Origin of the sequence: Bacillus cereus group sp. BfR-BA-01379 (assembly GCF_022663605.1) — a bacterium.
In the GTDB taxonomy this organism is placed as follows: Bacteria; Bacillota; Bacilli; order Bacillales; family Bacillaceae_G; genus Bacillus_A; species Bacillus_A mobilis.
Map to the genome: position 1 here is coordinate 1 of NZ_JAKUFT010000035.1, position 52518 is coordinate 52518.

The following is a 52518-nucleotide window of genomic DNA, read 5'->3' on the forward strand; positions in this document are numbered from 1 at the left end:
CCTCCATTATTTCCTTCACCTGTTGGCGGTGTTGTTGGATTCTCTCCACCAGTTTCCTTATCATCATCGTTCTTCTTCGTTATATCAATTGCATATTTAGCAAATTCATTTTCAGATGGTCCAACATATGATATTTTCCCATCTTTCTTTATATACTTTTGTGCATTTGGTGAAGAATCAAATGTTGTATTTAATTTATCTGCAACAATCGGTTTAAACGTCCAATTTTTATCTGCTGCTGGATCAATAACTGGTGTTTCTTGCATATACTTCACAATGATTTGACGTGTTTCATCTTGTGATTGATATACAACTTCCCCTTTACTTACACCCGGGAACGTTTGGCTACTTCCACGATAGTTATTTGTAGCGACGATAAACTCTTGATTGTCAGCTACTGGCTTACCTTCATATGTCATGTTTATAATACGATTCGTATTTGCATTTACAACTTTTCCATCTTTATCGTATTTCGCTGGTTGTGTTACATCAATTTCATATTTTAAGCCATCTAAAATATCGAAGTTATATGTAGGATAGCCTATATTTACTAATGGTTGTTCCTCTGTTTTCTTTGGATCGATTTGGTTAAACTGACCTGCAGACATTTCAAGCCATTCTTTCACTTGTGCCCCATTTACTTTTACAGCATATAACGTATTTGGATATACATATAAATCTGCCACGTTTTTAATTGCTAACGTTCCAGCTGGAATATCCGTATAATATGTAGCACCGTTTCGGCCACCTGCTTTAAATGGTGCTCCTGCAGATAAAACTGGAATTTCTTTATATTTGCTGTACTGTCCATTTTCAGCAAATAACTTTTCTACATACCATTTTTGTGCATTTGTTACAAGTTGTACAGAAGGATCATCTTGTACTAATGAGAAATAACTATTAATTGGCGCTGTCGTTTTTCCTACAGCTGTATTCACATAATCAATTGTCGCTTGATGATCATCTTTAATCTCATTAACTAATTTTTCATCAGATTTTACTAATGGGTTCCCTTTACTATCAGCAATCGGACGAAGTTGCGGCTTTGATTGCTCTTTTTGTACTTCCCATTTTCCGTTTACCTTTTTCAATTGCATATCAATCATACCTAAGTTACTTCCAAAGACACCAGGCATTACAACTGGAACACCATTAAATACATCCTTCACTTCAGTATGTGAATGTCCCATTAATACTGCATCTACACCAGGAACTTCTGTTAAATAATACGAAGCGTTTTCCATGCCAACGTTGTATCCACTCTTATCAACACCAGAATGCGCTAGTGCAACGATAACATCTGCACCTTCTGCTTGCATTTTTGGCACCATTTTCTTCGCTGTTTCAACTATATCTTTTGCTTTCACTTTTCCTTCTAAATTCGCTTTATCCCAGTTCATAACTTGAGGTGGAACAAATCCCATTACGCCAATTTTCACTTTTTGTTTTTGACCTGATTCATCTTCTACTTCTTTTTCAAAAACATGATATGGTTTAAAGTAATTTTGATCGTTATCTTCGTTATTATCTTTATCATCTTTATAGACGTTCGAGTTAATAACCGGGAACTCTGTTTTACTAATTACTTTGTTTAAATAGTCTAAACCATAGTTAAATTCATGATTCCCAAGAGAGATGACGTCATACTTCATTAAATTCATTAAACGATATAACGGATGTGTATAACTAGGATCCACAGGCTTCTTCGGATCATTTATTTTATTCGCTACATAATCTCCAAGCGGTGTCCCTTGTAATGCATCCCCATCATCAAATAGGACAGAGTTCTTCGCTTCTTCACGTGCTTTATTAACTAGTGTTGCAGTTTGTACGAGACCTACTTTATTATCTGTTTTCGTTTGATAATAATCGTAATTCATTAAGTTAACGTGAATATCTGATGTTTCTAAAATTCGTAAGTTAACCGTACTCTCCCCATTGTTCTCATCCGCATGAGCTGTTGTTGGCAACACTTGTGGTGCTATTACACCAATAGCAAGAGTTGCTCCAGCTAGCATTTTTTTTGACTTTTTCACAAAAAATCCCCCTTATACAATTACCCAAAATAATGAAATGAATCTCTATTTGTCTCTAACCACATACCTTTTTTCTTTTAATTAGAGACAAGATTTCCATTTCATCCTGCGCTAATGAGGAGTCCCCTTAAACGCCCGATTGTTGAAACTTTAATTAGCAGGAAATAAAGCCCTACTCATTAAAATTTCACCTTATCTGACATTATCATATATAATGTACTTTCATATCGTCAATATTTTTTGACATACTTCTACAAATTTTCTGTAAAGTTATTGTAAACTTTTCATAAACATATAATATGCCCTTACATTGTTAATACTGCTGAATATGATACAATTACCAATTACAAGGAGGATGAATTTATGAAAAAAGTCATCTTAACAATTGTTTGTCTCCTCCTTCTAATCATTTCTTATTCTTATTTTGAAAAGAACGATGAGACAAAACAAAATGAACCCGAAGAAAAAACAGAAAAAACATCTACTCCAAGTTGGATCGATAAGCAAACAAACGATTCCTTTTATCATCTCGTACTAGGTGATTCACTCGCCAAAGGATATGGATCGACACAAGGGGGATTTGCTGAATTAGCTTCTAGACAAATAGAAGCACAAATTCATAAACCAATTACCGTAGAAAACCTTGGGATAAACGGTCTTACAACAGATCGTCTCGCTAAAAAAGTTCAATCAGAAGATGTAAAGCAAAAGATTAGAGCAGCAAATATCATTACGATTAATATTGGAGGAAATAATTTATTTCGCTTAAATCGTGATGTCGGTGTTATAGACGGTATTAAAATGTTAAATAAAGAAAAAGCTCATTTTGAAGCGGATATAAAAACTATTGTAAAGACAGTTCGCGATCAAAACACGGACGCTTTACTCATTCTCTCAGAGCTCTATAACCCGTTACAACTCGATGACTCCATCGCCAGTTATGCAGATATGTTTTTAGATGGGTGGAATGAATCCGTTTATTCCATTTCAAAAGCAAATCAACCATCTATCGTTTTACCAATTCGTAAATTAATATCAAATGATAAAAAAGATTTACTCTTTGACCAAGTACACCCAAATGATAATGGCTACGCGATTATTGCTAATACGTTTACAAAGCAAGTGTTATCCTACAAATATTAAAGCGATCATGAAACAATTCTATTTTTATAACATGTCTTTTTTGTTACAATGAGAGTGGAAGGGGGCCTTTATATGGAATCACGCGAGTGGGAACGTATTGTTGATCATCTTCTTTCGCTAGTGCCTCTTTTTTATCGCAAATTTATGCTCCCTGGAGAATTTTCTTCTCAAAGACATATGCCGCCATCACATACACAAGTATTGTTACTTCTGCATGAAAATGGCACATTAGCAGTTTCCGAAATCGGCAAGCGGCTAGCGATTTCAAGGCCTAACATGACACCTCTATTAAACAAACTGATTCAAGAAGAACTAATAGAGCGTCATTATAGCGAAAAAGATCGACGGGTCATTTTAATTTCCCTAACAGCTGAAGGGAAATTGTTAGTAAATCAGTATCAACAATTCATTTTAGACAAATTAAAAGAAAATTTCCAAACATTATCTGAGGAAGAACGTGAAAAACTCATTCACTCTCTTCAAACCATTCAAAATTTAATTTTGAAAACAAACGCATAAAGCTGCTTCTAAATAGAAGCAGCTTTATGATTCGTAATAATTACCGTAGTATACATTTGAATATGGCCATGTCTTTAAATATGGTTTTTGCTCTTGCGTAGATTGTTGTGGTGGTATTTGTGGTATTTGCTGAAATTGTTGCTGCTGATACACTCCAAATTGCTGCCTCATATCATTTACCGGATAATAATTTACATATGGATATACTTGCGGTACGTAATAATAATACATTCATTCTCTCCTCCTTTTTCTTAAACATATTCAAAGGAGAAAATGAATGTGACACTCTTTATATTTGCACAAGTGGTTCTCTCACTCGTTTCTTTCTGTTCTTCAAACGTAACTTACGGTTCTTTTCATATAAATAATGCACAACGAAATATGAAATTACCCCAAACACAACTCCTATTATCGTCATACCAATTAATACATACACTTCACTCTGTAATAAGCTCTTTAACATTGTGAAAATATGGCTTGAAAACAAGTCAGATATCGTAAATGGTTCATGATGTATTTTTTTTACATGAAATGGATAAATCATTTTTCCTAACGCATAAGCAACTGGAAATAAAAATACCGGTAAAAACGATATTTTCCCAATAATATTGCCAATAACCGCAGCAGGAAAAGATCCCTTTGCTAATCGAACGATCGGATAAAATATTACATATACGAGCGATGCCGTATATATGACCAGCATCTCTAAACCAAACCCAATTGCAAAACCTAACGATACTTTCTTTGCTCCTTCTGGTGATCGAATCAACTTATAATATTGAAACTTTAATATTCTCCACATCCGCTGAAAAAACGAATATGTTCTCTTAGTTGTTTTCATCCCTCATCATCTCTTTAACTATATTTTTATATGTAGTATGCCCTTACACACTCTGAAAAACAAATTTAGTTTCCTCTCTTATTATAAATGATATCAAAATGGTTAACTAAATATACATATGACATTTCAATGTAAAAAGTGCACCTCCAATTGTTATGTGTGTCTAACAATTGGGGTGCAGTTCAAATTGAGCAGCTTTTTTCTTATTTATTCTCCTAATGTTTGTCCCATTTCATTTATTTTTATATCAAGACGAAAAAAGCACTTGTTGCCTTTAACCGACAATCAAGTACTTTCAGTTCATATTGTTTTTAAATTGCTCTAGATTTTATCGTAACCTTAAAACTTGTATATCTTGACGATTAATATTCATTTTCTTTTCTGTTCACTTCAAATATATTTTGCTTTAGCCGTATTAGTATTTATGTTTTTATAGCTGTACAGTAACATACACTTAAAAAACATGATTGCATAAACTACTCCTTTAAAGCTAATATCTCTTCTCTATTATAGTCGATCATTGCTAAAAAGTACTCGTCAAAATTCTCAAATCTATCTATTTCTTCACCCGCAAACCAAATTATCTCTCCTGGTCTAGAAGAATTAGGTAAACATAAAACAAATAAATCCCTATCAAATTCCGAAACTGCTATTGGTAATAGCTCCTGTCTTAAAACACCGCTTTCTTCTAAAACAACATCATCTATAGCTTCTAATAGTACCTGAGCATAATCCATTATAGAGGATTCCTTTAATTGCTCCGTACCAAATAAATCCACCGTTTGATAAAAACCTGCCCATCCATTGGCATATTGAAGAAATTCTCGATACATTAAATCAAGTTTATATCCCAATTCTTGTTCAATAATGCGAATAGATTTTTCATTTGCTCCCACCTCCGGAAAATGGTGTGGCCATATTTTTTCTATATCTTGTTTCATTAGCTCCTGCTTCACTAAAATCATTGTAGCTATCTTATCTTTCCAATTATTCATCGTCTACTCCTCCTCTACAAACTTAAATTTTGTAGGTTTATAACCAATTGGATATTTATTAGCCTGTCCACCTATGCTCATATTAACTTTTGGGTCAAGGTCTAACCAACTATGAGGATCCGGTTTCCCCATCCAAGTTGTATCAGGAACATGACCAACATGTCCCTTGTATGCTTCTCCATTATCAGCAGCTCGCTTGCCTTCTAGTCTTGCCGCACGTGAAGCTTCTTGTCTTAATTTACCTTTAGTTGATCCCCTTCCTGTTGGTGATAAAGCACCAGCTTCACCCGTACCCTATGTTTTAATCTTAAAATAAAAAGCACTTGTTGTCTTTAATCGACAACCCAGTGCTTTAAGTTCATCTGTTTTTAAATAGTATAGATTTTCAAGTTTTGTAGTAACAGTTTGACAGCCTTTATATGTCATGACAACTACTACGTTAAAACTTACGATTTTGTACGAGTTCATTAGTTTTATATCCATTCCATTTGTTTATATTCATCATCCAGTAAAATGTCATCTCGCCTAAGCACGTACTTCGTTTTTCTATTCTATCATTGCACAAAGTACTCCATAATGGTACAACCATCATGGAGTATGTACTTTTTAATAGCTTATTCTTATTCTTATTCTTATTCTTATTCTTTCCACTCCAATAATAAATTCTTTTCTGTTAGCTTGGCCTTATATACTTATATGTCCTTTCAACTTTAAACATTAGATGCTCTTAATTACCTCATTAACAGATTCACTAAACATATCAGGGTCTTCATTTTTTATATCAATCAATAATTCTTTAATACTAACCGTAATTGATGGATCAAATCCCGAAAGTACTTTTCCATATGCTAATCTTACTTGAGGATGATTAAGAATTCTATAATGTAAAGTTTCTACCCATTCTTGGGCTGAGCTAATCATCTTTGGAAAAGCTTTAGCAATACATACAAGTCCTTCTTCTATGTTATTTTTATATAAGCTCTCTATTCCATGAATCACACCAAACATAATCTCAAATTGCTCAGTCTCATCATCCAGAACTAAACATAACTCTGTAATAACAGAGACGTCGTTATACGCTATTACTTCCATTAATGACTCATTAAAATCTCGTATCTCATTCTCCCTTTCTAATAAACGATTATCGTATAATTTTTTTAAATGACTCTTTATATCCAAAGATAATCGTCCTTTCCATGTTTTATTTATCAAATAAATGTGGATAAAGCTCTTTGTTTCTTTTTATAACTCCTCGTAAACCTTCTCTTATCTCAGCAGTATATAAACCATCTTTTATATATATTCTTCGAGCACCCAAACTATTATGAGCTAAAATTTAAATACTCCTTTGATTTTACCTTGATAGACCATATACATTTCATGATGTCTCCCACCAGTTTCTTCATTTTAAAATGTTTCTTTTATCTTAGTTCATTTATTTTCTTACATAACTTAATCCTCTCGTACTAAATGGCTTTTATTCTTACCTTCCCAGTATCTATACTCATAGAGTACCTGTTCATCAAATCGCCGGAAATAACCTTCCCATTTATTCGGAATATATTCTTCAAAAGATATTAATTCCGGATAATTAGAATAAAAAATTAAACGATCAAAATCTATCAAAAAACATGGGTTTTAATCATAATAGACTTCTTCTCTATTAGTTCTTAGTTCCCTTAAAAATTCTAACCTAATATCTTCTGTAAATCTTTCATATTTTTCTATTCTTTCTAAAAAATTAGCTATTATAGTCTCATTTAAAATACGAATGCCTTTTCTTGCTTCTGGATATTCACTAGGAGCGTACCCAGCTTGATCATAATCTAAATACCATAAATCCGGTTCAGTTACATACCAATTGAACTTATTTTTATATTCTACACCCACTATAATATTTTCTGCATATAAAGGCTTAATCATTTAATTCGTTATCCTCTCTTACTTAATAAGTTTAGAGTTTTTTAATAATATATCAACTATCGACTAATGGGGGGAGGTAATTCTTATGCAGCACCTTGAAAGACATATTTCCCAATGCATCGTTATATTTGGAATATTAATTTAAAATCATAAATTTTTATGTGACACTTTTTAGATTACTAAAAAACCTTGAAAGACATATAGCCAATCAAGGTTTCAATAGAATTTTACCCAATTCCATAGTATAGATTATCCATTCTTTTATTTTCTTAAAATATATACTTATATGCATAAAGTTTTATGCTAGTAGATATATTACTGTATTAATCACTAAAATACCTTCTTAAAAATCTACTTTTTCTCCCGAATCAGTATAAACAAAATACTTTTTATTATTTTCATTTAGTAAAGTAATATCTGTGCCAATTGGCATATTAAAAATATTCATTACCGCTGGTTCTATTTCAATAATAGTTCCCCAATCACAAACTGACATATTTGATGCATCAGCAAGATATTCATCTGTATCTATTTCTGACAAAAATCTCCATCCATTATCGATAGCATTAACTGGTTGTTCTTTAATACACCATTTCACATTCCCTTTATTTTGTAAAATATTCTTAGATACAACGCTACCACCTAATCCACTACTCTTTTTCAAACAATCATCTCCAAAACTTTTTTCATATCATCTGTTCCACGTTCTTCAATTAAATACCTTAATGAATATCCATATTTATTTTCATCATTAATATTCGGTCGTTTTCCTAAACATTTTACAATTAAATCATTTCCTTCCTTTGTTCTTTTTTTTAATAATTCTTGACATAAAGACCATATTGCAGAATTACCAAATTTTTTATCTTTTAAATTCAAATCTACCCCCATATCAACCAACCTACAAGCTACTTCAACCGCACCTGGACAATTAATATTTGCTGCTAAATAGTGCAACTCATTACATTCATCATTAGAAATTATATTAACCTTTGCACCATTATCCAATAGAAAGTTTGCTATATCAAACTTTCTACTAATTAATGATTTTTCAAGTAAACTAATACCATTTTTATCAATTGAATCTACAATCTCTTCAATACAGTTTTCCTCAACTTTTAGCTTCTCTAAAAATAATTTAAGATTCCCGAATTTTATAATAGTCCCATAATCAGCTTTATTAATATCCATTTATACTATCACCCTCTCATTCATACTTATGACTTCGGTTAGTACTTGGCAATTCCGGTCGATAGTTTTCAGGGTTTCTATACCACTTTAAGAACTCTTCTTTTGTAATAATCTCGTTCATATACAATTCATGCATATCAGAATATTTCTCTCCTGGTATATGCCCCATATCCCATTGACCACTTCTTGATTTAGATTTATCCCAAATTATTTCTACACCTGATGGATCATAAACTTTCCCATCGATAGAATCTTTCGCATTTTCCCACACTTCTTCAACCTGACCTTTTCCATAACTAGGCCTGCTTTTACTATATGGTTTTTTAGTAGCGATACTATCCTCTGTAGCTTTTACAGTATCCTTAACTCCATTGACTTTCTCCACAGGTACTTTTTTAGCTTTATTCACAGCCTCAGCAGCCTTAGCAGTCATTTTAACTCCTTTACCTACTTTAGCTATCTTTCCAAAGGGTGTAATCCCTGCTACTGCCATTCCTCCAGCAAATACTCTATCCAAAGTAGATAGTTTTTCGCCAGTAGATGGATCAATCCCATCCCAAGCACGACGAATATCATACTCACCACTTATTTCACCTACTATATCCCTAGCAAGTTTTTCACCATCAAAATCCTCTTTTTCTGATGATAGTGGTCCACACATCGCCCCTTGTTCCATTGTAACATCTTGATTATCTGTATTGCGGAATTTTTCAGCAATTCGTTTCAAATCTTCTTCTACTTTTACAAGTGAATGAATAGATGTAAAAGCTTTTGGTCTCGCATCATTGAACATTTGAATGAACTGTTGATTAGAGGCACCAATCCACTGAAAACACAATTGATCTATTTCATTACATAAATTATTATGTATAGATTCTAATGCGATTCGGGTATTGCTTGCACGATTCGCAACTTCTTCTAGCATTTCAGGTGTGACTTTAATTTGAACCATTTTTTTCCTCCCTCTCCCAATTAAAATTATGAGATAAAAAGAAAAAAATGTAAATGCAGAAATTTCAGAACACCCAAAAATCTTTATACAACATAAAGCCTGCTTAACAGCAAATGAAGCCTATGTGTATGTGAAGTAAAGGGCCTTCCTGGTAAACTAGGCACAAAAGGTTATACAAAAGATTTAATAGCTGTTTCTCTAATAGATTTCCCACCTCTATCCATATAATTAAGTACATTCAGTATATACTCAAAGTAATGTCTTTTTATTGTATTTACTTTCTCTTCTAAAAAGAATTTAACCATAAAAAACACCCCACTTGTTATTCGTATCTAACAAGTGGGGTGTACATTATTTAAGAAAGCTCTTCTACACTTTTAAATAAACTTACTAATAATGCTTTTTGCGCGTGCAATCGATTACCAGCCTGCTCAAAAACGATAGACTGTGGTCCGTCTATAATTTCTCCTGTCACTTCCTCTTCACGATGGGCAGGTAAACAGTGTAAGAAACGATATGTTTGTTTCGCATGCTTAACAAGTTCGTTATTGATTTGGTATGGTTGAAATAAAGTATATTTCTCTTCTTCACCCTCTTGCCCCATGCTCATCCAAACGTCAGCATAAATGAAATCTGCTTCACTCACCGCTAGTTCAGGGTTATGCAAAATTTCAATTTCCGCTCCTGTTGCTTCAGCAATCGCTAATGCTTTTTTTACAATTTCCTCATTCGGTTCATACCCTACAGGCGTTGCAACAGTCATATGCATGCCGACTTTCGCACTCGCTAACAACAATGAATGACATACATTATTTCCGTCACCTACGTAAGCCAATTTTATTCCTTCAAATGTATTTTTTTCTTCATATATCGTCATTAAGTCTGCTAATGCTTGACAAGGATGATGATCGTCCGTTAAACCGTTAATTACAGGTATGCTCGATTCTTTTGCAAGCTCTTCTACATCGGCATGTGAGAATGTACGTATCATGATCCCGTCAATATAATGAGATAATACTTTCGCAGTATCTGAAACGCTCTCCCCTCTTCCAATTTGCATCTCTTTCCCACTTAAAAACATGCCATGTCCTCCGAGCTGTACCATTCCTGCTTCAAAAGATACGCGAGTACGAGTTGAATGTTTATCAAAGATAAGCCCTAATATTTTGCCCTGTAATAAAGGCTCCTGCTTATTCTTTTTTAAATAGATAGCGAACTCAATTAATGAAATGATTTCTTCTTGCGTCAATTCTTCTAAAGTTAAAAGGTCTTTCGTATTTAATTTCGGTACTTGTACAGTTGACATGAAACTTCCCCCTTATATGATTGATACGTTTTTTGTACAAACCACTTTTTTTATCATATATACTGCCTGTTCTAACTCTTCATTCGTCACAATAAGTGGTGGTAATAGTCTTATAACAGTAGGTCCTGCTTGTAATACAAGAAGCCCTTCTTTCTCTAGTTGTTCTATAAAACTTGAAACCCCATGCGTACACTGAATTCCAATCATAAGCCCCTTACCACGTATATTTTGAATACATTCGACATGTCGTAATTCCTCTTGCAACTTCTGTAATACGTACTCGCCCTTTTCCTTTACTTCTTTTAAAAACGATGGTTTCTTAGTTATTTGCAATACTTCTTTCGCCGCAGCCATTGCAATATAATTCCCACCAAATGTTGAACCGTGTGATCCTGCAGTAAACGATGTTCCAAGTTCCTTCCGGCCAATCATCGCTCCAACGGGAATGCCATTTCCAAGCGCCTTAGCGGTAGTAACGATATGAGGAGATATTCCCATTTGTTCGTAAGCAAATAATGTCCCTGTTCTTCCAATCCCTGTTTGTACTTCGTCTATAATAAATAAGGAACCGAACTTATTACATAATGTTTCAATCTCTTTCAAAAAAGATAAATCAGCAGGAATGACTCCTCCCTCTCCTTGAACAACTTCTACCATTACCGCCGCTACTTCTTCATTCATTACTTCCTCTAACGCCTTTATATCGTTAAACGGGGTATGTAAAAAAGACGGAAGGAGCGGACCAAATCCTTCTTTCACTTTATTTTGCCCCGTCGCACTCATCGTTCCGAATGTTCTACCGTGAAAAGACTGCTGACATGTTATGATGAGAGATTTTCCAGTATGCTTACGAGCTAGCTTCAAAGCAGCTTCATTCGCCTCTGCCCCGCTATTACAGAAAAAAACAGAATCTAACGCTGTATTTTCTGTTAATAATGACGCTACTTCTTCTTGTAAGCTGTTTATAAACAGGTTAGATATATGCCATATATCATGAAGTTGCTCTTGGACAGCTTTCATAACCGTAGGATGACAATGTCCTAAATTACATACGCCAATTCCTGATGTGAAATCTAAATATTGCTTACCATTTTCATCAATAACTTCCGTTCCACTTCCCTTTACAAGCTCAATATTTCTTCTCCCATACGTTTGAAAAAGATGACTTATCATACGATACTTACTCCTTTCGTTACCGTCGTTCCGATACACTCGCCCGTAACTTTAGTAAAATCTTTTGTACCGTTCACAATACTTATCTTTTGCACTCCCATTTTTAATGACGTTAGTGCCGCCTGTACTTTCGGGATCATCCCGCCTGTAATAACTCCTGTTTCTATTAAAGTAATAATTTCCGATTCATCCGTTTTCTTTACTAATTTCCCTTCATGTAATATCCCATCTACATCTGTAATAAAAATGAGTTCTTTTGCGGATAATGCGGCCGCAATTCCAGCTGCAACTGTATCCGCATTTATGTTATAAATCTCATTATCATGTATCCCGACCGGAGCAATAACAGGAATATAATTCAACTTTATCAATCCTTTTAGTAAGGCTGTTTCGACATAACTTACTTCTCCCACATATCCTATCTCTTCGCTGACAGGTTGAACTTGAAGTAAATTGCCGTCACACCCTGAACAACCTACCGCAAGTAAATTATGCCTTTGCAACTTCATTACAAATTTTTTATTCGTACTTCCGCATAGCACCATTTGAACAATATCCATAACTTCTTTTGGTGTTACTCGTAACCCATCTCTTTTTTCTATTTTGATGTTACAATCTTTTAATTGCGCATCAATTTCTGGGCCGCCACCATGGACAATCACTACTTTATACTTCTGTTGCAATTTCTTTATACAATCAAAAAACACATCATTTAATTGATCCAACATACTACCGCCGCATTTCACTACAATATAATCGCTCATCTTCCCTCTCCTTATGTACGATAACAAGCGTTTATTTTCACATATTCATAGCTTAAGTCACAGCCCCAAGCTGATCCGTACTCTTCTCCTAAATGTAAATACACATCAATCATAATTTCATGTTCTTTTAATTTCTTTTTCATTTCCTCTTCAGAAAACATTTGAGGTTCACTATTTTTTAACACAGCGATAGATTGAAGAGTAATATCAATTGTATTTGGATGAATCGCTACTCCACTTTGTCCCATACTGCTAATAATTCGGCCCCAATTTGGGTCTTCACCATGTATTGCTGTTTTCACAAGACTCGAACCGACTATTTGCTTTGCAATTTTCTTTGCCTCTTCATTCGTTCGGGCTCCTAGCACATTTACTTCTATTAACTTCGTAGCGCCCTCGCCATCTTGTGCGATTTTTTTCGCTAAATCTTCACATACCTTCTGTAAAGCAAATACGAAAGTTTCCCAATCTGCATGTTCCGTATTGATTGGTTTCGTTTCTGATAATCCACTTGCCATAACGATGACCATATCATTCGTAGAAGTATCTCCATCCACCGTAATTTGATTAAATGTATGATTCGTTATTTGTGATAATGCTGTTTGCAATACGTCATGCTCTATATGAGCATCTGTCGTAATAAAACTTAGCATCGTTGCCATATTTGGATGAATCATCCCTGAACCTTTCGCAACACCAGCAATCGTCACTTTTTTCCCATCAATAATCATCTCATAGCACGTTTCTTTCGTTATAAGATCCGTCGTTAAAATCGCTTCAGAAAAAGAATGAGCTTCACTTACTTCCTTCGTCGGGATAAGAGTTACAACTCCCTTTCGAATGATATCCATCGGCAGCTGAACACCAATTACACCTGTTGAAGCTACTGCAACGTAATGTTCTTTTACTCCAAAATGTGCTGCCCCTAATGCACGCATCTCGTAAGCATCTTGTAAGCCTTTCATTCCTGTACAAGCATTTGCATTTCCGCTATTGACGATAATAGCTTGTAATTTCCCTTCAGCCGCTACACTTTCTTTCGTTACTTGCAACGGGGCTGCTTGTATTTGATTCGTTGTATAAACGGCGGCACATGATGCTGGTACTTCACAAATGATTACACCTAAATCCTTTTTTTCTTTTTTCAAACCATTTGCAGTACCGATTGCTGAAAATCCTTTTGGCGTTACAATGGAACCATGTTCTAATTTTGTAATAGACTCTACTTTAATCATCATGTCCCCCTTATAGATAAAGCGGCATATGCTGTAAGCCTGTTGTTTCTTCTAGTCCCGCTACTATATTTGCATTTTGAACCGCTTGCCCAGCCGCACCTTTCATCATATTGTCTATAACTGAAACGACTGTCACTCTTCCTGTTCTTTCATCGTAAGCTATACCAATATCACAATAATTTGAGCCCCTCACTTCTTTCGGACTTGGAAACTCTCCTTGTATGCGAATTCGAATGAAAGGCGATTGTTCATACGTTCCTTCATATAACTTTTGAAGCTGTTCTCTTTCCATTTCTCGTTTTACTTTCGCATAAAGTGTAATCATAATTCCTCGTGATATCGGTATTAAATGTGTACTAAATGTGATTGGCTTCGTTTCCCTATTCCACTCTGCAAGCATTTGTTCAATCTCAGGAACGTGTTGATGCTCATTTACTTTATAAATACGTAAATTATCGTATAACTCAGGAAAGTGAGTCATCGTTGTTGGCGTTTTACCTGCTCCAGATACTCCTGATTTCGCATCAATAATAATGGAATCTTCTTCAATTATGCCGCTACTTACTAACGGCAATATCGCTAATAATGCAGCTGTAGCAAAGCATCCTGGGTTTGCAATTAAATTTGCATTTTGAATCTCGGACCTTTTCCATTCACTTAACCCATATACAGCTTTACTAAGAACTGCTTCTTTTGCAGCTGTCCTTTTATACCACTGTTCATATATGAAAGGATCTTTCATACGAAAGTCTCCAGATAGGTCAATTACTTTTAAACCTACTGCTAATAATTTGGGAGTTAGCTCTGCTGATACTCCTGCTGGGGTTGCCAAAAATACAATTTCTGCTTCTTTCACTATTTCTTCCGCATCAATTTCTTGTAACGTATGAACAAGAACATTTTGAAAATGCGGATATACATTTGTTATACACTCGCCAACTTGCGAAAAAGAATGAAGAGATGCTATCGAAAAATATGGATGTTGCTCTAATAACCGAATTAACTCAATACCTCCATACCCAGTTGCTCCAATAATCGCGACTTTCATATGCTCCTCCTCATATCAATTCTTTAAATTAAGTATGATTATAATATTGTATATTTATAGAGTCAATTAAATATTTATAAATTTTAAAAACTTTAAAAACTTAATTTTACTAGAAAAACAATATACACAACCGAATTTTTATACATAAATATTGTATAGTAGTTTTTTCATTTCACTTCAAGTACAATAAAACAATACATACGTACATACAGGCGGGGAAAAACATGAATGAGAAATTCATTGAGAAGATGATTATAAAAAGTTTTCAACAATATCAATGTAATCCTATGTCAAATGAGGATCAGGAAATGCTAATTAAACATATTCAAACGATAATTCATTCAAATACTAAAGTTGATGTATACGAGGCAGTTGAGGATATCGTTTACGATTATGTGACTGGAAAATAAAAAAATAGGAGATTTCCATATGGAAATCTCCTATTTTTTACTTAATGATTTGCCTGCAACACGCTCAAATAAACCTGGGAATAGAGCATAAAGTTTTGGACCCATGCCCATCCACTTCGGTAAGTTTACTTCACGCTTTTTTGTTTGCATCGATTTTACGATTTGCTCTGCAACATATGTTGGTTTTAACATATATCGTCCCATATTTTTCACATATGTACCGGATTGATCAGCTATTTCAAAAAAGTTCGTATCTATCGGACCTGGATTAATCGCTGTTACGAAAAGATTTGTACTAGATAACTCCATGCGTAAACTATTCGTAAATCCTAATACTGCATGTTTCGTGGCAGCATACGCACTCGATTTCGGAGTTGCAATTTTCCCAGCAAGTGAAGCAATATTAATAATATGCCCTTTGTTTCTTTTCACCATATAAGGTAGTACCGCTTTCGTACAAGCTACTAATCCAAATACATTTACTTGGAACATATCTTTCACTTCATCCATTGACGCCTCTTCAAACGTTTTAAAAATACCAAATCCCGCATTGTTTACTAATATATCAATACGTCCTACTTCTTGTAATACCTTTGAAAAAACAGATTGTACTTCCGTCTCTTCACTTACATCTAATACATAGTAATAGCAAGGCGTATTATAAGTTTCTTTAATTTTCTCTGCTAACGCTTTTAATTTTTCTTCTGTTCTAGCCATTAATACTGGAGTCGCCCCCAGCTCTGCAACTTGCATTGCAACTTGCTCTCCAATTCCACTAGAAGCACCTGTAATGACGATTACTTTATTTTGTAAACGTCCCGTCATTGCTGTCACCTACTTTGCATAATAAATCAATTGTTGTGAAGATTCATCAATCATCACTTGTTGATTATATGCTAAAAAGTCTAATTGTCCAACAGTTTCTGAAATAGTAAGTGGCAATTGTTCCTTATATAGTACCGGAAATAGTTTTACACATACTTCAAATGCTGTCATTGGTTTTTCCTTTAATAACTCAAGCACTTTAAATGCACGTGTTTCTTGCTTTTGTAATCTCGTTTCAATAAGTTGTTTCACATTTAGAACATCTTCTCCATGTCCTGATAAAATGCGTGAAATATTCATTTCACTTAAACGCTTTAACGTTTGATTATATTGTAATAACGGGCGTGCCCTTTCTGTTTGTCCTTCATATGGTGGTTCTAATATGGGATTCGAAGAAATATGACTAATGAGAGCATCCCCGCCAATTAATATTCCATCAGATTCTCTATATAATGAAATATGAGTGGAAGCATGACCTGGTGTTTCAATAACTGTAAACCCAGGTAAAGAATCAATACGATCTCCCTCTCTCACAGTATGCGTTAACGATCTATTACAAGAATACTTCAGTGTCTTTGTCGTCAATAACGCCTCGTCTTTCAAAAATGCTGCTGGAACACCAAATTGCAAAGCTGTCTCTCTAAAAAACTCATGATAGCGCTTTAGAAATTCTGGATTTTGTGTGATCCAAGGCTCATTCCAAGGGTGTCCAATAATGTTCGTCTTCTCAGAAAATATATTTAAAAGCCCACAATGATCTGCATGATGGTGCGTAATGACTACTGTTTCAATATCTTCTATTGTATATCCTAATGCACCTAATTGACTTTCTAACGCACTTCTTGCCCCTTCTGTCTTCGTCCCTGTATCAATTAATGTTAATGTCTCCCCCTCAACTAAAAACACATTCACAGTTTCAACTGCAAATGGTACAGGAATCTCCATTCGGTGAATCGCCGTCATGCTTAGCCCCCCTGTCTCTTTCCGGTTCAAAAATGAATACTTCTTCAGTTTACAACTTCTATATATATTTGTCATTATTTTCAGATAAAAAGAGGTGTTTCCTATAAAAAAACGAATGTATGTACATTTATAAGAATTTCTAACCAAATTTAAAGGAGGAACATCATGTCTATTCAAAACATTTCCTTTCTCGGTGCAGGCTCTATTGCTGAAGCTATTATTGGTGGCTTGTTACATGCAAATGTTGTGAAAGGCGAACAAATTACTGTAAGTAATCGTTCTAACGAGACAAGGTTGCAGGAGCTACATAAAAAATATGGCGTCAAAGGTACGCATAATAAAAAAGAGCTACTTACTGATACAACTATTCTTTTTCTTGCAATGAAGCCGAAGGATGTTGCAGAAGCGCTTACTCCTTTTAAAGAAGATATACATAATAACCTGCTTATTATTTCGTTATTAGCAGGTGTTTCTACTCACTCAATTAGAAACCTACTTCAAAAAGATGTTCCGATTATTCGTGCGATGCCAAATACATCTGCAGCTATTTTAAAATCAGCTACTGCTATCTCACCTTCAAAACATGCAACAGCGGAACATATTCAGACTGCCATAGCTTTATTTGAAACGATTGGTCTTGTCTCTGTTGTAGAGGAAGAAGATATGCATGCTGTCACTGCATTATCTGGAAGTGGACCTGCTTATATTTATTACGTAGTGGAAGCGATGGAAGAAGCTGCAAAAACAATTGGTTTAAAAGAAGATGTTGCAAAGTCACTTATTCTTCAGACGATGATTGGTGCTGCTGAAATGCTAAAAGCAAGTGAAAAACACCCTTCTGTTTTGCGAAAGGAAATCACTTCTCCTGGCGGAACGACCGAAGCAGGCATTGAAGTATTACAAGAACATAAATTTCAACAAGCACTTATTTCTTGTATTACACAGGCTACACAACGATCACATAATCTTGGGAAAACATTAGAACAACTAACAAAAGAAAAATAAAAAATGGAGCTCAATCTTATTTGAGCTCCATTTTTTTTATAAACATATATTGTTTAGTTATTAGTCTTCCCAAAAATCTCTTCTTGCAGACGGCGACCAGTTGGTGTTGCTGCAAGTCCACCTTCAGCTGTTTCACGAAGTGCTACTGGCATCGTTTGTCCGATTCTAAACATTGCCTCAATTACTTCATCACATGGGATTGTACTCGTTACACCAGCTAATGCTAAATCAGCTGAAATCATCGCATTCGCAGCTCCTGCTGCATTACGTTTTACACAAGGTACTTCTACAAGCCCTGCAACAGGATCACATACTAAACCAAGCATATTCTTTAATGAAATTGCCATCGCTGTAGCTGCTTGGTCTTGTGTTCCACCAGCCATCTCAACTGCTGCTGCTGCTGCCATTCCACTTGCTGAACCTACTTCAGCTTGGCAACCTCCTGCCGCGCCGGAAATACAAGCATTATTCGCAACAACCATACCGAAAGCTCCTGCTGTAAATAAAAATTCAATCATCTCTTCGCGCGTCGGTTGTAATTTTTCTTGCAGTGCAAACAGTACACCTGGCACTGTTCCAGCAGACCCTGCTGTTGGTGTTGCACAAATAATTCCCATCGCTGCGTTTACTTCATTTGTTGCAACAGCTTTACTCACCGCGTCCAAAATCGTATCTCCAGATAAGCCTTTTCCGCTATTCATATACGTCTGAACTTTTACAGCATCTCCGCCAGTTAAACCAGTTGGTGATTTCACTCCGCGAATACCACGTTCTACTGCTTGCTCCATTACGACTAAGTTCTTTTCCATACCAGCAATTACTTCTTCACGTGAAATACTTCTTGTTTCCATTTCACATTGAATCATAATTTCTGCGATTTTTACATTTTGTTCTTTAGCTTGCGCCACTAGTTCCGCTGCGTTCCGAAACATGGTGTGTCCCCCCTGCAATTATTCCATAATAGTTACTTGACAAATATTTTGTTGTGCGTTTATTTCTTCAATCACTTCATTTGCTAATAATTCATCTGTTTCGATGACCATAAGCGCTCTTCTTCCTTTTTCTTTACGAGAAACACTCATTGTACTAATGTTAATTTCATGTTTCGCAAGGATTGAAGCTACTGCTGCAATAGCACCGAAGCGATCGTTATTTACAATAAGTAGTGCTGGACTCGTGCCTGTTAATTGAAGATCAAATCCGTTTAATTCTACAACTTCAATTTTACCGCCACCAATTGAGCAAGCAACAACTTCAATTTCTTCTTCACCTTTATACAAACGAATTCTCGCTGTATTTGGGTGAGGTGCATTTGCATCTTCTTCAATGAATTCTACTTCGATTTTGCGCTCTTTTGCTATGTCTAGCGCCTCTGGAATACGTAAGTCATCTGTTTCAAACCCTAATATTCCACCGATCAGTGCTACATCTGTACCATGCCCACGATACGTTTTTGCAAATGATCCATATAATGAAATGCTTACTCTTTCTGGTTCATGACGAAACAGCTGGCGAGCAACTTGTCCCATTCTTGCTGCGCCTGCTGTATGTGAACTTGATGGACCAATCATAACTGGACCAATAATATCAAATACTGAGCGATACTTCATCATAACTCCCCCTAAACCTCTATGAAAAAATTTTTTCCTATTCTATTAAGCTACCAAATCGGTTGCTTTTCCAGTTGTACTACGAATTTGTTCCGCTATACGAATTGGATCATTTTTGAATAACAGTGAAACAATATATCCTGAAATAATACTAGTTACCATAATAAATAAGAAACTTAGCATTGCCTTCATTTAAAAATAATATAAGCTAATCCACAATAAGGTCTGGTAGCAATCCAAAGTTTAACACAGAACCACTTACAAGGATAGCATAAACAAGTGAAACTCCCATTGCTTTCATACCTTTTAGTGCTTAAAAGCTAAAAGGTGAAAAAGACTTAGTACAAATAATAGTAATATCCTTCTTATTTATAATTCCCATGTTGCCCTCTCACGATTTAGTCAACTCCACTTGTTACGACAAATAGCTAAAACGCATGTGGCTTACAATAAATTATAATCTGCCTTCATTATAGCTTGTTTTTAATAAAACGCTTACTTTTAATGAATTTTAAAAGTTCTGAATAACAATCCATTTTCGCTATTTGTATCACTCGTATGTCGTCTGACTTATATAACAGTTTTTCTAAACAATCGGTACTATGCATTTTTATCCTATATCTTCACATCATAAAAATTTTCTGTTTCATCCAATATAAGTATAAAATGATAACAGATTTATTTTAAATTTTTTTAGAAATAAAAAAATGGCAACCTTTTCGTCACCATTTTTTCACACCATTATTACCTATCTACTGGAAATGATTTCAAATCCGTAGCTATTTCTGTATTAGAAAATAGCTCTCTTGCCTCTTTCCATAATTCCTTATATGTATCTCCTTGATAACGAGAACTAATATGAGTCAATATTAATCGTTTTGCATTTGCCTGAAGTGCAATACTCGCAGCTTGCTTAGATGTAGAATGAAAATAATCATACGCTTGTAGTTCATCTTCTGCCGCAAAAGTTGCCTCATGAACAAGTACGTCAGCGTCTTGTGCCAGCTCTCTACTCGCTTCACAATACCTTGTATCACCTAAAATGGTAATAATTCTTCCCTTTTGAGGTGGACCAATAAAGTCTTTTCCATTTAGTATCGTACCATCTTCTAATTCAACTACTTCTCCATCTTTTAAACGTTTAAAGAGCGGGCCAGGTTTCACACCCATCTCCAGCAATTTATCGACTAAAAGGGCGCCTTGTATATCTTTCTCTACGATACGATACCCAAAACATTCAATGCCATGTGACAATCTTTTCGTTTCCACGTGAAATTCATTATCTTCAAATACAGTACCTTCTTCTGTTATCTCAACAATTTCAAGTGGATATTTTACATGTGTCGTACTTACTGATAATGCCACTTCAATAAATTGTTTAATTCCTTTTGGTCCATACACTGTTAAAGGTGTAGTCCCTCCTTGAAATGAACGGCTTCCTAATAAACCAGGCAAGCCAAAAATATGATCACCATGTAAATGCGTAATAAATATTTTTTCAATGCGGCGTGGGCGTACTGATGTATGTAATATTTGATGTTGCGTCGCCTCGCCACAATCAAATAACCAAGTCTGTCCTCGTTCTTCTAACAATTGCAAGGCAATTGCCGAAACGTTCCTTCCTTTCGAAGGAACACCTGCACCAGTTCCTAAAAATACAAATTCCACTTTCTTTCCTCCAGCTCTTTATATAATCTACCTTTCATCTTACGGAATGTTATTTCAAATGGCAAATCGAATTTACATAACCAATCATCTAGACAACTATATAACACGAACATTATACTCAAAAAACTTAGTATTCGTTCGTGTTTTGTGTTAAAATGATTATACTACATTTTAAGGGAGCGTTTTATTATGAAAGAAGCATTTCGTTTACAAACTGATTTTTCATCTTCATTTGATCGCTGGGTAAGTTCTTTCGTGTCTGATCACCCAGCACAATTAGAATGGACGACTTTGAAAGAATTAATCCATGAATATACAACAACACATACAAATGATTCGTTACCGACATATATTTCTTCAGCTTTAACATATTATGCACAACGTATTTCAACAACAAACAGTTCAGAAATTGTTATTTTTGAAAATGCTACAATCTCATAATCTATAATAAAAAGCACTGTAATCAGTGCTTTTTATTTATATTCATTACAGTATTTATTTTCCAAACATCTTTCAAAAAAACTCCGCTTATTTCCTACTATATAGCCATCATAAACCTATTTGATTTTTCAAAAAAAGATATTGACACTATAAATTTACAGTGCTAACATTCAAATTGTAATTGAATATGGTCTCTGTTAGGTGAGGCTCCTGTATAGAGAAACGCTGCTGCCCAAAAATGTCGAGAGACGCCAATGGGTCAACAGGAAAGGTCGGAATGAAGGCCTTTCTTAACGTAGCTGGTTTCAGTACCTATGCTATACAGTGCTAAAACTCAACGAGGGAGAGGTGCATGTATTTTTGTCATACACAAAAACTGTTTTTATCTATGTTTACTAACAGTCTTTGTTGTGGACTCTTTTAACTGCGAATTTAGACCTTTACTCGTTTTGAGTAAAGGTCTTTTTATATATGCACCTTACTATGAAACAAACATAGCATATTCAGAAACTACTAAATTGTACGGAGGTGAGGAACAGTTGGCAATTGATGATTCGGCCCAGATACCCATATGTTTTACGTTAATATTTCATCATGTAGGTAGGAAAGAAGCTGTTCCTCCTAATTTTAAATAGTCGAGTAACAGATTGTTTCCTCCTTCATGAAAAAGGAGGAACTACCGATGTTAAATTTACAAAGACAAGAAACAAAACATTCTTACAATCAAGATCGTATGAAAACAAATAACGAATTATTGGTGGAAGTCGCAACACAAGATGCAAACAAGGCGTTACAACTTTTAGAAACAACACAAAATGGACTCTCTAAACAAGAAGCGGCTCGTAGACTTACTTTATATGGCCCGAATGAAATCGCTCATAATAAAACATCACCATGGTACATTCAATTTCTACTGGCATTTAAAAATCCATTTATTTTTGTTTTATTAGCTCTCGGCGCACTCTCTTTTTTCACAAATGACATACAAGGAACCCTTGTCGTATCTGTAATGGTAATGCTAAGTGCAACGATTCGTTTTTTACAAGAATTTCGTTCTCAAAAAGCTGCGGATCAGTTAAAAGCCATGGTTCGAACAACGGCGAGCGTCTTTAGAATAGATGGATTTGTACACGAAACAAAAAACGTAATGAATTTGAACCAAAATAATACAACGGAAATTCCAATTGAGGAACTTGTACCTGGCGATATTATTTCACTTTCAGCCGGTGATATCGTTCCAGCTGATGTGCGTATTTTGTCAGCAAAAGATTTATTTGTGAATCAGTCCTCTTTAACTGGGGAAGCACTTCCTGTGGAAAAGTATGAAAACTGCTACCATACAGAAAATAAACATATCTTACCGAAAAACATGAAAAAAAATTACAATCCACTCGATATGGAAAACCTTTGTTTTATGGGTACAAATATTGTAAGTGGTAGCGCAAAAGCTGTTGTCATCTCCACAAGTACCGATACGTATTTCGGCTCTTTAGCAAAAAAGGTAATCGGCAAACGAGTAGAAACAAGCTTTGATAAAGGGGTAAACAAAGTAAGCTGGCTCTTAATTACATTCATGCTTATTATGGCGCCTATCGTTCTTCTCATTAACGGATTCACAAAAGGGGATTGGCAAGAGGCTTTCTTCTTCGCTATCGCAATTGCCGTTGGTCTCACACCTGAAATGTTACCAATGATTGTAACTGCTAATTTAGCAAAAGGTGCCGTTAACATGTCTAAACAGAAAGTAATTGTAAAACAACTGAATTCTATTCAAAACTTAGGTGCTATGAACATTCTTTGTACCGATAAAACAGGTACTTTAACAGAAGATAAAGTTGTACTTGTCCGCCATTTAGATCCTAACGGTAATACATGTAATCGTGTATTACACTTCGCCTATTTAAATAGCTTCTATCAAACAGGATTGAAAAATTTAATAGATAAAGCCGTTATGAAACATACGGAAGAAAACCAGAAGTATAATCCATCCATTTTTCAAAAACTAGATGAAATTCCATTTGATTTTGCTCGCCGGCGTATGTCTGTCATCGTGAAAGATATTTCAGGTGAACATACAATGGTTTGTAAAGGGGCAGTAGAAGAAATTTTATCTATTTGTAACTACACTGAAGTAGATGGAAAAGTTGTTTCTCTTACCGCTGACATACGCTCACATGTAAAACAACTAGGTGAGACATTAAATAGTGAAGGTATGCGTGTTATTGCTGTAGCGTATAAAAAAGATAGACCAATAAATGATACAGAGTACGCGGTACAAGATGAAAATGATATGATTCTCGCTGGATATATCGGCTTTTTAGATCCACCGAAACCATCTGCAGCTACTGCCATTCAAGCATTACAGAAACATGGTGTACAAGTAAAAATTTTAACTGGCGATAACGAAATCGTGACAAGAAAAGTTTGCAAAGAAGTTGGATTAAATATCGGTGAGCCTGTCCTTGGTTACGAAATCGATTCTTTACCTGATAAAGCATTAGCAAAATTAGCTGAAGAAACAACTGTATTTGCTAAACTAAATCCGATGCAAAAATCTCGCATTATACGAGTTTTACAAGGAAACGGACACACTGTAGGTTATATGGGAGATGGCATTAACGATGCCGTAGCGTTACGTGAAGCTGATGTTGGCATATCTGTTGATACTGCTACCGATATTGCAAAAGAGTCTTCTGACATTATTTTACTTGAGAAAAGCTTAACAATATTAGAAGCAGGTATTTTAGAAGGACGCACTACATTTGGAAACATTTTAAAATATATTAAAATGACAGCTAGCTCTAACTTCGGAAATGTATTTAGTGTGTTAGTAGCAAGTGCTTTCATCCCCTTCTTGCCGATGCTTGCCATTCACCTTTTAATTCAAAACTTGCTTTATGATATTTCACAACTGTCTATTCCATGGGACAAAATGGATAAAGAGTTTTTAGAAAAACCAAGAAAATGGGATACTGCGAATTTACGGAACTTCATTATTTGTATCGGTCCAATTAGTTCCATATTTGATATCATCACATATGTAGTCATGTGGAACGTCTTCGGTGCAAATACAGCTAGCGAACAATCATTATTCCAATCTGGTTGGTTTGTCGTTGGATTACTAACACAAACTTTAATTGTTCACATGATAAGAACACAGAAAATTCCATTCATTCAAAGTACTGCATCAATACCGGTTCTTTTATTAACCGCTTGTATTATGGCAATCGGAATTTATATTCCATTCTCGCCACTTGGAGCAGCTGTTGGATTACAAGCATTACCACTTAGCTACTTCCCTTGGTTAATAGGAATACTATTAACCTATGCTTTCTTAACACAATTCCTAAAAAAAGTTTATATTAAAAAGTTTCATAGCTGGTTATAAAGTAAAACTTTCATCCGCCCGCAAATAGCGGGATGAAAATGAGAATGAGTAGGTGCTCCCCACTCATTCTCAAAAACATAACATGGACTTATATGTATGGAGGTGACCATGATGGTATGGTATGACATTGTATTAAGATTATGTATCGCAATTATTGTAGGTGCTTGCATCGGAATGGAACGGCAATGGAGACACAGGATGGCTGGATTACGGACAAATGCTCTCGTATCACTTGGTGCCTGTATATTTGTTTTATTATCCGTCATGCTTGATCACGATGCTAGCCCCTCACGTATTGCTGCTCAAGTCGTTAGTGGGATTGGTTTTTTAGGAGGCGGCGTTATTATCCGCGATGGTTTTAGTATTAGAGGGCTTAATACTGCGGCTACTCTATGGTGCGCAGCTGCTGTTGGTACTCTTACAGGCGCTGGTTTCCTCGTTGCAGCTATATTAGGTGCAACCGGCGTTTTACTAGCAAATATACTACTACGTCCAATCGCTCTCTTTATGAATCAAAAATCAAAAGAAGAATCACCTGAACAAACGAACTACTTCCTTTCTCTTACTTGTTCAGAAGAACATGAAGCCCATATTCGGTTTTTACTTATGCATATGGTCAGTTCTGAAGGCATTGGTTTAAAAGAATTGTATAGTGAAGACGTAGATTCTAAGCAAAAAGTGTGTATACAAGCTACATTACATTGCAATACAAATGCAGCAGTCTTAATTGAAAAAATAGTGAGCAGAATGCTATTAGAAGCTGGCGTGACTGCAGCTGGTTGGAAAACTTCATTAGATTTAGAAGCAAGTTAAAAATGAAAGGTGTCATGATATGTACAGCTTCATGACACCTTCTACATAAACTTATTTTTTAATTTTTGCTGAAAAGACTTTTCTTGCTTACGTAATAATTGACTACCTCGTTGTAAAAGGGGCATTCCATATTTATCATTAATTTGATCGATGACAGCAAGTAGCGGCTCTTCTTTCGCATCTTCTTCAAATGAAAACAAATCTAATTGTTTCACCGATTCTGTCTTCCACTCTATTTCAGTAGCTGTAACACCTAGTAAACGGACGGAATCACCGTCCCAATGTTGCTTCCATAAACGAGATGCTGCCTGAAAAATATCTCGTTCTTCCCAAATCGCATTTTTCAATTGCTTACTCCGCGTTACTGTCCGCCTATCATGATATTTAATCATAATTTGAATATTATAGCTGACAAGAGTTCGCTTTTGTAATCTTTTACTCACTGATTTTGATAGCCGTTCTAACATATCAAGTAATTCTTTCTCTTCATCCATATCCTTTGAAAAGGTCATCGAATTACCAACACTTTTATGTTGTCCCATTTGACTCGGATCAACTTCCCTATCATCCATACCTTTTGCCCGCCGCTTTAAATCGACACCATGCTTTCCAATTTTAGCGCGAATGATATGTTCGTTTCCTTTTGCTAACTGCTCAATTGTTTGTATATGAATATCATTTAATTTTTCAGCTGTTTTTTCTCCAATTCCATGCATTGCTCCAACTGGAAGTGGCCAAATCATTTCTGGAATATCTCGTTTTCGAAGTACGGTAATACCGAGAGGCTTTTTCATATCAGAAGCTGTTTTTGCTAGAAAAAGGTTTGGAGCAATTCCGATGCTACACGGAAGCTGTAATTCTGTTAATAATGCTTGTTGAATCATCTTTGCTATTTCAAGAGGCGAACCAAGTGCGTAGCAATCTGTAATATCTAAATATCCCTCATCTATAGAGACTGGTTGTATTTTTTCCGTAAAACGAGAAAGGATTTGAAACATTTGAAATGATGCTTCACGATATAATGGAAAATTAGGACGCCTTACAACTAATTGCGGACATAACCTTTTTGCTTCCCAAAGAGGCATCGTTGTACGTATTCCGTAGTCTCTCGCCTCATAACTACATGTTATGATAATTCCTTTTCTTTCTTTTTCATTTCCAGCAACTGCTAACGGCTTCCCTTGTAATGATGGGTCATGAGCAATTTCAACAGATGCGAAAAAACAATTCATATCTACATGTAAAATAACACGACCATTTTTCGGATACATTTCTCGCACAATACTCACCCTTTCAAAGAACGTTTGTTCCTTCATTATATCAAATTCATGTACAATATAATAATTACTTATTCTTTTTATCCTTATTTTTGCTATACTTAATATGAGATATGGATATTATTGGAAAAGGAGTGATTTGTTATGAAATCACACAGTAATCTCAACTATACATTTCTCGTTATTATATTAATCATCTTAATTAATTATTTATTACTCCCTATTTTTGATATAAACGTAGCAGGAATCCTTCCAAGTCTACTGGGTATTATAACAGCTGCTCTATACTGCCATGGATTTTCTTGTATTGGCTGATCCGCCTTGTAAAAGCAATCGAATCAAAATAAAAAGCGTGTAAATCGATTGTGATTTACACGCTTTTTTCTAGTACGTTACTTCGCTACTTCTTCAATAATTGCAACAACTAATTCTGCTGTTTTCGCTAATTCTTCAACAGGAATCTTTTCGTTTGTTGTATGAATTTCTTCATAACCAACCGCTAAGTTAACTGTTGGAATACCGTGTCCTGCGATTACGTTTGCATCACTTCCGCCACCACTTTGGTGAAGAGAAGGTGTACGACCAATATTTTCAGCTGCACGTTTTGCAACTTCTACAACGTGATCGCCATCAGCAAATTTAAATCCTGGGTACATAACGTTTACTTCAACGTCTGCATGACCACCCATTTCTTTTGCAGTTGTTTCAAATGCTTCTTTCATTTTCGCAACTTGTACTTCCATTTTTTCATTGATTAAAGAACGCGCTTCTGCAAAGATTTGTACATGATCGCAAACGATATTTGTTTGTGTTCCACCTTCAAAACGTCCAATATTTGCAGTTGTTTCAGAATCAATACGACCAAGTGGCATCTTCGCAATTGCCTTCGCTGCGATAGTAATTGCAGATACACCTTTTTCTGGCGCTACACCAGCGTGAGCTGTTTTCCCTCGAATAATTGCATTCACTTTCGCTTGTGTTGGAGCTGCAACAACGATTTCACCAACTTTTCCATCGCTATCTAATGCGTAACCGTATTTCGCTGTAATGCGCTCACGATCTAATGCTTTTGCACCAACAAGACCTGATTCTTCTCCAACTGTAATAATAAATTCAATTTTACCATGAGGGATGTTTTTCTCTTTTAAAACACGAATTGCTTCGAACATTGATGCTAATCCTGCTTTATCATCCGCACCTAAAATCGTAGTACCATCTGATACGATATATCCATCTTTAATAGAAGGCTTAATTCCATTACCAGGAACTACTGTATCCATATGAGAAGTAAAGTAAATTGTATCAACACCATCTTTTGTTGCTGGTAAAGTACAAATTAAGTTACCTGCACCATGACCAGTAACAGTCATTGTGTCATCTTCAAATACTTCTACACCTAAATCTGTAAATTTCTTTGTTAATACTTTGCAAATTTCTGCCTCAAATTTCGTTTCAGAATCCACTTGTACTAATTCCATAAATTCATTTACTAAACGTTCTTGATTAATCATAAGACTGCGCCTCCTGCACTACCATTATGTATGTAACACTATTAATTATAACAGAATTTCGCAAAAGTTTCGAAATACAAGACAAAAAACAGACGGTTTATATGTCTAGATAACCATCTGCTTTCTATTACTCATTTAACAATACCCAGCGCATATGATCTTCCCATACTCCATTTACCATTAACATCTTCCTAGACACGCCCTCATATTGAAAGCCTATCTTCGTCACTACTTGTATAGATGCTAAATTTCGTGGCATAATCGGTGCTTCTATACGATGTAACTGAAATTCTTCGAAAGTAACTTGAATAGCTTTCCTAAGCGCTTCTGTCGTGTAACCTTTATTCAATTCTGCCTTATCTAATTTATAGCCAAGCACACAAGATTGATAAATACCGCGAACAATTAAATTAAATGAGATACACCCAATAATTTTTGTATCATCACCCTTTTTAAAAATCCAAAGTCTGATGATTTTACCTTCTGCAAACTCTTTTCTATCCTTTTGTAACTTTTTCTTCTGATAATCTAACGTAAAAAAATCATCCGGTCTATACTCTTCCCAAGCTTTTAAAAATTCACGATTTCTGTCGTAATATTGAAGAACTTTTTCAGCATACGACTCATCAATTTCCCTTAAATGTAAACGATTTGTTTCGTATATTTTCATCATCGTATCTCCATTCTTCAGCTTGCATCACAAAAAACTTATACTCTATCATTATTATATATTCTCTACATACATACAAATTTCCTGTTATACTTTACACACACTTCTCGAATTTTGTCACTTCTCTCCCCTTGTCCACAATATCATTTCTCGTTACAATGATATTGTACTGATTTGCAAGGAGGTATAACGATGCATAAAAAAGCTCAAAAAGTTATGGTCTATGTAATGCTAATTTCTATGCTTGTAACAACATTACTTGCTGGCGCAAGTATGTTTTGGTAAAAAGGGCGATGTGTTCGTCCTTTTTTTACTTTTTATACATAACAAAATAAACCATCTCGATATCGAGATGGTTTATTTTATATAAAGCACAATCGCTACAATACAAAAGGAAAATGACATTATAAGTGCTGTTATAAAACTTGTATATTGTTTCTGCTGAAATGCTCCAATAACAAAAGTAAGATTGAGTAATGCCATGCATACAATTGCTACAAGATAAGAACATATATTAAAAGTTGCCAATATGAATGTAATAACAAATAGAAATCCCATAAAAAATTGCATATACGAAATTTTTGGATTCAAGTACATATGAGCAACCCCTTTATCTAATTTCCCCCCCGATTGGTGCGGGCTGATAATCAGCGGACAAAAACCTTCCACTGATTAAAGTTTCACTTTATCTTTCTATACTCTCATTAACTCATGGTTATGTACACATGTCAAGACAACTTATTACAATAGAAAAAGCCAACCTTTTCGTTGGCTCTTTCATATGCAATGGCTCCTTTTTGTTTTGCCAATTGCTGAAATGATTTTTTCGACTTCACAATCCATACTTTCGTTCCAATTGGAATGCGATCAAATAAATACTCCACATCGTTTTTCTTCATTCTTATACACCCTTGTGAAATATACTTTCCAATTGAACTAGGTTGGTTTGTTCCATGTATTCCATATTTACTTCCATCAGTTCCTCTTGCATTAAATCCAATCCACCTTGACCCAAGCGGATTTTTCGGTGATCCCCCTGGAATATCCTTCGCAATATAATACGGATCCTTCGCTTTCATTACAACATCAAAAGTTCCTTCTGGAGTTAATTCATTTGTTTTCCCTGTCGCTACTGGAAAAACCTTTTGAATCTTTCCATCATCAATATAAGCTAGTTTATTTGTCGCTTTATTTACAATAATAAAAGGATCTCCGGCACGTGGATTATCTCCAAGAGGCCAAATAGGCGATAAAGAAAGACATAATATGAAAGAGAGAAGATACGGCATAAATAATTCCTACCTTCTATATAAGTTCTTTTATATTATCCTTTCCCTTAAAACGACTTTTAATGAGTAAATATTGTTCCATTTCATACACAAGTTGAACAAGCTTTGCACGTATCTCAAATTCTTCACGAGTAACTGGCAATGGCATGTCTCTAAATAATTCTCTCATTTCTTGCAGCTGTCTTAAGGAAATAACCCCAGTACTCTCAGGGCTAATAGCATTCCCGATGTTTTCAACCACATCCGCAATCATGTCAGCTTGTTCATATGTCCATGATAAAGAAGCTGCTAATGGTATCATCCGCTCTAAAATTTCGAATTGCTGCATACGCATATTAAAATAACGATAGTAATAGCCATCTTCTCGCATAAATGCATTCTCAAGTTTCTTAAACGATAAATCCCTTGCTTCATTTAGCATATTTTCAGTTTCAATAAGTTCAGCCCCGCTCCAACTACTTTCTCTGTTTCGTAAATAAACGACCATTTCAAACAAAATTGTTTTAAAATTACTTTCTATTGTATCCTGATACTCTTTTAACTTATTTTCACTACTTGGCATATACATATTCACTAATAAAGCCACGCTAATTCCTATCGTTAATATCGCAATTTCATTTCCAACAATAAGCCATGTAATTTGTTTCAATGAATATAGATGCATCACAATAACTGAACTCGTGACAATACCTTCTTGAATTTTAAGCATAACTGCAGTCGGAATAAATGTAAGTAATAATACGCTAATTGCTAGCGGTGTATATCCAATTGTTTCAAAAATACAAAACGCGAATACCATTGATAGTACACAAGCTAAAAAACGATGTAACGATACTTGAAGTGATTTACGTTTCGTATTTTGTACACATAATATAACTAAAATACCCGCTGAACTATAAAATTCTAATCCTAATAACTGAGCAATAAACACTGCTGCGCCTGTCCCTATTGCTGTTTTTACTGTACGGTATCCAATTTTGAACATAGCATTGCTCCTATATGTATAAACGTATTTACAGTTAGTATAAAAAAAGGATGACACAATGTCATCCTTTTCTACTTATTATTCACGTAACCGTTACATATTACAATATTTTTTGTAAAAATTGTTGCGCACGTTCACTTTTCGGTGCTGCAAAAAATTCTTCTGGTGCACTATCTTCTACAAGCTTTCCACCATCTAAAAAGAGAACACGATCAGCTACTTCTTTCGCGAATCCCATTTCATGTGTAACAATCGCCATTGTCATTCCTGTCGTAACTAATGATTTCATAACTTCTAATACTTCTTTCACCATCTCTGGATCTAGTGCTGATGTTGGTTCATCAAATAACATAACTTCTGGTTCCATCGCTAACGCTCTCGCAATTGCTACACGTTGCTTTTGTCCTCCCGAAAGACGGTTTGGATACGTATCTTTTTTATCTAATAAACCGACCTTTTCTAAAAGTTTCTCGGCTTTCTTTTCGGCTTCCTGTTTCGTTACTCCTTTTACATTAATAGGAGCATACGTAATATTTTCTAATACAGTCATATGAGGAAATAGGTGAAAATGCTGAAATACCATTCCGACATTTTCACGAACGTGCATAATATTCGTTTTCGGATTCGTTACTTCTTCCGTTCCAATCCAAATGTGACCATTTGTCGGTGCTTCTAGCACATTCATACAACGTAAAAATGTTGATTTCCCTGACCCAGACGGTCCAATAATTGCTACTACTTCCCCTTTTTCAATCGTTGTTGTAATTCCTTTTAATACTTCGTTTTTTCCAAATGATTTATGAAGGTTTTCAATTTTAATCACTTTTCTTCATTCTCCCTTCAATTGCCTTCCCGACTAATGTAAGAATAATGACTAGCATATAATAAATTAGCCCAACAAAAAGTAATGGTTCAAGATATTTAAACGTCTCACCGCCTACAATGTAAGCACGGCGCATTAAATCTGTCGCTCCTATTACTGTTACTACAGCCGATTCTTTCGTAAGTGTCGCAAACTCGTTCACAAGCGCTGGTAATATATTTTTTAATGCTTGAGGAAAAATAATATTTCGCATCATTTTTCCGTAAGGAATCCCTAAAGCCATCGCTGCTTCTGTTTGTCCATTATCAACCGCTTGAATGCCGGCACGAATTACCTCTGACATATATGCACCTGAATTTAAGCTAAATGCTAATACAGCCGCTACGAATGCTGGTATTTCATAACCAATTATTTGCGGGACACCGAAATAAATAATCATTAATTGCAATACAAGTGGTGTACCACGGAAAATTGATGTATAAAAATCTGCTGCTATATTTAATGCTCGTATTCTAGCAATTTTGCAAAGCGCTAATAACGTTCCTAAAATAAACCCAACTAACGCTGATACTGCTACAATTTTCAAAGTAACTTCTAGACCTTTTAGTATATATGGTATCGAAGGCGTAATCGCCGAAAAATCTAAGTTCATTCTTGTCATTCCCTTCAAAGAAAAGTGAAAGGCAGCTTATTTTTCGCTGCCAAACCATTTCTTCACTAATTTATCCATTTCTCCATTTTCTTGCATTTTTTTAATTACTTTATTAAATTCAGCTGTTTTATCACTGTTTTTCGGAAGGGCAATTGCTGCTCCTACTTCTTCTGGTGCTTCTTGAATTTCAATTCCTTGTAATTCTTTCATTTTTTCTAAATAATTTTTAGCAACTGTATCTTCGATAATTGCAGCGTCAAAACGACCAGCTTTAATTTCTTGTACGATTTCTGGTATACGGTCACGTCCCTCAACTTTGAAATCTATTTGTTTTTTAAATTCTGCCGCTTTCTCTTCTTGAATAGATCCTGTTTGTACCCCTACTTTTTTCCCTTTTAAATCCTCTACAGATTGAATATTAGAATCCTTTTTAGAAACGACCATGTTTTTCGCAACAAAATAAATATCTGTGAAATCAACATTATTTTTACGGTCTGCAGTCGGCGTCATACCTGCCATTACGAAATCAACTTTTCCTGAGCTAAGAGATGCTAGTAAACCACCAAAATCCATATCTTTCACTTTCACTTCATAACCAAGTTCTTTTCCGATATATTTAGCAACATCAACATCGAAGCCGATAATTTCATCACTTTTTGAAGCTTCCACGTATTCATATGGTTTATAATCTGCTGAAGTCCCCATAACCAGTACTTTTTTATTTTTTCCACTAGCCTTTTCTTCCCCATTACTACAAGCACTGAACATACTTATAATTAAAATCAGTGCAAACGATATTGATAATAACTTCTTCATCTTTCTTCCCCCTAATAATGTATATTTAAAAGTTTAATAGAATATTTATTCGATGTTTGTATTGTATCAGCACTTTCATTTTTATGCAATATATAAAATAAAAATAAATAAAATAACAATATTAATACCATTTGCAATGCATAAAATAATGCATAAAACAACATAACTATGCATGTCCCATAAAGTGAAACTTTAATCAATGGGGGTTTTCTTCATCCCCCACTGATTATTAGTTGAACCAATCGGACTTTTATGGGCAGCCCGCCCCCCGCCTAACTTCTTTGCTTTCGCTGAATTTTGAGGTGGGGGTCTTACTGCCCATTAAAGCGGGATAAATTTTAATAATAAATAAAAAAGGCGGTACATCCACTTGATTGTGGGCGTACCGCCTTTTTGCTTATTTTTATAGTTCTTCACAATTCTCTTCGAAATAAGATTGTAGTTTTGCAATAACTTGCATTGGTTCATGACCTTCAATTTCATGACGTTCTACCATCGTTACAATTTTTCCATCTTTTAATAAAGCGAATGATGGAGAAGAAGGTGGATATCCTTCGAAATATTCACGAGCTGTTGCTGTTGCTTCCTTATCTTGACCTGCAAACACCGTTACAAGATGGTTAGGACGTTTATCATAATGTACGGAATGCGCAGCAGCAGGACGAGCAATGCCACCTGCACAACCACATACAGAGTTTACCATTACAAGTGTTGTTCCATTTCTTTTAAACGCTTCTTCTACTGCTTCCGGCGTCGTCAATTCTGTATATCCAGCAGAGACAATCTCTTCACGCGCTTGGCGGACAACATCATTCATAAAAAAGTTAAAATTAATCAATCTTTTCCCTCCTCTAAAACTACCTATTTGTATCTTACCAGTTAATGTTTATGAAATACAAGTAAGTTTACTTGTATTTGGGTATAGAAAAGGTGTTAGAGCTCTTGCTCTAACACCTTTTCTTAATGTCCACGATGCTTTTGCTTTGCTTTTTGTACTTTAATTAAACGTCTTCTTTGTTTTTCAGCTTCTCGCTTCTCTTTAGAGCGCACTTGCTTTTCTTGTTTATGCAGTTCATAAGATAAGCCAATTGCCTCTTGTACCTTAGTAAAACGTTTTACATTTACTTCTTTTGCCGCTTGTCGTATGATACGTTTTATATTTTTTGGACGTTGTTTTTCTTTCACTTCCACACCGCATTTTGCAACATGCTGGAAATATGCTAGCATTGGACCATTCACAAATATAAGTACTTCTTCATCTGAAGGTTCCATTCCAAAAATATACCGTGCTCCATACAATTTCCCTTTTTCTTTATGCGTAATAATTCCTACGAAAAATTGACCATCGTGATATACTGTCAAATCCATTGACAGCCCCTCCTTTAAAAAAATTAGAAATACTGGACATCCCGGAGGGGAAGGTTACTGACATGTAATCATGCGTCTGGACTACCGACCAGAACTGTGTTTTTGTATCTCTTTCATTGCATTATATCTTATTTCTCATAATTTTTATATATTCCACAATCATTTTTTTATGCGATCCTACAATATAATCAGGTAGTTCTGTTAGTGGGAAGAATGTAAGCTGAACCGCTTCTTCTTTATTCATAACAAACTCACCTTCATATTCTTCTGTATAATAGGCTGTCGTTACGGATTGAAATTCATCACCATTTGCTAATTTTGTAAAATAGTTCGCTCCAGAAAATACATTAATTAATCGCAGGTTCTTCACTTCTATTCCTGTCTCTTCATATACTTCACGGCAAGCTGTTTCTTCTGGTGATTCGCCAAGCTCCATTAACCCGCCAGGCAATCCCCATTTTCCGTAAGGCTCTGTTCTTTGCTGTAATAATACATATCCATGTTCATTTATAACAAGTACAACAGCACCAACTAAAATTAAAGGGCGATGACCAACTACTTTTCGTAACTCCTCTACATATCCCATCGTATCCCTCCTTTTTCGTTGTCCACACTATTGTATCATATGTATGAAACGACAAAATGCGTATATTTTTCATTTTTTTAACAAAATATTTATTTTATGAGCTTCATCTACTGTAGCTAATATAATGGATTCGACTTCTGCACTCTTCTCTAGAAATTCTCTCGCCCACTCTTCTGTTTTTCCTACTAAAGCTAGAACATCTTGCTGAATGCTCCCATCCTTTACTAATACAAAAGAAACTGGAGATTTTTTTCCCGCCACTTTCAGATCAAGCCGCGAAACTGCTTCATATTCTGGATACTGAAATATAGAAACAACACCGTTCGCTTCCCATAATGCTAATTTAATCTTTTGAATGTCGCTCACATTTCGCATACGAAGTTCTGAAAATAAATATTCCACCGTAATTCTCGCTTTTTTCAAATTGCTAAAATCAATGGAACCATTGTGTATAAGAATAATAGGTGCTGGCTCTAAAAAGCGTCTCCATCTATCCCATTTCAACATTAAGACTGAGCTTATAATGTGAAGTACAACGAGTATGAACGTCGTAATCATCGAGCCGAGTAATCCTACTTTTTCATCAGATAATGCATTAGAAATATTCCCTCCGAGCAATAACACTAATACAACATCTAAAAAACGAAGTTGTGCGATGGACCTTTGTCCCATCGCTTTCGCAACTAATATTAAAAATATGTATGCTATAATAGCCCGAATAACCCATTCACTATTTGAAAGATGCCGTGCCCCTTCAAAAATATGCATATGCATCACTTTGCACTCCTTACCCGTCTCAAACTGCTACTTTGTTTTAGTTTGCAACGTTTAAGAGCATATATGTAAAAAAGCTGGTTCGTATTTACACGAACCAGCTTTTTTACTTAACAGAAAACATATACTTTTTATACGTTTTCCGTACCGATAATATGAGACCCATCATAATCATATTCGAGAACAAGGAACTTCCCCCATATGATAAGAAAGGTAATGCAATCCCTTTTACAGGCATTAATCCAACGATCATACCGATGTTTTGGAATATTTGAACCGTTAATATCCCAATTGCCCCAGCACATAATAATGTACCGAATAAATTATCCGCAGAATAACCAATAATAATTGTTCTATATAGTAGTAATAGGAATAAGAATACGACTAAAGCTGCTACGATAAATCCACCTTCTTCGGCAATTGTAGCAAAAATAAAGTCAGTATGCTTCTCAGGGATATAGACGTTCCCTTCGCCAAAGCCTTTCCCTTCCATACCGCCACTACCTACAGCTAAAATCGATTGCTGTGTTTGATAACCTTGATCTGCATTTTCAAATGGATTTAACCAACCTACAATACGTGATTGTTGGTGAGGTTTTAGTAACGTAACTAAATTATTAAAGAAGAAATCCTCATACCTTACGTAAATAAATATTAACGTAGATAATACGGTCACCGGAATAACTGTACATAACGCTATCAATTTCTTCTGAATACCTGACATAAATAAAATACATGCAATAGCAGCAGCATATAAGAACACCATCCCTGTATCCGGTTGGCTATATACAACTACCGTAGGAGGAATAGCTACCAACATTACCTTCCCTATTAGTATTAGGTCTGTTTTAAATGTTCGAACCATGTACTGTGCATTATGTTTTACTGCTAAATTTGCTACTAGCATAATCAGTGCAATTTTGAAAAACTCCGATGGCTGAATAGCTCCAATTGCTGGAAACCTAAACCATCTTTTCGCCCCCAGTATTTCAGGTGTAAAGTTTGAAACTGGTAATATCTTCAATAAAATAATCGAAGCAAATGTAGCAATATACAATGGCCAAGATAGTTTTTGTAGTTGATCCGAATCAACACTTGCAACAAGAAGCAACATTACAATCCCAATTATGTAGTTAAGTCCTTGTTTCAAAGCAAAATTCTCAGCCCCATATTGGCCAGTCTGCTGACTGCTATATATAGCAGCTATACTCGTAACACATAATGCAAACAAAATTAATATTAATTTTACATCTAAACTTTTTAGAAACTCGGTACTTCTTTTCATGACATCCTCCTGAAACATTGTTACAGCAAAATAAAAAACCAGGAGTCAACATTCTTCATGTTTTGACGACTGATTACACATTATCTATAAAACACTTATATAGAATAACTCTCTTTTTCATACAATACAATATATTATACTACAGTTTCGTCAGTAAGATTTGCCAAAAAAAATTATTCTTTTCTTATTTTATATCTATATACCATATATCAGCAATGTATTTTCGTAAATTTCTAATACATACTTGTTCATTGTAAGATTGCTGGGAAAAGTGATGTACATATGTAGGATGCAAATGAAGAAATAAGATAATAAAAAGCTCGCATAAGCGAGCTTTTTATTAATATACAGATGTATTATTTTCTGACGTATTTTCTAGAATTTCTTTTACACGTCCTAAGAACTTACCACAAATTAGACCATCTAGTACACGGTGATCAAGTGATAAACATAAGTTAACCATGTCGCGAGCACCGAACATACCGTTATCCATAATTACTGGGCGTTTTACAATTGATTCAACTTGTAAAATAGCCGCTTGTGGGTAATTAATAATACCCATAGATTGAACAGAACCGAATGATCCTGTGTTATTAATTGTAAATGTTCCACCTTGCATTTCGTCCGCTTTTAATGATTTCGTACGTACTTTTCCTGCAAGCTCTGTAATTTCACGAGCGATACCTTTAATTGTCTTCTCGTCCGCGTGTTTAATTACTGGTACAAATAGTTCATCCTCTGTTGCAACAGCGATAGAAAGATTAATATCTTTCTTCTGAACAATCTTATCGCCAGCCCACATTGAATTGATTTGAGGATACTCTTTTAACGCTTGTGCTACTGCTTTTACGAAGAAAGCAAAGAACGTTAAGTTAAAGCCTTCGCGTTTTTTGAAATCACCTTTAATTGAATTACGGTATGACACAAGGTTTGTCACATCTACTTCAATCATCATCCAAGCGTGTGGTGCTTCGTGTTTACTACGTAACATGTTCGCTGCAATTGCTTTACGCACACCTGTTACTGGTATTTCGATATCGCCAGGCATTGTTGGTACAGAAACTGGTTTTGCAGCTTCTACTTTTTGCGCTACTGGTGCTGCTGGTGCTGCTGAGCGTGCTTCTACTACTGCTGCTACCGCTTCCTCTTTCTTTGCACCTGCTTGCGGAATATTTCCAGATTCCACTAGCTTTAAAATATCTTTACGAGTGATACGGCCATTTGCTCCCGTACCTTCTACTAAATCTAAATCAACGTTATGCTCACCCGCAAGTTTTAAAACAGCTGGTGAAAAACGTGGTTTTCCATCAGTTGGTTGTTTTGCTTTCGGTGCTTTTGCAGGCGTAGCTACTTCTGCCTTTGGTTCTTCTTTTGTTTTTTCCTCAACAGCTGTCGCTGCCACTTCATCTGCGCCTTCTACTTGAATAACACAAACTACTTCACCTACAGCTAACGTCTCACCTTCACCAGCAATTAACTCTTTCACAATACCAGTGAAAGAAGATGGTACTTCAGCATTTACTTTATCAGTCATTACTTCTGCAAGCGGATCATACTTATTTACGTGATCGCCAACATTAACGAGCCATTTACTAATTGTACCCTCTGTAACGCTCTCCCCGAGCTGAGGCATTGTAATATTTTCTACAGCCATGTATAGTCCCCCCGATTAAAATTCCGCAAGTTCACGCATTGCTTTTTCAACTTTATCTGGATTTACCATAAAGAATTTTTCCATTGTTGGTGCATATGGCATTGCTGGAACGTCTGGACCTGCAAGACGTGCGATTGGCGCATCTAAATCAAACAGACAGTTTTCAGCAATAATTGCTGCCACTTCACTAATAATACTTCCTTCTTTATTGTCTTCTGTTACAAGAAGAACTTTACCTGTTTTAGAAGCCGCTTCAATGATTGCTTCTTTATCTAATGGATATACAGTACGTAAATCAAGAACGTGTGCAGAGATGCCATCTTGTGCTAACTTTTCAGCTGCTTGAAGAGCAAAATGAACACATAATCCGTATGTGATAACAGTAATATCATCACCTTCACGTTTTACATCTGCTTTTCCAATTGGTAATACGTAATCATCTTCTGGCACTTCACCTTTGATTAAGCGATATGCACGTTTATGTTCAAAGAATAATACTGGATCTTCATCACGAATTGCTGCTTTTAATAAGCCTTTTGCATCATATGGTGTAGAAGGGATAACAATTTTTAAACCTGGTTGGTTCGCAAACATCGCTTCCACAGATTGTGAATGATACAATGCACCGTGAACACCCCCGCCAAATGGCGCACGAATTGTAACTGGACAAGTCCAATCGTTATTAGAACGATAACGAATTTTTGCTGCCTCAGAAACAATTTGGTTTACTGCTGGCATAATGAAATCAGCAAACTGCATTTCAGCGATTGGACGCATACCATACATTGCTGCACCAATTGCTACCCCAGCAATTGCAGATTCTGCAAGCGGTGCATCAAGCGCACGATCTTCACCAAATTGATCATACAAACCTTGTGTCGCTTTAAATACGCCACCTTTTTTACCAACATCTTCACCTAAAACGAATACTTTCTCATCGCGTTCCATTTCTTCGCGCATTGCTAATGTAATAGCATCAATATAAGACATTACAGCCATGAAACGTTCCCCCCTATTCTGCGTATACGTGCTTCAATGCATCTTCAGGTGCTGCATACGGAGCATTTTCTGCATATTCTGTTGCTTCATTTACGATATGCATAATTTCGTCTAACATTTGTTTTTCAGATTCCTCAGTTAACACGCCAGCTTCTTTTAAATAAGCAGCAAATGTTATAATTGAATCTTTTTTCTTTGCTTCTTCTACTTCTTCTTTATCACGATAAACACGATCATCGTCGTCACTAGAATGTGCTGTTAAACGATATGATACTGTTTCAATTAAAGTTGGGCCTTCACCACGACGGCCGCGGTCTGCAGCTTCTTTTACAGCTTTATATACTGCAAGTGGATCGTTTCCGTCTATTGTATATCCAGGCATACCGTAACCAATTGCACGATCTGATACATTTTTACATGCTAATTGTTTTTCAACTGGAATAGAGATTGCGTATTTATTATTTTCACACATGAAAATAACAGGTAGTTTGTGTACGCCAGCAAAGTTTGCGCCTTCATGGAAGTCACCTTGGTTTGAAGAACCTTCTCCAAATGTAACAAACGTTACTAAATCTTTCTTTTCCATTTTTCCAGCTAATGCAATACCAACTGCATGTGGTACTTGTGTTGTTACCGGAGATGATCCTGTCACAATACGATTTTTCTTTTGACCGAAGTGACCAGGCATTTGACGACCACCAGAGTTTGGATCTCCAGCTTTCGCAAAAGCAGACAACATAAGTTCTTTAGCTGTCATGCCAAACGCTAGTACAACACCCATATCACGGTAATATGGTAATGCATAATCTTTCTTTCTATCAAGAGCGAATGCTGCTCCAACTTGCGCTGCTTCTTGTCCTTGACAAGAAATTACGAATGGAATTTTACCAGCGCGGTTTAATAACCACATACGTTCGTCGATTTTACGTGCAAGTAACATCGTACGGAACATTTCTAATACTTGCTCATCACTTAAGCCAAGCTCTTCATGGCGCTTTTCTTTTACTTCTGCCATTTTTCATAACCTCCTAAATCCACATTTTTATGCGTGTAACGCTTTTCCATCTACAGCTAATGCTGCTTCACCAATCGCCTCAGATAATGATGGATGCGGATGAATTGTATGTGCTACTTCCCACGGTGTTGCATCAAGTACTCTTGCAAGACCAGCTTCAGAAATCATATCTGTTACATGTGGTCCAATCATGTGAACACCAAGAATGTCATTTGTTTCTTCATCAACTACAAGTTTTACGAAACCATCTGATTCGCCGTATACAAGTGCTTTTCCAATCGCACGGAATGAGAACTTACCTACTTTTAACTTATAGCCTTTTTCTTTCGCTTCTTGTTCTGTTAAACCGACAGAAGCAACTTCCGGACTGCTATATACGCATTTTGATACCATAGAATAATCAATTGGTGTAACTTCTTTACCCGCAATATGTTCTACTGCAACAATTCCTTCATGAGAAGCAACGTGAGCAAGTTGTAAGCCACCGATTACATCTCCAATTGCGTAAATATGAGATTCTTTCGTTTGATAAAACTCATTTGTTTGAATGTATCCTTTTTCCACAACGATATCCGTATTCTCTAAACCAATATTTTGTGTATTGGCTTGTCTTCCTACAGATACAAGCATTTTTTCTGCTTTAAATTCTTTATTCTCACCGTTATGTTCAGCTTGAATTGTTACTCCATTATCTTTTACCAATGTTTCTGGTAATACTTTTGCACCAGTTACCACTTTAATACCTTTTTTCTTGAATAGACGTTGCATTTCTTTTGAAACGTCCTGATCTTCTAGTGGTAGTATCGTTTTCGCATACTCTAATACTGTAACTTCTACACCGAAGTCAGCAAGCATAGATGCCCACTCAATACCGATTACACCGCCACCAACAATAATAATCGAGTTAGGAAGCGTTTCCATTTTTAGAGCATGATCGGAAGACATTACATACTCTCCGTCTAATTCTAAACCTGGTAATGAATTCGGACGAGAACCTGTTGCAACAAGTACATTTTTTGGAATTAACATTTCATTCTCTTCTCCACTTGCAAGTTCAACTGAAATTGTCCCTGGCATTGGAGAGAAAATAGATGGGCCAAGAATACGGCCAATACCTTCAAACACATCAATTTTACCTTGTTTCATTAAGTGTTGAACACCTTTATGAAGTTGCGTTACAATCTTCTCTTTACGCTCTTGTACTTTCGCAAAGTTTAGTTCTACATTACTTGCAATAACCCCGAACTCTTCGCTTTTTTTAGCAGTTGCGTATACTTCCGCACTACGCAAAAGAGCTTTACTAGGAATACATCCTTTGTGCAAACAAGTACCACCAAGATTTTCTTTTTCAACAAGTGCAGTTTTTAAACCTAGTTGCGATGCTCGAATAGCAGCAACATATCCACCAGTACCGCCGCCAACGATGACTAAATCATATTCTCTTGCCATTATCTCAACCCCTAGCTACTGTTTGTTTTTCTCGTACAACATACTCTTTCGGCGCTTCTTCTTCACGTAATACACGAAGTGCTCCTTCTGCTAATGCTTGTAATTCATCTTCCCCTGGATGTACGATAACATCAGCAATCCAGTCCACACGTTCTTTTATTTCATCGACAAGAATTTTACTGTACGCAAGTCCACCAGTTAGAACGATTGCATCAATTTTCCCGTGAAGTACAGCGCTAGCTCCGCCAATTTCTTTTGCAACTTGATATGCCATTGCTTTATAAATAAGAGTTGCTTCAGGATCACCTTTTTCAACCATTTGTTCTACTTTGATCGCATCATTTGTACCGATTAGACTTACAAGTCCACCTTGTCCAACAAGCTTTTTAACCATTTCGTCACGGTAATACTCACCAGAGAAACACATCTCAACTAATTGCCCTACCGGTACTGTACCAGCACGCTCTGGACTAAATGGTCCTTCACCGTTTAAGCCGTTATTCACATCAATAACTTTTCCTTTTTTATGAGCACCAACTGTAATACCGCCGCCCATATGTGTAACTAATAAATTTAAATCCTCATATTTGTGATTTAATTCTTCAGCTACTTTACGAGCAACTGCTTTTTGGTTTAATGCATGGAAAATGCTTTTACGTTCCATACCAGCAATACCGCTTATACGAGCAATTGGCTCCATTTCATCTACAACGACAGGATCTACTATAAATGCCGGAATATTTAATCCAGAAGCGATTTCATATGCTAAAATGCCTCCAAGATTTGAAGCATGATGACCGCTAAAGCCATTTTTTAAATCTTCTAACATCGAATCGTTTACTGTGTATGTTCCGCCTTCGATTGGACGAAGTAATCCCCCGCGCCCACAAACTGCGTTTAACTTTGAAATGTTAATACCGTGAGAATGTAGAACTTCTAAGATCGTTTCTTTACGAAATTCATATTGGTCGATAATTCTCTTATATTTTCCAATTTGTTCTTCGTCATGACGAATAGTCTCTTCTAAAACGGGTCTTTCATTATCAAAAACACCAATTTTTGTGGATGTACTACCCGGATTAATAACAAGAATTCGATTTAAGGACACTGTTGCTACCTCCACTAATAAATTCAAAAGGAAATGGAAACCTCATAAGAGGTAACCACACCTTTTGTAAAAGTAATATATGAATGATTAGCGACGGCTAATAATGTCGTGACCGTTGCGTAAGTATGTGCTACGAGAGTTTTTCAAGCTTGCAATGCGCTCTTCAGCTAGACGATCTGCTGCTACATAAGTTGCAATGCCATCGCGTTTTGAAATTTCGATTACTTTTGCAATTGTGTCATAAATTGACTCAACACGTTTTAGTGCACGTTCTCTATTGTATCCATATAACTCGTCTGCTACGTTAATTACGCCACCTGCATTGATAACATAGTCTGGTGCGTATACAATACCCATTTCATGAATCACGTCGCCGTGACGATCTTCTTTTAATTGGTTATTTGCAGAACCTGCGATTACTTTTGCTTTAAGTTGTGGAATAGTTTCGTCATTAACTGTTGCACCTAATGCACATGGTGCGTAAATATCACATTCAACACCGTAAATTTCATTTGGTTCAACTGCTGATGCACCGAATTCTTCTACCGCGCGTTGTACAGCTTCTTTATTAATATCTGTAACGATTAGTTTTGCTCCTTCAGCGTGTAAATGTTTGCATAGGTGATATGCTACGTTACCAACGCCTTGAACAGCAATTACTTTTCCTTCTAAATTATCAGTACCGAAAGCCTCTTTCGCAGCTGCTTTCATACCACGGTAAACACCGTATGCAGTTACTGGAGATGGGTTACCAGAAGAACCGAATGATGGTGAAATACCTGTTACAAAGTCAGTTTCTTCGTGGATAATATCCATATCATCTACTGTTGTACCAACATCTTCAGCTGTAATGTAACGTCCGTTTAGTCCTTGAATGTAACGTCCTAATGCGCGGAACATCGCTTCGCTCTTATCTTTACGTGGATCACCGATAATTACTGTTTTCGCACCACCTAAGTTTAAGCCAGCTGCTGCGTTTTTGTATGTCATCCCTTTTGCAAGACGCAATGCATCTTCAATCGCCGCTTCTTCAGAATCATATGTCCACATTCTTGTTCCACCAAGAGCTGGTCCAAGTGTTGTATCATGTATTGCAATAATTGCTTTTAAACCAGATTCTTTATCTTGACAAAATACTACTTGCTCATAATCATATTTTTCTAAGTATTCGAAGATTTCTAATGTCATTGTCGTTTCCCCCTAGTGTTTTACCCTTTTTGGTTTATTTTGAAGCAGTCGCAACTGCCAATGCTAATGAATATACTTTTGTTTCTGCTGAATCAGCACGAGATGTTAAAACAATCGGTGCTTTTGCGCCAGCAATCATAGCTCCTACTTTTGCATCCGCAAAGTATACGAGTGATTTGTATAGCACATTTCCAGCTTCAATCGTTGGGACGAGTAAAATGTCTGCCTTACCTGCTACATCACTTACTATGCCTTTATGTTCTGCTGCAATTTGTGATACTGCATTATCTAAAGCAAGTGGTCCATCAACGACACAATTTTTAATTTGTCCGCGGCGATTCATTTGAGTTAACATCGCTGCATCAATTGTCGCTTGCATCGCAGGATTCACAACCTCTACCGCTGCAATTGGTGCTACCTTTGGCAGATCTATCCCTATTGCCCGGGCAACTTCTACAGTATTCTGTATAATAGCAGCTTTCTGTGTTACATCAGGTGCAATGTTCATCGCTGCATCTGTAACAAAAATTAGACGATCGTAATTTGGAACTTCAAATGCTGCAACGTGTGAAAGTACGCTACCTTTACGAAGTCCCCACTCTTTATTTAATACAGATTTCAAAATATTTGCTGTTGGGATGTTTCCCTTCATAAGCACATCTGCTTCGCCATTTCTTACAGCTTTAACAGAAAGTTCCGCAGCCTCAGCACTTGATGCTGCTGCAATCACTTCAATATGTTCTGAAGTTTGTAAACCATGTTCTTGTAACATCCCCATTATTTTTTCTTGATTCCCATATAGACGAAATTGAGCTAGCTGTAATGTAATTGCTTTCGCTACAGCTTCAATTACTTCATGATCTTCAGCTACTGCTACAGCCACAGTTTTTTTAGGCTGTCCCGCTGCTTGATCAATTAAGTGTTCTAACTTCATATTTTGTAATCAACCCTTTCCGTCGTCCCTCGTCTATTTATAAAGCAAATACCGTGCCAACTTTTAAAAGTGGTCCTACCAATAATGAAAACGCATTCAAAATGCAGTAAAATCAATACTTTGGAAAATAACAAAATATTCTGTCTTGATTTGTCGTATTTTGTATACCATGCAATAAATTGCACGGTACGCAATTTATTGCATGCTATTTTTTGCACACTCATACTTTTCTAGCTTGTAATATAAATTTCGAACCGAAATTCCTAACGCTCTTGCCGTTTGTGTTTTATTTCCGCCAAACCTCTCTAAATATTCATGAATGATATTCCCTTCAAACTCTGTCACTAAATGTTCAAGTGGCTTTTCCTCCAACTCGGGTAATAAATGAGTTTGCTTTGACTCCACCTGCTCTTCATTATGTAATGGCGGTAAATGGTGTACATCAATATAGGTCTCGTTATAATTCATAAAGATAATAGCTCTCCCCAAAATATTTTCAAGTTCCCTCACATTTCCTGGCCATTCATATGATTGTAAATATAAAATAGCTGGATCAGTGAGCCCCTCTATATTTCGGCCATAATCTTGATTAATTTTTTGAATTAATCTTTCTGCGATTGCCGGTATGTCTCCTTTCCGCTGACGAAGAGATGGAATTTGAATTGGAATTTTATTTAATCGATAATATAAGTCCTCCCTAAACTCTCCTTCTAGAATGCCTTTTTCTAAATTCACATGTGTCGCTGCAATTACCCGGACATTTATAGGTATCGCTTTCGTTCCACCAACCTTTACAATTTCTTTTTCTTGCAACACGCGAAGGAGTTTCGCCTGCGTATTTGCAGATAGTTCCCCTATTTCATCTAAAAAGATACTACCGTTATTCGCCTCCTCAAAGAATCCACGTTTTCCGCCTCTTTTCGCGCCAGAAAATGCACCTTCCTCATAACCGAATAATTCACTTTCTAGCAACGTCTCCGAAATAGCTGCACAGTTTACACGAACAAACTTATTGTATTTTCGATTACTTCCATTATGGATGGCATGTGCAAACAATTCTTTACCCGTTCCAGATTCTCCGCGTAGTAATACTGTTGCTGGTGTATTCGCCCCAAGTTTTGCCTGCTCGATAGCCGCCGTTGTTTCATCAGATTTTCCGACAATGTCATCAAATGAATATTTTGCTTCTAACGTTCGAATAATTTGCCTTGCCCTATTCAATTCATTTGTTAACTTTTGAATTTCTGATACGTCACGAATTACACCAACGCTCCCTTTCAATATCCCATCCACAATGACTGGTGCTACGTTTACAATTACATCTCTCTTTTTTTGCCCGATCTTCATATGTATCCCTCGTACCGCCCTACGCGTTCGAAGTACTTTCATATGCATACTTTCACCTTCTACAATATCAGTTGTAGCTGGCTTTCCAATAATGTCCTCTTCTGTTAAACCTGTTAATTTCGTATACGCAGGGTTAATTACTAACCCTCTTCCTTTTTCATCCACGACTGAAATTGCTTCTTCAGATGAGTTAATAATTGCCTCAAGTAACGTTTGAATTTCTTTTAAATCTGTAACTTCTTCCGCAAGATCTACAACTTCTGTTATATCTTTAAAAATCGCAAATGCCCCTTGCACCTCTCCCCCCTCTTTTAATATAGGAATACGGGTTGTAATAATTTTCTTTTCATTCTCTAATGTCAGTTCATAATTTACTTCTATTTGTTTCGTACGTATAATACGAAGCAGCTTACTAGTCGGAATAACTTCTAAAATATACTTCCCTACCGCCTCTTCTTTTTTATACCCAATAATACGCTCTGCACTTTTATTAAATAGGCGAACTTGTCCCTCTCGATCAATCACAATCATACCGTCATGCGTAGAATTTAAAATTAAATCCCCTTGCTGCGTTTGTTCTTCTAACTTTCCAATTAAATCTTCCTTCTCATGTGCTAATCTCGTAACAATTTTCGCAATATCGCCTGGTATAAGAAGAGTATCTTTATGCTTTTTCTTTAATAAATCTTTATGTAAATTATCGTCACCTGTCATATCAAACATTACATCAATGTGCATAGCAAGAAACGGCGTTACACTCTCTCCAATCGTAACCCCATATTCCGTAGCCATTTGTAATCCTTTCGCTAACGGATTTATATCAATAATCCCTATAATTTGAAATATATTTGAACTTTGTAACAGATTCAGCAGTGTACTACCACCTTCACCGGCACCAACAATTAACACTTTTTGTTTCATATATTACACTTCCTCTCGAAGTATCTCTGCAAAATTTTTCACACCCTTATCTTACTCGTTCAGCCCCCTCTTGACAAACCCCCTTTCCATATAACATCATTGAAATAAACAAAATAATCTGAAAAGGAGCGTTTATATGCAGCGTTACCTTGCTCTATTATTAGCACTCATCCCCATTTCATTAGCTGTGTTTGGCATTAAGTTAATGAGAGATACTGTATTTGGGATTCTATTTCCTCCACTCTCTATACTGTGGTTACAATTTTTAATTGGCGCTCTTTGCTTCGCGCTCGGGTTTTATATTTTTGGCGGCTTCGTCTTACACCGAGACCGTAAACGAAATAAAGTACAAGCTCGCTTTAGAAGATAAGAAAGCCCCACTATTTATAAAGTGAAACTTTAATCAGCCCTCACCAATCGGGCTTTTACGGGCAGCCCGACCCCCAACTAACTTCTTTGCTTTCGCTGAATTTTGAGGCGGGGTCTTACTGCCCGCAAATAGCGGGATAAATAAAAAAATGAGACCGTTACACGCGGTCTCATTTTTTTATTGGCAATAACATTCTTGCCGTTTCAGGGTAATCAGTAATAATCGCCGAAATATTCATATCAAAATATTTTCGCATAAGCGTTTCTTCATTAATTGTATAAGGGCGAACCTCTACACCACTCTCCATCGTTAATTCAGCAACGGCATCTTGCAGATAACGATAATTCGGGTGTACTGCTGTAGCACCCATTTTTTTTGCATACGCCCATGGACTATGCAAACCTTCGCGATATAAAATCGCTGTTTGAATATCAGGAGCCATCATATGACACTTTTTCATACTGTAGTGATTAAACGAAGAAAATATAACACGATCTTCTAAATTACATTTCCGTACAAGCGTTATAACTTCTTCTTCTAAACCTCTGTATGGGATTTTATTATTTTTAAGTTCAATATTAAGTAGCAACTCTGTTTTTTCAATCCATTCTAATACCTCTTCTAAAAGAGGTATTTTACAAAATCCTACTTTATCACTGAATGTATAGCTCGCATCTAATTTACATAAATCCTCATATACATAATTTCGAACCGCACCTTTTCCATTTGTTGTCCTGTTCACTGTTTCATCATGAATGACGACAACTTTTCCGTCTTTCGTTAATTGAACATCCAATTCAATTCCATCGGCTCTAAAAGATTCAGCTGCTTCAAATGAAATCATTGTATTTTCTGGGTACGTTCCCGCTGCACCACGATGTGCAAATATAAGAGTCATCCTCACTCCCCCAATCTTATGCTATACTATACGAAAAAGGAGGTACTTCTATGAGACCATTACAAATTTCTCCAGACACTGCAGTCCGCCTATCAAAAGCATTAGGTGTTCCGCTCGAACAACTTATGCATATGCCGCAGCACATTTTAATTCAAAAGTTAGTTGAATTAGAAAAACAAAATAAAGACGAAGAATAATACAGTCCTGTTTTGCAGGGCTTTTTATTATTTTCTATTATATCACGGATGACTCCCCTGCTAAAATCCCTTAACAGATGTACTACGATGCGATTTAACCTTCACTTCATCATTTAATAATGAATGATATATCTTCTTTTTTGTTACAATTCATAAAGAAAGCAAGATAATAATATAACTAAAAACCCTTTCCTATTATTTTTTATTGAACGTGTGGCGCATCTCCTGAATTATATAGTTCTTTCGCTTTTTCCTCCCCGAATGTAGTTAAAATATAATGTTGCTCATCTACCGCATCCATCGCTCTAGTCGCTGTACAAGTGTTACCTTCTTGAGCATCCGAGAAATAATTATGATCTTCCACAATTTCACTAAAATCTTTTTTCGCCCATCTATCAGCAATCGCTAAAAGCTCATTTTTTTTCGTAAAGCCACTCTTATTTATGATTTTTTTTAATTTTTCAACATTTTTTTGAATCATTGGGATGGATCCTGATTTTCGTCCTGCCACTACTTTTTGATGAGTCATGTGATGCATTACTGTAATGACTTCGCTTTCAGTAGAATTTTCAGTGACATACACATCAACGAAGATTCCATCTACCTCTCTTCCTACTATCGTTTGGACTTCTTTTTTATCTATTTGAGCACTCACTTCTTGATCTACTGGATTATCGGCAAGTTCTAACATTCCAAGTGTAACTGCAACAGCAAGAACCCCCGTAACCGCTACTATTCCTAGCCAAGTTAATACTTTATTTTTCATTCCCCTTCTCCCTATCTATACCTATTTAATTCACTTATATGTAATATCACCAAAAACAGGATTTATTTTCCATGATATCAAATAATCTGTTGTTCTCAATAAAATAAAAAGACCAATGAATTCTAATATTCATTGGTCATTGAATAAAAAGTTCATTGGCTTTACATTTAATATCGAGTATAAATTTAAAGAATGATTAAGCTTTACTAAAACTTACATCCCATACTATCTTTACTCTCAGCTAGCCTTATGTTCAAGTCTTAGCTTATCTGCAACCATTGCGATGAACTCGGAATTTGTTGGTTTTGCTTTTGACATGGATACTGTATAACCGAATAAGGACGAAATAGAATCAATATTTCCTCGACTCCATGCTACTTCAATTGCGTGACGGATTGCACGCTCAACACGGCTTGCTGTTGTATTATATTTTTTTGCGATATCCGGATATAATACTTTCGTAATAGATCCCAGTAATTCGATATCATTGTACACCATAGAGATTGCTTCCCTTAAATACATATACCCTTTAATATGAGCAGGCACACCAATTTCATGAATAATACTCGTAATACTTGCATCTAAGTTTTTCGGTTTTCCATCTATTGTTGTTGCTGATCGGAAAGATGGTAATGGACGTTTAATAGTAGCATTTGCCTTGCCACTCACTTGACGAATATGACTCGTTAAATTCTCCATATCAAATGGTTTTAATATGAAATATGAAGCACCTAAGTCAACTGCTTTTTTCGTCACATCTTCTTGTCCAAATGCTGTTAACATAATTACGCTAGGCTGTCTTAACCTTTCAATATGTCGCATTTTCTCTAGTACAGCTAAACCATCTAAATGTGGCATAATAATGTCTAAAACAAGTACATCCGGCTGCTTATCATTTAATAAATTTAAACACTCTTGACCATTATAAGCAGTACCGATTACTTCCATATCATCTTGAGCAGCTACATAACTCTCTAGCATTGATACTAATTCTTTATTATCATCCACAAGACATACTTTAATTTTCTCCACAGCTTTTCCTCCCTTACCGAATCGATTCTCCGACATGTGTATCCTTCTAGGCTACATGAATTGTTCGACAATTGTGTGAAAATTCCCTTTTAAAGTTTGTTACTTTCCGATAAAATCACAAAAAAATATGTTTATCGTTCATTTATTCCCTTTCGCAACACATTCCATCATAGAAATACAACGAAACGTTCAACCCTTTTCTTTTATTTTACAACAAAAAACACCTCTTGCGGAGCTTTTACAAAATTTCAACGAATTTTTCAACAGAAAAGCGAGCTAATTAATCATTAGCTCGCTTTTCTTTCTTGTTCATAAATGTTAATTCCAGCCTCATGTAACATCCATTCAATATGAA

Annotated in this window: 54 protein-coding genes, 2 pseudogenes and 1 riboswitch; of the genes and pseudogenes, 11 read left to right on the forward strand and 45 right to left on the reverse strand. The window is 35.9% G+C overall.

From position 1 onward, the window contains the following. A partial coding sequence (gene cpdB, locus MR113_RS14860; protein WP_242255168.1) for a bifunctional 2',3'-cyclic-nucleotide 2'-phosphodiesterase/3'-nucleotidase occupies positions 1–2036 on the reverse strand: 2036 nt, incomplete at its 3' end. 363 nt (positions 2037–2399) lie between these two features. On the opposite strand from cpdB, the gene MR113_RS14865 reads away from it, so the two are divergent. Together MR113_RS14865 and MR113_RS14870 are read left to right on the forward strand one after the other, a co-directional pair. After that, positions 2400–3179: a GDSL-type esterase/lipase family protein gene (locus tag MR113_RS14865; protein ID WP_242255170.1), complete on the forward strand. Its 780-nt coding sequence runs from the start codon at positions 2400–2402 to the stop codon at positions 3177–3179. A gap of 72 nt (positions 3180–3251) precedes the next feature. Continuing rightward, complete coding sequence (locus MR113_RS14870; protein ID WP_000445817.1) at positions 3252–3698, forward strand: MarR family winged helix-turn-helix transcriptional regulator; 447 nt, start codon at positions 3252–3254, stop codon at positions 3696–3698. A gap of 24 nt (positions 3699–3722) precedes the next feature. Here the strand turns inward: MR113_RS14870 and MR113_RS14875 are convergent, their stop codons facing one another. The 14 genes and pseudogenes from MR113_RS14875 to argC all read right to left on the reverse strand — a co-directional run bounded on the left by MR113_RS14875 (position 3723) and on the right by argC (position 15126). Then, entirely contained in the window at positions 3723–3929 is a 207-nt protein-coding gene (locus tag MR113_RS14875; RefSeq protein ID WP_242255172.1) for a hypothetical protein, read from the reverse strand. 58 nt (positions 3930–3987) lie between these two features. Then, the gene (locus tag MR113_RS14880) at positions 3988–4539 is read right to left on the reverse strand and encodes a DUF2062 domain-containing protein (protein ID WP_242255174.1); all 552 of its coding nucleotides are present in this window, start codon (positions 4537–4539) and stop codon (positions 3988–3990) included. A gap of 476 nt (positions 4540–5015) precedes the next feature. Further along, entirely contained in the window at positions 5016–5534 is a 519-nt protein-coding gene (locus MR113_RS14885) for an SMI1/KNR4 family protein (protein ID WP_242255177.1), read from the reverse strand. Positions 5535–5828: 294 nt separating this feature from the next. Further along, on the reverse strand, positions 5829–6011 hold the full coding sequence (locus MR113_RS28490) for a hypothetical protein (protein ID WP_234879556.1): 183 nt from the start codon (positions 6009–6011) through the stop codon (positions 5829–5831). 240 nt (positions 6012–6251) lie between these two features. Further along, positions 6252–6713 carry an Imm30 family immunity protein gene (locus MR113_RS14890; RefSeq protein ID WP_242255179.1) on the reverse strand — a complete coding sequence of 154 codons (462 nt, stop codon included), beginning with the start codon at positions 6711–6713 and terminating at the stop codon, positions 6252–6254. 273 nt (positions 6714–6986) lie between these two features. Next, positions 6987–7457, reverse strand: a pseudogene (locus MR113_RS14895) (hypothetical protein). 343 nt (positions 7458–7800) lie between these two features. Continuing rightward, a complete protein-coding gene (locus MR113_RS14900) occupies positions 7801–8121 on the reverse strand; it encodes an immunity protein Imm33 domain-containing protein (RefSeq protein ID WP_000749724.1) in 321 nt (106 codons plus the stop codon). Then, positions 8118–8648, reverse strand: coding sequence for an ankyrin repeat domain-containing protein (locus MR113_RS14905; protein ID WP_242255180.1), 531 nt, complete (start codon positions 8646–8648; stop codon positions 8118–8120). The genes MR113_RS14900 and MR113_RS14905 overlap by 4 nt, the downstream gene beginning before the upstream one ends. A 16-nt stretch (positions 8649–8664) precedes the next feature. Then, the gene (locus MR113_RS14910; RefSeq protein WP_242255182.1) at positions 8665–9600 is read right to left on the reverse strand and encodes a WXG100 family type VII secretion target; all 936 of its coding nucleotides are present in this window, start codon (positions 9598–9600) and stop codon (positions 8665–8667) included. 355 nt (positions 9601–9955) lie between these two features. Further along, positions 9956–10906, reverse strand: coding sequence for an ornithine carbamoyltransferase (gene argF, locus MR113_RS14915; RefSeq protein ID WP_242255184.1), 951 nt, complete (start codon positions 10904–10906; stop codon positions 9956–9958). A 12-nt stretch (positions 10907–10918) separates the two neighbouring features. Then, on the reverse strand, positions 10919–12079 hold the full coding sequence (locus tag MR113_RS14920) for an acetylornithine transaminase (RefSeq protein WP_242255186.1): 1161 nt from the start codon (positions 12077–12079) through the stop codon (positions 10919–10921). Further along, positions 12076–12843 (reverse strand): acetylglutamate kinase, encoded by a 768-nt coding sequence (argB, locus tag MR113_RS14925; protein ID WP_242255188.1) that lies wholly within the window; start codon positions 12841–12843, stop codon positions 12076–12078. Before argB ends, MR113_RS14920 begins: the two co-directional genes overlap by 4 nt. Before the next feature lie 11 nt (positions 12844–12854). Beyond that, positions 12855–14078, reverse strand: a complete 1224-nt coding sequence (gene argJ / locus MR113_RS14930; protein ID WP_242255190.1) for a bifunctional glutamate N-acetyltransferase/amino-acid acetyltransferase ArgJ — start codon at positions 14076–14078, stop codon at positions 12855–12857. A gap of 10 nt (positions 14079–14088) precedes the next feature. After that, positions 14089–15126, reverse strand: coding sequence for an N-acetyl-gamma-glutamyl-phosphate reductase (argC, locus tag MR113_RS14935; protein WP_242255192.1), 1038 nt, complete (start codon positions 15124–15126; stop codon positions 14089–14091). A 224-nt stretch (positions 15127–15350) separates the two neighbouring features. Between argC and MR113_RS14940 the strand changes: the two genes are divergently transcribed. Then, positions 15351–15536: a YqzH family protein gene (locus tag MR113_RS14940; protein WP_242255194.1), complete on the forward strand. Its 186-nt coding sequence runs from the start codon at positions 15351–15353 to the stop codon at positions 15534–15536. Between the two features lie 30 nt (positions 15537–15566). Here MR113_RS14940 and MR113_RS14945 read toward each other — a convergent pair whose 3' ends face one another. Next, positions 15567–16361, reverse strand: coding sequence for an SDR family oxidoreductase (locus tag MR113_RS14945; RefSeq protein ID WP_242255196.1), 795 nt, complete (start codon positions 16359–16361; stop codon positions 15567–15569). 9 nt (positions 16362–16370) lie between these two features. Beyond that, positions 16371–17324, reverse strand: a complete 954-nt coding sequence (locus MR113_RS14950; RefSeq protein WP_000125106.1) for an MBL fold metallo-hydrolase — start codon at positions 17322–17324, stop codon at positions 16371–16373. A gap of 165 nt (positions 17325–17489) precedes the next feature. Here MR113_RS14950 and proI point away from each other — a divergent pair, with 165 nt between their 5' ends. After that, complete coding sequence (gene proI / locus MR113_RS14955; RefSeq protein ID WP_000027261.1) at positions 17490–18329, forward strand: pyrroline-5-carboxylate reductase ProI; 840 nt, start codon at positions 17490–17492, stop codon at positions 18327–18329. 53 nt (positions 18330–18382) lie between these two features. Here proI and sdaAA read toward each other — a convergent pair whose 3' ends face one another. The 3 genes from sdaAA to rnz all read right to left on the reverse strand — a co-directional run bounded on the left by sdaAA (position 18383) and on the right by rnz (position 21607). Next, a complete protein-coding gene (gene sdaAA, locus MR113_RS14960) occupies positions 18383–19261 on the reverse strand; it encodes an L-serine ammonia-lyase, iron-sulfur-dependent, subunit alpha (RefSeq protein WP_242255199.1) in 879 nt (292 codons plus the stop codon). 18 nt (positions 19262–19279) lie between these two features. After that, positions 19280–19939 (reverse strand): L-serine ammonia-lyase, iron-sulfur-dependent subunit beta, encoded by a 660-nt coding sequence (sdaAB, locus tag MR113_RS14965; RefSeq protein ID WP_242255200.1) that lies wholly within the window; start codon positions 19937–19939, stop codon positions 19280–19282. A gap of 744 nt (positions 19940–20683) precedes the next feature. Continuing rightward, positions 20684–21607: a ribonuclease Z gene (gene rnz / locus MR113_RS14970; RefSeq protein WP_242255202.1), complete on the reverse strand. Its 924-nt coding sequence runs from the start codon at positions 21605–21607 to the stop codon at positions 20684–20686. Positions 21608–21796: 189 nt separating this feature from the next. On the opposite strand from rnz, the gene MR113_RS14975 reads away from it, so the two are divergent. The 3 genes from MR113_RS14975 to MR113_RS14985 all read left to right on the forward strand — a co-directional run bounded on the left by MR113_RS14975 (position 21797) and on the right by MR113_RS14985 (position 26249). Further along, entirely contained in the window at positions 21797–22048 is a 252-nt protein-coding gene (locus MR113_RS14975) for a DUF3932 family protein (RefSeq protein ID WP_242255205.1), read from the forward strand. 186 nt (positions 22049–22234) lie between these two features. Further along, positions 22235–22402: riboswitch (M-box (ykoK) riboswitch) on the forward strand. Positions 22403–22730: 328 nt separating this feature from the next. Continuing rightward, complete coding sequence (mgtA, locus tag MR113_RS14980) at positions 22731–25436, forward strand: magnesium-translocating P-type ATPase (protein WP_242255207.1); 2706 nt, start codon at positions 22731–22733, stop codon at positions 25434–25436. A gap of 111 nt (positions 25437–25547) precedes the next feature. Continuing rightward, positions 25548–26249, forward strand: a complete 702-nt coding sequence (locus MR113_RS14985; RefSeq protein WP_242240616.1) for an MgtC/SapB family protein — start codon at positions 25548–25550, stop codon at positions 26247–26249. A 41-nt stretch (positions 26250–26290) separates the two neighbouring features. On the opposite strand, the gene MR113_RS14990 is transcribed toward MR113_RS14985, so the two are convergent. Beyond that, a complete protein-coding gene (locus MR113_RS14990; protein ID WP_242255209.1) occupies positions 26291–27529 on the reverse strand; it encodes a DNA polymerase IV in 1239 nt (412 codons plus the stop codon). A 141-nt stretch (positions 27530–27670) separates the two neighbouring features. Here MR113_RS14990 and MR113_RS14995 point away from each other — a divergent pair. Next, positions 27671–27873: pseudogene (locus MR113_RS14995) on the forward strand (hypothetical protein). A 45-nt stretch (positions 27874–27918) separates the two neighbouring features. Here MR113_RS14995 and MR113_RS15000 read toward each other — a convergent pair. Continuing rightward, positions 27919–29037 (reverse strand): tripeptidase T, encoded by a 1119-nt coding sequence (locus MR113_RS15000; protein ID WP_242255210.1) that lies wholly within the window; start codon positions 29035–29037, stop codon positions 27919–27921. Between the two features lie 127 nt (positions 29038–29164). Then, on the reverse strand, positions 29165–29710 hold the full coding sequence (locus tag MR113_RS15005) for a GNAT family N-acetyltransferase (protein ID WP_033657628.1): 546 nt from the start codon (positions 29708–29710) through the stop codon (positions 29165–29167). Positions 29711–29899: 189 nt separating this feature from the next. On the opposite strand from MR113_RS15005, the gene prli42 reads away from it, so the two are divergent. Beyond that, the gene (prli42, locus tag MR113_RS15010; RefSeq protein WP_000549040.1) at positions 29900–29992 is read left to right on the forward strand and encodes a stressosome-associated protein Prli42; all 93 of its coding nucleotides are present in this window, start codon (positions 29900–29902) and stop codon (positions 29990–29992) included. A 72-nt stretch (positions 29993–30064) separates the two neighbouring features. Here prli42 and MR113_RS15015 read toward each other — a convergent pair whose 3' ends face one another. From MR113_RS15015 to MR113_RS15105, 19 genes are all read right to left on the reverse strand, one after another. Next, positions 30065–30304, reverse strand: coding sequence for a DUF3894 domain-containing protein (locus MR113_RS15015; RefSeq protein ID WP_242255211.1), 240 nt, complete (start codon positions 30302–30304; stop codon positions 30065–30067). A 131-nt stretch (positions 30305–30435) separates the two neighbouring features. Further along, entirely contained in the window at positions 30436–30996 is a 561-nt protein-coding gene (locus tag MR113_RS15020) for a L,D-transpeptidase (protein ID WP_242255212.1), read from the reverse strand. Between the two features lie 16 nt (positions 30997–31012). Continuing rightward, positions 31013–31981: an aromatic acid exporter family protein gene (locus MR113_RS15025; protein WP_172552659.1), complete on the reverse strand. Its 969-nt coding sequence runs from the start codon at positions 31979–31981 to the stop codon at positions 31013–31015. A gap of 100 nt (positions 31982–32081) precedes the next feature. Beyond that, positions 32082–32804 (reverse strand): amino acid ABC transporter ATP-binding protein, encoded by a 723-nt coding sequence (locus MR113_RS15030; protein WP_242255213.1) that lies wholly within the window; start codon positions 32802–32804, stop codon positions 32082–32084. Continuing rightward, positions 32797–33456, reverse strand: coding sequence for an amino acid ABC transporter permease (locus tag MR113_RS15035; protein ID WP_001046924.1), 660 nt, complete (start codon positions 33454–33456; stop codon positions 32797–32799). The genes MR113_RS15030 and MR113_RS15035 overlap by 8 nt, the downstream gene beginning before the upstream one ends. A 36-nt stretch (positions 33457–33492) precedes the next feature. Beyond that, complete coding sequence (locus MR113_RS15040) at positions 33493–34272, reverse strand: transporter substrate-binding domain-containing protein (protein WP_242255214.1); 780 nt, start codon at positions 34270–34272, stop codon at positions 33493–33495. Between the two features lie 403 nt (positions 34273–34675). Then, entirely contained in the window at positions 34676–35089 is a 414-nt protein-coding gene (locus MR113_RS15045) for a BrxA/BrxB family bacilliredoxin (protein ID WP_002008492.1), read from the reverse strand. A 143-nt stretch (positions 35090–35232) separates the two neighbouring features. Continuing rightward, on the reverse strand, positions 35233–35640 hold the full coding sequence (locus tag MR113_RS15050; RefSeq protein ID WP_242255215.1) for a YjdF family protein: 408 nt from the start codon (positions 35638–35640) through the stop codon (positions 35233–35235). Between the two features lie 121 nt (positions 35641–35761). Next, entirely contained in the window at positions 35762–36226 is a 465-nt protein-coding gene (locus MR113_RS15055; RefSeq protein ID WP_242255216.1) for an NUDIX hydrolase, read from the reverse strand. Positions 36227–36295: 69 nt separating this feature from the next. Further along, the gene (locus tag MR113_RS15060) at positions 36296–37000 is read right to left on the reverse strand and encodes a DUF421 domain-containing protein (protein ID WP_242255217.1); all 705 of its coding nucleotides are present in this window, start codon (positions 36998–37000) and stop codon (positions 36296–36298) included. Positions 37001–37106: 106 nt separating this feature from the next. Continuing rightward, a complete protein-coding gene (locus tag MR113_RS15065; RefSeq protein WP_242255219.1) occupies positions 37107–38285 on the reverse strand; it encodes an FtsW/RodA/SpoVE family cell cycle protein in 1179 nt (392 codons plus the stop codon). Positions 38286–38625: 340 nt separating this feature from the next. Next, on the reverse strand, positions 38626–39939 hold the full coding sequence (locus tag MR113_RS15070) for a dihydrolipoamide acetyltransferase family protein (protein WP_242255221.1): 1314 nt from the start codon (positions 39937–39939) through the stop codon (positions 38626–38628). Between the two features lie 15 nt (positions 39940–39954). Further along, on the reverse strand, positions 39955–40938 hold the full coding sequence (gene bfmBAB, locus MR113_RS15075; RefSeq protein WP_242255223.1) for a 3-methyl-2-oxobutanoate dehydrogenase subunit beta: 984 nt from the start codon (positions 40936–40938) through the stop codon (positions 39955–39957). A 13-nt stretch (positions 40939–40951) separates the two neighbouring features. Continuing rightward, entirely contained in the window at positions 40952–41953 is a 1002-nt protein-coding gene (bfmBAA, locus tag MR113_RS15080) for a 3-methyl-2-oxobutanoate dehydrogenase subunit alpha (protein WP_242255225.1), read from the reverse strand. 27 nt (positions 41954–41980) lie between these two features. After that, positions 41981–43402, reverse strand: coding sequence for a dihydrolipoyl dehydrogenase (gene lpdA, locus MR113_RS15085; RefSeq protein ID WP_242255227.1), 1422 nt, complete (start codon positions 43400–43402; stop codon positions 41981–41983). Between the two features lie 4 nt (positions 43403–43406). Beyond that, complete coding sequence (buk, locus tag MR113_RS15090) at positions 43407–44510, reverse strand: butyrate kinase (RefSeq protein WP_000056195.1); 1104 nt, start codon at positions 44508–44510, stop codon at positions 43407–43409. Between the two features lie 87 nt (positions 44511–44597). Then, entirely contained in the window at positions 44598–45698 is a 1101-nt protein-coding gene (locus MR113_RS15095; protein WP_000171356.1) for a leucine dehydrogenase, read from the reverse strand. A gap of 34 nt (positions 45699–45732) precedes the next feature. Continuing rightward, positions 45733–46632 (reverse strand): phosphate butyryltransferase, encoded by a 900-nt coding sequence (gene yqiS / locus MR113_RS15100; RefSeq protein WP_242255229.1) that lies wholly within the window; start codon positions 46630–46632, stop codon positions 45733–45735. A 195-nt stretch (positions 46633–46827) separates the two neighbouring features. Then, positions 46828–48900: a sigma-54 interaction domain-containing protein gene (locus tag MR113_RS15105; RefSeq protein ID WP_242255231.1), complete on the reverse strand. Its 2073-nt coding sequence runs from the start codon at positions 48898–48900 to the stop codon at positions 46828–46830. A 136-nt stretch (positions 48901–49036) separates the two neighbouring features. On the opposite strand from MR113_RS15105, the gene MR113_RS15110 reads away from it, so the two are divergent. Then, positions 49037–49270: a DUF2627 domain-containing protein gene (locus MR113_RS15110; RefSeq protein WP_001190187.1), complete on the forward strand. Its 234-nt coding sequence runs from the start codon at positions 49037–49039 to the stop codon at positions 49268–49270. A gap of 169 nt (positions 49271–49439) precedes the next feature. Here the strand turns inward: MR113_RS15110 and MR113_RS15115 are convergent, their stop codons facing one another. After that, complete coding sequence (locus MR113_RS15115; RefSeq protein WP_242255233.1) at positions 49440–50168, reverse strand: glycerophosphodiester phosphodiesterase; 729 nt, start codon at positions 50166–50168, stop codon at positions 49440–49442. 50 nt (positions 50169–50218) lie between these two features. Between MR113_RS15115 and MR113_RS15120 the strand changes: the two genes are divergently transcribed. After that, positions 50219–50365, forward strand: a complete 147-nt coding sequence (locus MR113_RS15120) for a YycC family protein (protein WP_001247671.1) — start codon at positions 50219–50221, stop codon at positions 50363–50365. Positions 50366–50567: 202 nt separating this feature from the next. Here the strand turns inward: MR113_RS15120 and MR113_RS15125 are convergent, their stop codons facing one another. Together MR113_RS15125 and spo0A are read right to left on the reverse strand one after the other, a co-directional pair. Next, on the reverse strand, positions 50568–51131 hold the full coding sequence (locus MR113_RS15125) for a PRK06770 family protein (protein WP_242255235.1): 564 nt from the start codon (positions 51129–51131) through the stop codon (positions 50568–50570). Positions 51132–51368: 237 nt separating this feature from the next. After that, positions 51369–52163: a sporulation transcription factor Spo0A gene (gene spo0A / locus MR113_RS15130; RefSeq protein ID WP_033656399.1), complete on the reverse strand. Its 795-nt coding sequence runs from the start codon at positions 52161–52163 to the stop codon at positions 51369–51371. Positions 52164–52518 lie beyond the last annotated feature (355 nt).

Bases quoted from the DNA above. Each gene is read 5' to 3' on its own strand.
- MR113_RS14865 (WP_242255170.1), top strand. From the start codon at position 2,400: ATGAAAAAAGTCATCTTAACAATTGTTTGTCTCCTCCTTCTAATCATT.
- MR113_RS14870 (WP_000445817.1), top strand. From the start codon at position 3,252: ATGGAATCACGCGAGTGGGAACGTATTGTTGATCATCTTCTTTCGCTA.
- MR113_RS14875 (WP_242255172.1), bottom strand. From the start codon at position 3,929: ATGTATTATTATTACGTACCGCAAGTATATCCATATGTAAATTATTAT.
- MR113_RS14880 (WP_242255174.1), bottom strand. From the start codon at position 4,539: ATGAAAACAACTAAGAGAACATATTCGTTTTTTCAGCGGATGTGGAGA.
- MR113_RS14885 (WP_242255177.1), bottom strand. From the start codon at position 5,534: ATGAATAATTGGAAAGATAAGATAGCTACAATGATTTTAGTGAAGCAG.
- MR113_RS14905 (WP_242255180.1), bottom strand. From the start codon at position 8,648: ATGGATATTAATAAAGCTGATTATGGGACTATTATAAAATTCGGGAAT.
- MR113_RS14910 (WP_242255182.1), bottom strand. From the start codon at position 9,600: ATGGTTCAAATTAAAGTCACACCTGAAATGCTAGAAGAAGTTGCGAAT.
- argF (WP_242255184.1), bottom strand. From the start codon at position 10,906: ATGTCAACTGTACAAGTACCGAAATTAAATACGAAAGACCTTTTAACT.
- MR113_RS14920 (WP_242255186.1), bottom strand. From the start codon at position 12,079: ATGATAAGTCATCTTTTTCAAACGTATGGGAGAAGAAATATTGAGCTT.
- argB (WP_242255188.1), bottom strand. From the start codon at position 12,843: ATGAGCGATTATATTGTAGTGAAATGCGGCGGTAGTATGTTGGATCAA.
- argJ (WP_242255190.1), bottom strand. From the start codon at position 14,078: ATGATTAAAGTAGAGTCTATTACAAAATTAGAACATGGTTCCATTGTA.
- argC (WP_242255192.1), bottom strand. From the start codon at position 15,126: ATGAAAGTCGCGATTATTGGAGCAACTGGGTATGGAGGTATTGAGTTA.
- MR113_RS14940 (WP_242255194.1), top strand. From the start codon at position 15,351: ATGAATGAGAAATTCATTGAGAAGATGATTATAAAAAGTTTTCAACAA.
- MR113_RS14945 (WP_242255196.1), bottom strand. From the start codon at position 16,361: ATGACGGGACGTTTACAAAATAAAGTAATCGTCATTACAGGTGCTTCT.
- MR113_RS14950 (WP_000125106.1), bottom strand. From the start codon at position 17,324: ATGACGGCGATTCACCGAATGGAGATTCCTGTACCATTTGCAGTTGAA.
- proI (WP_000027261.1), top strand. From the start codon at position 17,490: ATGTCTATTCAAAACATTTCCTTTCTCGGTGCAGGCTCTATTGCTGAA.
- sdaAA (WP_242255199.1), bottom strand. From the start codon at position 19,261: ATGTTTCGGAACGCAGCGGAACTAGTGGCGCAAGCTAAAGAACAAAAT.
- sdaAB (WP_242255200.1), bottom strand. From the start codon at position 19,939: ATGAAGTATCGCTCAGTATTTGATATTATTGGTCCAGTTATGATTGGT.
- MR113_RS14975 (WP_242255205.1), top strand. From the start codon at position 21,797: ATGAAAGAAGCATTTCGTTTACAAACTGATTTTTCATCTTCATTTGAT.
- mgtA (WP_242255207.1), top strand. From the start codon at position 22,731: ATGTTAAATTTACAAAGACAAGAAACAAAACATTCTTACAATCAAGAT.
- MR113_RS14985 (WP_242240616.1), top strand. From the start codon at position 25,548: ATGGTATGGTATGACATTGTATTAAGATTATGTATCGCAATTATTGTA.
- MR113_RS15000 (WP_242255210.1), bottom strand. From the start codon at position 29,037: ATGATTAATCAAGAACGTTTAGTAAATGAATTTATGGAATTAGTACAA.
- MR113_RS15005 (WP_033657628.1), bottom strand. From the start codon at position 29,710: ATGATGAAAATATACGAAACAAATCGTTTACATTTAAGGGAAATTGAT.
- prli42 (WP_000549040.1), top strand. From the start codon at position 29,900: ATGCATAAAAAAGCTCAAAAAGTTATGGTCTATGTAATGCTAATTTCT.
- MR113_RS15015 (WP_242255211.1), bottom strand. From the start codon at position 30,304: ATGTACTTGAATCCAAAAATTTCGTATATGCAATTTTTTATGGGATTT.
- MR113_RS15020 (WP_242255212.1), bottom strand. From the start codon at position 30,996: ATGCCGTATCTTCTCTCTTTCATATTATGTCTTTCTTTATCGCCTATT.
- MR113_RS15025 (WP_172552659.1), bottom strand. From the start codon at position 31,981: ATGTTCAAAATTGGATACCGTACAGTAAAAACAGCAATAGGGACAGGC.
- MR113_RS15035 (WP_001046924.1), bottom strand. From the start codon at position 33,456: ATGAACTTAGATTTTTCGGCGATTACGCCTTCGATACCATATATACTA.
- MR113_RS15040 (WP_242255214.1), bottom strand. From the start codon at position 34,272: ATGAAGAAGTTATTATCAATATCGTTTGCACTGATTTTAATTATAAGT.
- MR113_RS15045 (WP_002008492.1), bottom strand. From the start codon at position 35,089: ATGAATGATGTTGTCCGCCAAGCGCGTGAAGAGATTGTCTCTGCTGGA.
- MR113_RS15050 (WP_242255215.1), bottom strand. From the start codon at position 35,640: ATGGATTTGACAGTATATCACGATGGTCAATTTTTCGTAGGAATTATT.
- MR113_RS15055 (WP_242255216.1), bottom strand. From the start codon at position 36,226: ATGGGATATGTAGAGGAGTTACGAAAAGTAGTTGGTCATCGCCCTTTA.
- MR113_RS15060 (WP_242255217.1), bottom strand. From the start codon at position 37,000: ATGCATATGCATATTTTTGAAGGGGCACGGCATCTTTCAAATAGTGAA.
- MR113_RS15065 (WP_242255219.1), bottom strand. From the start codon at position 38,285: ATGAAAAGAAGTACCGAGTTTCTAAAAAGTTTAGATGTAAAATTAATA.
- MR113_RS15070 (WP_242255221.1), bottom strand. From the start codon at position 39,939: ATGGCTGTAGAAAATATTACAATGCCTCAGCTCGGGGAGAGCGTTACA.
- bfmBAB (WP_242255223.1), bottom strand. From the start codon at position 40,938: ATGGCTGTAATGTCTTATATTGATGCTATTACATTAGCAATGCGCGAA.
- bfmBAA (WP_242255225.1), bottom strand. From the start codon at position 41,953: ATGGCAGAAGTAAAAGAAAAGCGCCATGAAGAGCTTGGCTTAAGTGAT.
- lpdA (WP_242255227.1), bottom strand. From the start codon at position 43,402: ATGGCAAGAGAATATGATTTAGTCATCGTTGGCGGCGGTACTGGTGGA.
- MR113_RS15095 (WP_000171356.1), bottom strand. From the start codon at position 45,698: ATGACATTAGAAATCTTCGAATACTTAGAAAAATATGATTATGAGCAA.
- yqiS (WP_242255229.1), bottom strand. From the start codon at position 46,632: ATGAAGTTAGAACACTTAATTGATCAAGCAGCGGGACAGCCTAAAAAA.
- MR113_RS15105 (WP_242255231.1), bottom strand. From the start codon at position 48,900: ATGAAACAAAAAGTGTTAATTGTTGGTGCCGGTGAAGGTGGTAGTACA.
- MR113_RS15110 (WP_001190187.1), top strand. From the start codon at position 49,037: ATGCAGCGTTACCTTGCTCTATTATTAGCACTCATCCCCATTTCATTA.
- MR113_RS15115 (WP_242255233.1), bottom strand. From the start codon at position 50,168: ATGACTCTTATATTTGCACATCGTGGTGCAGCGGGAACGTACCCAGAA.
- MR113_RS15120 (WP_001247671.1), top strand. From the start codon at position 50,219: ATGAGACCATTACAAATTTCTCCAGACACTGCAGTCCGCCTATCAAAA.
- MR113_RS15125 (WP_242255235.1), bottom strand. From the start codon at position 51,131: ATGAAAAATAAAGTATTAACTTGGCTAGGAATAGTAGCGGTTACGGGG.